The 57,671-nt window shown below is 72.3% G+C and carries 52 protein-coding genes and 1 pseudogene (1 of these 53 running past the window's edge); 31 read left to right on the forward strand and 22 right to left on the reverse strand.

Translation table 11 applies throughout. The features are described 5' to 3' along the window. Positions 1-277: 277 nt before the first annotated feature. The 4 genes from JL475_RS14385 to JL475_RS14400 all read right to left on the reverse strand — a co-directional run bounded on the left by JL475_RS14385 (position 278) and on the right by JL475_RS14400 (position 6,691). A complete protein-coding gene (locus tag JL475_RS14385; RefSeq protein WP_202278102.1) occupies positions 278-1,429 on the reverse strand; it encodes a homoserine O-acetyltransferase in 1,152 nt (383 codons plus the stop codon). Next, complete coding sequence (locus tag JL475_RS14390; protein WP_202277995.1) at positions 1,426-2,787, reverse strand: bifunctional o-acetylhomoserine/o-acetylserine sulfhydrylase; 1,362 nt, start codon at positions 2,785-2,787, stop codon at positions 1,426-1,428. Before JL475_RS14390 ends, JL475_RS14385 begins: the two co-directional genes overlap by 4 nt. Positions 2,788-3,195: 408 nt before the next feature. Then, positions 3,196-5,415 carry an NADP-dependent isocitrate dehydrogenase gene (locus JL475_RS14395; protein ID WP_202277996.1) on the reverse strand — a complete coding sequence of 740 codons (2,220 nt, stop codon included), beginning with the start codon at positions 5,413-5,415 and terminating at the stop codon, positions 3,196-3,198. Between the two features lie 178 nt (positions 5,416-5,593). Beyond that, positions 5,594-6,691 (reverse strand): mechanosensitive ion channel family protein, encoded by a 1,098-nt coding sequence (locus JL475_RS14400; RefSeq protein ID WP_202277997.1) that lies wholly within the window; start codon positions 6,689-6,691, stop codon positions 5,594-5,596. A 283-nt stretch (positions 6,692-6,974) separates the two neighbouring features. Between JL475_RS14400 and JL475_RS14405 the strand changes: the two genes are divergently transcribed. Further along, positions 6,975-8,885 (forward strand): ABC transporter ATP-binding protein, encoded by a 1,911-nt coding sequence (locus JL475_RS14405; RefSeq protein ID WP_202278104.1) that lies wholly within the window; start codon positions 6,975-6,977, stop codon positions 8,883-8,885. A 105-nt stretch (positions 8,886-8,990) separates the two neighbouring features. Here JL475_RS14405 and secD read toward each other — a convergent pair whose 3' ends face one another. From secD to JL475_RS14425, 4 genes are all read right to left on the reverse strand, one after another. Next, positions 8,991-11,330, reverse strand: coding sequence for a protein translocase subunit SecD (gene secD / locus JL475_RS14410; protein WP_202277998.1), 2,340 nt, complete (start codon positions 11,328-11,330; stop codon positions 8,991-8,993). A 64-nt stretch (positions 11,331-11,394) separates the two neighbouring features. Beyond that, the gene (locus JL475_RS39955; RefSeq protein WP_237407130.1) at positions 11,395-11,880 is read right to left on the reverse strand and encodes a hypothetical protein; all 486 of its coding nucleotides are present in this window, start codon (positions 11,878-11,880) and stop codon (positions 11,395-11,397) included. Next, positions 11,877-12,545, reverse strand: a complete 669-nt coding sequence (locus tag JL475_RS14420) for a response regulator transcription factor (RefSeq protein WP_109378110.1) — start codon at positions 12,543-12,545, stop codon at positions 11,877-11,879. Before JL475_RS14420 ends, JL475_RS39955 begins: the two co-directional genes overlap by 4 nt. Further along, on the reverse strand, positions 12,542-13,504 hold the full coding sequence (locus tag JL475_RS14425) for a sensor histidine kinase (RefSeq protein WP_307825050.1): 963 nt from the start codon (positions 13,502-13,504) through the stop codon (positions 12,542-12,544). Before JL475_RS14425 ends, JL475_RS14420 begins: the two co-directional genes overlap by 4 nt. Positions 13,505-13,808: 304 nt before the next feature. Here JL475_RS14425 and JL475_RS14430 point away from each other — a divergent pair, with 304 nt between their 5' ends. From JL475_RS14430 to JL475_RS14455, 6 genes are all read left to right on the forward strand, one after another. Then, positions 13,809-14,135, forward strand: coding sequence for a TraR/DksA C4-type zinc finger protein (locus tag JL475_RS14430; RefSeq protein ID WP_202277999.1), 327 nt, complete (start codon positions 13,809-13,811; stop codon positions 14,133-14,135). Positions 14,136-14,199: 64 nt separating this feature from the next. After that, a complete protein-coding gene (locus JL475_RS14435) occupies positions 14,200-14,571 on the forward strand; it encodes a TraR/DksA C4-type zinc finger protein (protein ID WP_202278000.1) in 372 nt (123 codons plus the stop codon). Positions 14,572-14,593: 22 nt separating this feature from the next. Further along, the gene (locus tag JL475_RS14440; RefSeq protein WP_202278001.1) at positions 14,594-15,403 is read left to right on the forward strand and encodes a rod shape-determining protein; all 810 of its coding nucleotides are present in this window, start codon (positions 14,594-14,596) and stop codon (positions 15,401-15,403) included. 55 nt (positions 15,404-15,458) lie between these two features. Next, a complete protein-coding gene (locus JL475_RS14445; protein WP_202278002.1) occupies positions 15,459-16,094 on the forward strand; it encodes a hypothetical protein in 636 nt (211 codons plus the stop codon). A gap of 256 nt (positions 16,095-16,350) precedes the next feature. Then, the gene (locus JL475_RS14450) at positions 16,351-16,860 is read left to right on the forward strand and encodes a hypothetical protein (RefSeq protein ID WP_202278003.1); all 510 of its coding nucleotides are present in this window, start codon (positions 16,351-16,353) and stop codon (positions 16,858-16,860) included. Positions 16,861-17,006: 146 nt separating this feature from the next. Beyond that, entirely contained in the window at positions 17,007-18,449 is a 1,443-nt protein-coding gene (locus JL475_RS14455; protein WP_202278004.1) for a flotillin family protein, read from the forward strand. A gap of 97 nt (positions 18,450-18,546) precedes the next feature. Here JL475_RS14455 and JL475_RS14460 read toward each other — a convergent pair whose 3' ends face one another. Beyond that, the gene (locus JL475_RS14460) at positions 18,547-20,067 is read right to left on the reverse strand and encodes a serine hydrolase (RefSeq protein WP_202278005.1); all 1,521 of its coding nucleotides are present in this window, start codon (positions 20,065-20,067) and stop codon (positions 18,547-18,549) included. Positions 20,068-20,152: 85 nt separating this feature from the next. On the opposite strand from JL475_RS14460, the gene JL475_RS41455 reads away from it, so the two are divergent. Continuing rightward, positions 20,153-20,812 (forward strand): TetR/AcrR family transcriptional regulator, encoded by a 660-nt coding sequence (locus tag JL475_RS41455; protein ID WP_202278006.1) that lies wholly within the window; start codon positions 20,153-20,155, stop codon positions 20,810-20,812. A 23-nt stretch (positions 20,813-20,835) separates the two neighbouring features. Here JL475_RS41455 and JL475_RS14470 read toward each other — a convergent pair whose 3' ends face one another. Continuing rightward, entirely contained in the window at positions 20,836-21,738 is a 903-nt protein-coding gene (locus JL475_RS14470) for an RNA polymerase sigma-70 factor (protein ID WP_202278007.1), read from the reverse strand. A gap of 207 nt (positions 21,739-21,945) precedes the next feature. Between JL475_RS14470 and JL475_RS14475 the strand changes: the two genes are divergently transcribed. Both JL475_RS14475 and JL475_RS14480 read left to right on the forward strand, forming a co-directional pair. After that, a complete protein-coding gene (locus tag JL475_RS14475; protein WP_202278108.1) occupies positions 21,946-22,692 on the forward strand; it encodes a TetR family transcriptional regulator in 747 nt (248 codons plus the stop codon). A gap of 104 nt (positions 22,693-22,796) precedes the next feature. After that, positions 22,797-24,401 (forward strand): MDR family MFS transporter, encoded by a 1,605-nt coding sequence (locus JL475_RS14480; RefSeq protein ID WP_307825051.1) that lies wholly within the window; start codon positions 22,797-22,799, stop codon positions 24,399-24,401. 69 nt (positions 24,402-24,470) lie between these two features. Here the strand turns inward: JL475_RS14480 and JL475_RS39970 are convergent, their stop codons facing one another. Continuing rightward, positions 24,471-24,761 (reverse strand): hypothetical protein, encoded by a 291-nt coding sequence (locus JL475_RS39970; protein WP_237407132.1) that lies wholly within the window; start codon positions 24,759-24,761, stop codon positions 24,471-24,473. Here JL475_RS39970 and JL475_RS14490 point away from each other — a divergent pair. After that, a complete protein-coding gene (locus JL475_RS14490) occupies positions 24,747-25,634 on the forward strand; it encodes an oxygenase MpaB family protein (RefSeq protein WP_202278008.1) in 888 nt (295 codons plus the stop codon). The two genes, JL475_RS39970 and JL475_RS14490, sit on opposite strands and share 15 nt — an antisense overlap. A gap of 95 nt (positions 25,635-25,729) precedes the next feature. On the opposite strand, the gene JL475_RS14495 is transcribed toward JL475_RS14490, so the two are convergent. After that, positions 25,730-26,116, reverse strand: coding sequence for a hypothetical protein (locus tag JL475_RS14495; protein WP_202278009.1), 387 nt, complete (start codon positions 26,114-26,116; stop codon positions 25,730-25,732). Positions 26,117-26,340: 224 nt separating this feature from the next. Here JL475_RS14495 and JL475_RS14500 point away from each other — a divergent pair, with 224 nt between their 5' ends. From JL475_RS14500 to hypE, 14 genes are all read left to right on the forward strand, one after another. After that, positions 26,341-28,065: a hydrogenase maturation protein gene (locus tag JL475_RS14500; protein ID WP_202278010.1), complete on the forward strand. Its 1,725-nt coding sequence runs from the start codon at positions 26,341-26,343 to the stop codon at positions 28,063-28,065. A 54-nt stretch (positions 28,066-28,119) separates the two neighbouring features. After that, complete coding sequence (locus JL475_RS14505) at positions 28,120-29,208, forward strand: hydrogenase expression protein HypE (protein ID WP_202278011.1); 1,089 nt, start codon at positions 28,120-28,122, stop codon at positions 29,206-29,208. Positions 29,209-29,284: 76 nt separating this feature from the next. Further along, positions 29,285-31,066, forward strand: coding sequence for a nickel-dependent hydrogenase large subunit (locus tag JL475_RS14510; RefSeq protein ID WP_202278012.1), 1,782 nt, complete (start codon positions 29,285-29,287; stop codon positions 31,064-31,066). Further along, positions 31,063-31,632: a hypothetical protein gene (locus JL475_RS14515; protein ID WP_202278013.1), complete on the forward strand. Its 570-nt coding sequence runs from the start codon at positions 31,063-31,065 to the stop codon at positions 31,630-31,632. The genes JL475_RS14510 and JL475_RS14515 overlap by 4 nt, the downstream gene beginning before the upstream one ends. Beyond that, entirely contained in the window at positions 31,629-32,279 is a 651-nt protein-coding gene (locus JL475_RS14520) for a DUF5947 family protein (protein WP_202278014.1), read from the forward strand. Before JL475_RS14515 ends, JL475_RS14520 begins: the two co-directional genes overlap by 4 nt. Next, complete coding sequence (locus JL475_RS14525; protein WP_202278015.1) at positions 32,276-32,959, forward strand: DUF6084 family protein; 684 nt, start codon at positions 32,276-32,278, stop codon at positions 32,957-32,959. The genes JL475_RS14520 and JL475_RS14525 overlap by 4 nt, the downstream gene beginning before the upstream one ends. Beyond that, positions 32,956-34,362: a hypothetical protein gene (locus tag JL475_RS14530; RefSeq protein WP_202278016.1), complete on the forward strand. Its 1,407-nt coding sequence runs from the start codon at positions 32,956-32,958 to the stop codon at positions 34,360-34,362. The genes JL475_RS14525 and JL475_RS14530 overlap by 4 nt, the downstream gene beginning before the upstream one ends. Continuing rightward, positions 34,359-34,871 (forward strand): hydrogenase maturation protease, encoded by a 513-nt coding sequence (locus JL475_RS14535; protein ID WP_202278017.1) that lies wholly within the window; start codon positions 34,359-34,361, stop codon positions 34,869-34,871. The genes JL475_RS14530 and JL475_RS14535 overlap by 4 nt, the downstream gene beginning before the upstream one ends. A 271-nt stretch (positions 34,872-35,142) precedes the next feature. Next, positions 35,143-35,556 carry a hydrogenase maturation nickel metallochaperone HypA gene (locus JL475_RS14540; protein WP_202278018.1) on the forward strand — a complete coding sequence of 138 codons (414 nt, stop codon included), beginning with the start codon at positions 35,143-35,145 and terminating at the stop codon, positions 35,554-35,556. A 41-nt stretch (positions 35,557-35,597) separates the two neighbouring features. Beyond that, positions 35,598-36,293 carry a hydrogenase nickel incorporation protein HypB gene (gene hypB, locus JL475_RS14545; protein WP_202278019.1) on the forward strand — a complete coding sequence of 232 codons (696 nt, stop codon included), beginning with the start codon at positions 35,598-35,600 and terminating at the stop codon, positions 36,291-36,293. Next, entirely contained in the window at positions 36,290-38,671 is a 2,382-nt protein-coding gene (hypF, locus tag JL475_RS14550) for a carbamoyltransferase HypF (RefSeq protein WP_307825052.1), read from the forward strand. Before hypB ends, hypF begins: the two co-directional genes overlap by 4 nt. A gap of 40 nt (positions 38,672-38,711) precedes the next feature. After that, complete coding sequence (locus JL475_RS14555) at positions 38,712-39,032, forward strand: HypC/HybG/HupF family hydrogenase formation chaperone (RefSeq protein WP_202278020.1); 321 nt, start codon at positions 38,712-38,714, stop codon at positions 39,030-39,032. Continuing rightward, on the forward strand, positions 39,029-40,168 hold the full coding sequence (gene hypD / locus JL475_RS14560; RefSeq protein WP_202278021.1) for a hydrogenase formation protein HypD: 1,140 nt from the start codon (positions 39,029-39,031) through the stop codon (positions 40,166-40,168). The genes JL475_RS14555 and hypD overlap by 4 nt, the downstream gene beginning before the upstream one ends. Positions 40,169-40,223: 55 nt before the next feature. Next, positions 40,224-41,264: a hydrogenase expression/formation protein HypE gene (hypE, locus tag JL475_RS14565; protein ID WP_202278114.1), complete on the forward strand. Its 1,041-nt coding sequence runs from the start codon at positions 40,224-40,226 to the stop codon at positions 41,262-41,264. A 105-nt stretch (positions 41,265-41,369) separates the two neighbouring features. Here hypE and JL475_RS14570 read toward each other — a convergent pair whose 3' ends face one another. From JL475_RS14570 to JL475_RS14590, 5 genes are all read right to left on the reverse strand, one after another. Continuing rightward, complete coding sequence (locus JL475_RS14570) at positions 41,370-42,743, reverse strand: deoxyribodipyrimidine photo-lyase (protein WP_202278022.1); 1,374 nt, start codon at positions 42,741-42,743, stop codon at positions 41,370-41,372. Between the two features lie 4 nt (positions 42,744-42,747). Then, positions 42,748-44,364: an SDR family oxidoreductase gene (locus JL475_RS14575; protein WP_202278023.1), complete on the reverse strand. Its 1,617-nt coding sequence runs from the start codon at positions 44,362-44,364 to the stop codon at positions 42,748-42,750. A gap of 150 nt (positions 44,365-44,514) precedes the next feature. Next, entirely contained in the window at positions 44,515-45,276 is a 762-nt protein-coding gene (locus JL475_RS14580) for a polysaccharide deacetylase family protein (RefSeq protein ID WP_202278024.1), read from the reverse strand. A gap of 42 nt (positions 45,277-45,318) precedes the next feature. Then, positions 45,319-46,221, reverse strand: coding sequence for a DMT family transporter (locus tag JL475_RS14585; protein WP_202278025.1), 903 nt, complete (start codon positions 46,219-46,221; stop codon positions 45,319-45,321). A 13-nt stretch (positions 46,222-46,234) separates the two neighbouring features. Further along, positions 46,235-47,080: an SDR family oxidoreductase gene (locus JL475_RS14590; RefSeq protein ID WP_202278026.1), complete on the reverse strand. Its 846-nt coding sequence runs from the start codon at positions 47,078-47,080 to the stop codon at positions 46,235-46,237. Between the two features lie 234 nt (positions 47,081-47,314). Here JL475_RS14590 and JL475_RS14595 point away from each other — a divergent pair, with 234 nt between their 5' ends. Further along, positions 47,315-48,379: a galactosyldiacylglycerol synthase gene (locus JL475_RS14595; protein WP_202278116.1), complete on the forward strand. Its 1,065-nt coding sequence runs from the start codon at positions 47,315-47,317 to the stop codon at positions 48,377-48,379. A gap of 79 nt (positions 48,380-48,458) precedes the next feature. On the opposite strand, the gene JL475_RS14600 is transcribed toward JL475_RS14595, so the two are convergent. From JL475_RS14600 to JL475_RS14610, 3 genes are all read right to left on the reverse strand, one after another. Then, complete coding sequence (locus tag JL475_RS14600; RefSeq protein ID WP_237407158.1) at positions 48,459-49,229, reverse strand: ribonuclease BN; 771 nt, start codon at positions 49,227-49,229, stop codon at positions 48,459-48,461. A 98-nt stretch (positions 49,230-49,327) separates the two neighbouring features. Next, positions 49,328-49,492, reverse strand: a complete 165-nt coding sequence (locus JL475_RS14605; protein ID WP_202278028.1) for a hypothetical protein — start codon at positions 49,490-49,492, stop codon at positions 49,328-49,330. 274 nt (positions 49,493-49,766) lie between these two features. Then, positions 49,767-50,504: a nitroreductase family protein gene (locus tag JL475_RS14610; RefSeq protein WP_202278029.1), complete on the reverse strand. Its 738-nt coding sequence runs from the start codon at positions 50,502-50,504 to the stop codon at positions 49,767-49,769. Positions 50,505-50,809: 305 nt separating this feature from the next. Between JL475_RS14610 and JL475_RS14615 the strand changes: the two genes are divergently transcribed. Next, positions 50,810-51,733: a Rieske (2Fe-2S) protein gene (locus JL475_RS14615; protein ID WP_202278118.1), complete on the forward strand. Its 924-nt coding sequence runs from the start codon at positions 50,810-50,812 to the stop codon at positions 51,731-51,733. 31 nt (positions 51,734-51,764) lie between these two features. Here JL475_RS14615 and JL475_RS14620 read toward each other — a convergent pair whose 3' ends face one another. Together JL475_RS14620 and JL475_RS14625 are read right to left on the reverse strand one after the other, a co-directional pair. Next, complete coding sequence (locus JL475_RS14620) at positions 51,765-52,403, reverse strand: hypothetical protein (protein WP_202278030.1); 639 nt, start codon at positions 52,401-52,403, stop codon at positions 51,765-51,767. A gap of 50 nt (positions 52,404-52,453) precedes the next feature. Continuing rightward, positions 52,454-52,639 (reverse strand): annotated as a pseudogene (locus JL475_RS14625) (hypothetical protein); the annotation flags it as partial. A 155-nt stretch (positions 52,640-52,794) separates the two neighbouring features. On the opposite strand from JL475_RS14625, the gene JL475_RS14630 reads away from it, so the two are divergent. The 4 genes from JL475_RS14630 to JL475_RS14645 all read left to right on the forward strand — a co-directional run. Continuing rightward, positions 52,795-53,400 (forward strand): bifunctional 2-polyprenyl-6-hydroxyphenol methylase/3-demethylubiquinol 3-O-methyltransferase UbiG, encoded by a 606-nt coding sequence (locus JL475_RS14630; protein ID WP_202278031.1) that lies wholly within the window; start codon positions 52,795-52,797, stop codon positions 53,398-53,400. A gap of 574 nt (positions 53,401-53,974) precedes the next feature. Further along, the gene (locus JL475_RS14635; RefSeq protein ID WP_202278032.1) at positions 53,975-54,472 is read left to right on the forward strand and encodes a hypothetical protein; all 498 of its coding nucleotides are present in this window, start codon (positions 53,975-53,977) and stop codon (positions 54,470-54,472) included. Positions 54,473-55,028: 556 nt separating this feature from the next. Further along, on the forward strand, positions 55,029-55,781 hold the full coding sequence (locus tag JL475_RS14640) for a thioesterase II family protein (protein WP_202278033.1): 753 nt from the start codon (positions 55,029-55,031) through the stop codon (positions 55,779-55,781). An 887-nt stretch (positions 55,782-56,668) separates the two neighbouring features. Then, on the forward strand, positions 56,669-57,671 hold the 5' portion of the coding sequence (locus JL475_RS14645) for a cytochrome P450 (protein ID WP_307825054.1). Its footprint extends 206 nt past the window's final position; 1,003 of the gene's 1,209 nt are visible here — the first part of the coding sequence; the start codon lies at positions 56,669-56,671; the stop codon falls past the right edge of the window.

Genomic DNA, 57,671 nt, shown 5'->3' on the forward strand with positions numbered 1-57,671 from the left:
CCGCCACACCTACAAGGCCACCATCAGCATCGACATCTTGACGTCGGCTCCCGGACCGTAAACTTCACGGCCTTGGGCAAAAGCCCGTGGGGGCCTTTCTCCTTGCAGGACAGGATGATCCGGCAGGGGTCGCGGTCGAGCCGCTCGAGGTCGTGCACGGACAACCGCGGGACTGCGGGGGCCGGTCATCGGGCTGCTCCAGGAGGGTCGTCGGTGGTGCACGGCACGGGCAGGGCGCCACACACCACCGACGACGCGTCGCGACGGGGAGCGGAGGTCAGCCCAGCAACTCGCGGATCAGCGCGCCGACCTGTTCCGTCTCGAGGAGGAAACCGTCGTGTCCGTAGGGCGACTCCACCACTCTGAGCCGGTCGGCACCGGGAAGGTGCGCGGCCAGCTCGGCCTGCTGGGACAGCGGGTAGAGACGGTCCGAGTCGACCCCGGCCACCAGCGCGGGCGCGGTCACCCGGCGCAGGGCCGCACGGACGCCACCCCTGCCGCGTCCCACGTCGTGGCCGTTCATCGCCTCCGTCAGCACCACGTAGCTCCCCGCGTCGAACCTCCGGACGAGCTTGACCGCGTGGTGGTCGAGGTACGACTCGACCTGGTACCGGCCGCCGCGCCACGGGTCCTCCGCCCCCTGGGGCTCCCGGCCGAACCGGGCCGACAGCTCCGGCTCGCTGCGGTAGGTGACGTGGGCGATGCGCCGGGCGATCCCCAGCCCGGCGTGCGGCCCCCGGTCGGTGTCGTGGTAGTCGCCGCCGTGCCAGTGCGGATCACTGCGAACGGCGTGGAGTTGGAGGGTGGACCAGGCGATCTGCTCGCCGCTCGCGGCCGCCGTGGTGGCGAGCAGCAGCAACGCCCCCGTGCGCTCGGGATGCGTCACCGCCCATTCCACGGCACGCATCCCGCCCATCGAACCACCGACCACCAGCGCCCAGGTCCGCACGCCGAGCGCGTCCGCCAGCCGGGCCTCGGCGGCGACCTGGTCCCGCTGGGTCAGGTACGGGAAGGCGCCGCCCCACCGGTGCCGCCCGCCGGGGCGCGGCGAGGCCGGTCCCGTGCTGCCCTGGCAGCCGCCCAGCACGTTCGGGGCGACGACGAACCAGCGGTCGGTGTCGAGGGCCAGCCCGGGCCCGATCAGCCCGTCCCACCAGCCGGCCGTGGGATGACCGGGGCCGGCCGGTCCGGCCGCGTGGCTGTCGCCGGTGAGCGCGTGCAGCACCAGCACGGCGTTGGAACCGTCCGGCGCGAGCCGCCCCCAGGTCTCGAATGCCAGTTCCACGCCGGGGAGTTCGCCACCCGCTTCCAGCGGCAGCGGCGTGCCGAGGGCATGCCATTGACGCCGCCCGGGCGGGTCCCCCTCCTGCCAGGCCCCGGTGGCCGGCGGGAGGGGGACCGATGTTCCGGAGGCCGTGAAGGCGTTCAGGAGGCGCCCTTGGCCGCGCGGAAACCGGACTCCAGGTCGGCCCTGAGGTCGGCGAGGTTCTCGATGCCGACCGACAGCCGCACCAGACCCGGCGCGGTTCCGGTCGCCGCGAGCTGCTCCTCGTTCAGCTGGCTGTGGGTGGTGGACGCGGGGTGGATGATCAGGCTGCGCACATCACCGATGTTGGCGAGGTGGCTGAACAGTTCCACACCGTCCACGAACCGCTTGCCCGCCTCGACGCCGCCCTTCAGCTCGAAGGCGAACACCGCGCCGGCACCGCGGGGCAGGTACTTCTGCGCCGCCTCGTACCAGCGGTTGGACGGCAGGCTCGGGTAGTGGACCACCGCGACCTCGTCGCGCTGCTCCAGCCACTCCGCCAGCGCCAGCGCGTTGGCCGTCTGCCGCTCCATGCGCAGGCTCAGCGTCTCCACGCCCTGCAGCAGCAGGAACGCGGAGTGCGGGGCGATCGCCGGTCCGAGGTCGCGCAGCAACTGGACACGCAGCTTGATCGCGAACGCGCCGGGGCCGAGCGCCGGCCAGTACCGCAGTCCGTGGTAGCTGGGGTCGGGCTCGGTGAAGTCCGGGAACCGCTCGGCGTGTGCGCCGAAGTCGAAGGTTCCGCCGTCCACGACCACGCCGCCGATCGTGGTGCCGTGCCCGCCGAGGAACTTCGTCGCCGAGTGCACCACGATGTCCGCGCCGTGCTCGAGCGGACGCAGCAGGTAGGGCGTGGCGATCGTGTTGTCCACGACCAGCGGCACGCCCGCGTCGTGGGCCACGTCCGCGACCGCCCGCACGTCGAGCACGTTGTTCCGCGGGTTGCCCAGGGTTTCGGCGTAGAGGGCCTTGGTGTCGGGCCGGATGGCCGCGCGCCAGGCCTCGGCGTCGTCGGGATCGTCGACGAAGGACACCTCGATGCCGAACTTCGGCAGGGTGTGCCGGAACAGGTTGTACGTTCCGCCGTACAGCGAGGTGGACGAGACGATGTGGTCGCCGGCCCCGGCCAGCGTCAGGAGGGCCAGCGTCTGTGCGGCCTGCCCCGAGGACAGGGCCACCGCCGCCACTCCGCCCTCCAGGGCGGCGACGCGCTGCTCGAGGACGTCCTGGGTGGGATTGTGGATGCGGGTGTAGATGTTCCCAGGCTCCGCCAGCGAGAAGACGTCGGCGGCGTGCTGGGTGTCCCGGAACACGAACGAGGTCGTCTGGTAGATCGGCGTGGCCCGGGCCCCGGTCGTGGGATCGGGTTCGGCACCGGCATGGACCTGCTTGGTCTCGAACGACCAGGCCGACGTGTCGGGACCGGTGGACGTCCCCTCGGGCGTGTCGGCGGCGGTGTCGGGTTCGGTGGGCTGGCTCATGATGTGCTCCTCGTGCGCAGTGCGGGCGCGGACCACGGGTGGCGTGCGGATCCGCGGACCTGCCTGTGGGGTGCGGGGGCGTGCCGGACGGCCCTGGGGATCAGGGCGTCGGAGAGGACCACGTGCCGACGTGGGTGTCGGTTCGTCGCGCGACACGCCGTGGTGGTGACACGTGTGTGGTCGGTTGCGGCGTGTCACCGACGCCAGCCTACGACCAGATGAGCGCGAAATGAGACGGCGTCTCAGTAGGTGGTCGATCTCTTCACACGGTATTCATGAAGGTGCTGTGCCCGGGCCGCGGCCCCGCCGACCGGGCCGGCCGGCGACGAACACGGCTCCGCCCCGGCCGGGCGTCGTGCCGGCCGGGGCGGAGCCAGTGGGGTCTTCGTCCGGGTTGCCCGGGTCGCGTCAGCCGAGGGAGGCCAGGGCCTCGTTCCAGATGGCGGACGGACGCATGACGGCGGCGGCCTTGGCCGGGTCGGGCTGGTAGTAGCCGCCGATCTCGGCCGGCTCGCCCTGGACGGCGATCAGCTCGTCGACGATCTTCTGCTCGTTCGCGGCGAGCGTCTCGGCGAGCGGGGCGAAGGCCTTCGCCAGGTCCGCGTCGTCGGTCTGCCCGGCCAGCTCCTGCGCCCAGTACAGGGACAGGTAGAAGTGGCTGCCGCGGTTGTCGATGCCGCCGAGACGACGGCTCGGGGACTTGTCCTCGTTGAGGAAGGTCGCCGTGGCCCGGTCGAGGGTGTCGGCCAGGACCTTGGCCCTGGTGTTGCCCGTGGTCGTCGCGAACTGCTCCAGGGACGGAACCAGGGCGAAGAACTCACCGAGGGAGTCCCAGCGCAGGTAGTTCTCCTTGACCAGCTGCTGCACGTGCTTGGGCGCGGAACCGCCCGCACCCGTCTCGAACAGGCCGCCGCCCGCCATCAGCGGGACGACCGACAGCATCTTGGCGCTGGTGCCCAGCTCCAGGATCGGGAACAGGTCGGTCAGGTAGTCGCGCAGCACGTTGCCGGTGACCGAGATGGTGTCCTCGCCGCGGCGGATGCGCTCCACCGACAGCTTGGTGGCCTCCACCGGGTTCAGGACGCGGATGTCCAGACCCTCGGTGTCGTGCTCCGTGAGGTACTGCTCGACCTTGGCGATCAGGTTGGCGTCGTGGGCGCGGGTCTCGTCCAGCCAGAAGACGGCCGGGGCGCCGGTGGCGCGGGCGCGGGTGACGGCGAGCTTCACCCAGTCGCGGATCGGCGCGTCCTTGGTCTGGCAGGCACGGAAGATGTCACCGGCGGAGACGGTCTGCTCCAGGACGACCTCGCCGGCCTGGTCGACCAGGCGGACGGTGCCGGTGACCGGGATCTCGAAGGTCTTGTCGTGGCTGCCGTACTCCTCGGCCTTCTGCGCCATCAGACCCACGTTCGGGACCGAGCCCATCGTGGACGGGTCGAAGGCGCCGTTGGCGCGGCAGTCCTCGATCACGGCCTGGTAGACGCCGGAGTAGCTGGAGTCCGGCAGGACGGCCAGGGTGTCGGCCTCCTGGCCGTCGGGACCCCACATGTGGCCGGAGGTGCGGATCATGGCCGGCATGGAGGCGTCCACGATGACGTCCGAGGGGACGTGCAGGTTGGTGATGCCCTTGTCGGAGTCGACCATCGCCAGCTCCGGGCCCTCGGCGAGCTCGGCGTCGAAGGACGCCTTGATCTCGGCGCCCTCGGGCAGGCCCTCGAGGCCCTTGTAGATACCGCCCAGGCCGTCGTTCGGGGTGAGGCCGGCCGCGGCGAGCTGCTCACCGTACTGCGCGAACGTCTTCGGGAAGAAGGCGCGCACCACGTGGCCGAAGACGATCGGGTCGGAGACCTTCATCATCGTGGCCTTCAGGTGCACGGAGAACAGCACGCCCTCCTGCTTGGCGCGGGCGACCTGCGCGGTCAGGAACTCGCGCAGCGCGGCGACCCGCATCACGGAGGCGTCGACGACCTCGTCCTTCAGGACGGGCACGGACTCGCGCAGCACCGTGGTGGTGCCGTCGTCGCCGACCAGCTCGATGCGCAGCGCACCGTCCGCGGCGATCACCGCGGACTTCTCGGTGGAGCGGAAGTCGTTCTCGCCCATGGTCGCCACGTTCGTCTTGGACTCGGCGGTCCAGGCGCCCATGCGGTGCGGGTGGGTCTTGGCGTAGTTCTTGACCGAGGCGGGGGCGCGCCGGTCGGAGTTGCCCTCGCGCAGGACCGGGTTCACGGCGGAACCCTTGATCTTGTCGTAACGGGCGCGGACCTCGCGCTCCTCGTCGGACTGCGGGTCGTCCGGGTAGTCCGGCAGCGCGTAGCCCTGGCCCTGCAGCTCGGCGATCGCGGCCTTGAGCTGCGGGATCGACGCCGAGATGTTCGGCAGCTTGATGATGTTGGCCGCGGGCGTCTTGGCCAGCTCACCGAGCTCGGCGAGGGCGTCCGGGATGCGCTGGTCCTCGGTGAGGTACTCCGGGAACACCGCGATGATGCGTCCGGCCAGCGAGATGTCACGCGTCTCCACGGCCACACCGGCCTGCGAGGCGTACGCCCGGACCACCGGCAGGAAGGAATACGTCGCCAGGGCCGGGGCCTCGTCAGTGTGCGTATAGATGATGGTCGAGTCAGTCACCGGGTGCTCCGCTCCACGTCTGCAACATTGCTCGACATCAAGATATCCCGTTCGCGGCCCGGGCTCGACAGGGGTCCGGACCCATATGGGCCGGCCCGTCCTCCCCATCCCCGGCCGCAGGTCGTCGGCCGGGGTCCGTCGGGGTCCCTGGAGGGCCGTCGGGGTCTGCCGCAGCCGGTCAGATCGGCCGGGTCACCGTCATGTCGCTCGGCTCGGGCTCCGCGTCGCGCTGCTGCGGGAACACCACCGTGCCCTGCTGCAGCGCCACCGTCCGCGCGGGTGACGGGATGCGGATGCCCTCCTCGCGGTAGCGCCGGTGCAGACGCTTGATGAACTCGTGCTTGATCCGGTACTGGTCGCTGAACTCGCCGACGCCCAGGATCACGGTGAACCCGATCCGGGAGTCGCCGAAGGTGTGGAACCGCACTGCCGGCTCGTGCTCCGGGATCGCGCCGGTGATCTCCGTCATCACCGCGGCGACGACCTCCTTGGTCACCTGTTCCACCTGCTCCAGGTCGCTGTCGTAGGACACCCCGGCCTGCACCAGGATGGTCAGCTTCTGCTCGGGACGCATGAAGTTGGTCATGTTCGTCTTCGCGAGCTGCCCGTTGGGGATGACCACCAGGTTGTTGGAGAGTTCGCGGACCGTAGTCTGGCGCCAGTTGATGTCCTCGACATAGCCCTCCTCGCCGCTGCTCAGCCGGATGTAGTCACCGGGCTGGACGGTCTTGGAGGCGAGGATGTGGATGCCCGCGAACAGGTTGGCGAGCGTGTCCTGGAGGGCCAGCGCGACCGCCAGGCCGCCGACGCCGAGGGCGGTGATCATCGGGGCGATGGGGATGCCGAGCGTCTGGAGCACCACCATGAACCCGATCGCCAGGACCAGGATCCTGGTGATGTTCGTGAAGATGGTGGCCGACCCGGCGACACCGGAACGGGACTGGGTCACCGAGCGCACCAGACCGGCCACCACCCGGGCCGCCGACACGGTCGCCGCGACGATGACCAGGACCGTCAGCGTCTGGTTGACGTTGTGCTGCACGGTCCGGGTCAGCGGCAGCGCCGCCGCCGCCGAGGCCGCGCCGCCCGCGACCGCCGCCCACGGCGCGATCATGCGCAGGGCGTCCACGAGGACGTCGTCCCCGCGCCAGCTGGTGCGTTCGGCGTGCCGGCCGAGCCAGCGCAGCAGCATCCGCAGCAGGAACGCCGCCAGCAGACCCGCGACGATCGCGATACCGGCGTACAGCAGATCGTCCAGCGTGAGCGCGCGCGTCACCGCTCACCCCCGGCGAACGTCCTCGCCGTCGACCGTATGTGATGTCGTGTCACGTCTCGTCACCTGCTCGAATTCGGGGATGCCCGGGAGGGCGCGGGCCGGGAGGTGTGCCGGGCCGGATCGGCCTGGCCCGCGGTCGGCACAGTCGCTCATCTTGCCGTATCGACAGGGGGAGTTCGCACCGCGCAGAGCAGCGCGTCCGGCAACCGTCGGCCGGGGAGCCGTGCGGACGGTGCGCCTTGACCTCGATGAAGGTCGAGGTTCTATGTTCTCCCGCATGAGCATGGAGACCACAGCCTGGACCCAGTTGCGCAGCGTCATGACCGCAGAGGAGGAGCGCCGTCCCTTCGCGCGGGACACGCTGCGCCGGATCGGAGGGTTCGCCCGCCCGCACCGCCGCCGCCTGACCCTCTTCGTCCTGCTCGGATCGGCGACCGCGCTGCTCGCCGTCGCCACCCCCGTGCTGGCCGGGCGCGTCGTCGACACCATCGTGACCGGCGGCGACTCGGCCACGGTCGTCCGGCTGGCCCTGCTCATCGCGCTGATCGCGGTGACGGAGGCGGCGCTCGGCATTCTCGGCCGCAGACTGTCGGCCTCCCTCGGGGAGGAACTCATCCTCGATCTGCGGACCGCCGTGTTCGACCACGTGCAGCGGATGCCGGTCGCGTTCTTCACCCGCACCCGTACGGGCGCGCTCGTCTCCCGTCTCAACAACGACGTGATCGGCGCCCAGCGGGCCTTCAGCAACACCCTGTCCACCGTGGTCGGCAACGTGGTGACGCTGGTGCTCGCCCTGGCCGTGATGCTCGCCCTGTCCTGGCGGATCACCCTGCTCGCGCTGGTCCTGCTGCCGGTGTTCGTGATCCCCGCCCGGCGCATGGGCCGCCGCATGGCCCGCATGCAGCGCGAGGCCGCCGCCCTGAACGCGGCCATGGGCACCCGGATGACCGAGCGCTTCTCCGCGCCCGGAGCCACCCTGGTCAAGCTCTTCGGCCGCCCCGAGGAGGAGTCGGAGGAGTTCGCCGAGCGCGCCCGCCGGGTGCGGGACATCGGCGTACGGACGGCCACCGCCCAGACCGTGTTCATCACCGCGCTGACCCTCGTCTCCGCCCTCGCCCTGGCCCTCGTCTACGGAGTGGGCGGCCACCTCGCGCTGCGCGGCGCCCTGGAGCCCGGCGCGGTCGTTTCGCTGGCGCTGCTGCTCACCCGCCTGTACGCGCCGCTGACCTCGCTCGCGGGGGCGCGGGTGGAGGTGATGAGCGCCCTGGTCAGCTTCGAACGGGTCTTCGAGGTGCTGGATCTGCGGCCGCTCATCGAGGAGAAGCCGGACGCCCGCGACGTCCCCGCCGGGCCGGTGTCCGTCGAGTTCGACGACGTCCGCTTCGGCTACCCGTCCGCAGACAAGGTCTCACTCGCCTCCCTGGAGGAGGTCGCCACCCTGGACCCGAACGGGGGCACCGAGGTCCTGCACGGCATCTCCTTCCGCGTCGAACCCGGGCAGACCGTGGCCCTCGTCGGCTCCTCCGGCGCCGGCAAGTCGACCGTCGCGCAACTGCTTCCGCGCCTCTACGACGTCGACTCGGGCGCGGTGCGCGTGGGTGGCGTCGACGTCCGGGACCTCACCGCGCGGTCGCTGCGCGACACCCTCGGCATGGTCACCCAGGACGGCCACCTCTTCCACGACACGGTCCGCGCCAACCTGCTCCTGGCCGGGCCCGGGGCGAGCGAGCCCGAACTCTGGGACGCGCTGCGCCGCGCCCGCCTGGACGACCTCGTACGGTCCCTGCCCGACGGTCTGGACACGGTGGTCGGAGAACGCGGCTACCGGTTCTCCGGCGGGGAACGCCAGCGCATGACGATCGCCCGGCTGCTGCTGGCCCGGCAGCGGGTCGTCCTCCTCGACGAGGCCACCGCCCACCTGGACAACACCTCCGAGGCGGCCGTCCAGGAGGCGCTCGCCGAGGCGCTGGAGGGCAGGACGGCCATCGTCATCGCCCACCGGCTGTCCACCGTCCGGGCCGCGGACCAGATCCTGGTCGTCGAAGCCGGCCGGATCGTGGAACGGGGCACGCACGAGGAACTGCTGGAGGCCGACGGCCGCTACGCGGCACTGCACCACACCCGGTTCGCCCCCCGGCCGGCGGACCCCGGCCACGACCGGGACCACGACCGCGGCGCACCGGCGACGGTGTAGGCCCCGCCCGGCCCGCCGCACAGCGCCGCCGCCGACCCCGGGATCGAGGTCGGCGGCGGCGCTCGCGTGTGCGCGGCGGCTCCCCCGCAAGGGAGCCGCCCGGCGTCAGGTTCCCTGGCTGGTGGCCTTCGCCAGGCTCGAGCTCTCCCGGGCGCCGGACTTCCCGTGCCCGGAACCGCTCTGGCCACGGCCACGGCCACGGCCGCGACCACGCCCGCGACCACGGCCGCCGCCGTCGCTCGCGTACGCGTCGAGCTCGATGGCGAGCGGCGACGCGGTCAGGACCGACGAGTACGTGCCCACCAGCATGCCGATCAGCAGGGCGAGCGCGAAGTCGGTGAGCGAGTCACCGCCCAGCAGAGCCAGCGAGGCCAGGATGAAGATCACACCGATACCGGTGTTCACCGTACGGGGCACCGTCTGCAGGACCGCCAGGTTGGTGGTCTGGGCCAGGGGCGTCTTGGGGTTCTTCTGCCACAGTTCCCGGACGCGGTCGAAGACCACGACGGAGTCGTTCACCGAGTAACCGACCACGGTGAGCAGTGCGGCCAGGAAGATCCCGTCGATCGGCTTGCCCAGCCACGCGAAGATGCCGGTGAGGATCACCACGTCGTGGGCCAGGGTGCTGACCGCCGCCGTGCCGAACATCCAGCGGAACCGGAAGGCGAGGTACAGGAGCTGGGCGCCGAGGGCCAGGCCGAGCGCGATCAGCGCGTTGCGGCGCAGTTCGTCGCCGAGGCTCGGGCCGATCAGCTCGTCGCGGACCTTCTCCGCCCCGCCGCCGATCTCGTCGATGACCTCGGCGACCTTGACCGCCTCGGCGTTGCTCAGCTCATCGGTACGCACCGTCAGCCCGTCGTCCCCGGAGGACTGCACGACGGCCTGCGGGAAGCCGGCGTCGGCCAGGGCCGTGCGGGCCTGGTCCGGATCGACGGTCTTGGTGGTCGAGTACTCGATCAGCCGACCGCCGGTGAACTCGACACCGAAGTTCAGCCCGCGCACCACGATGCCGGCGCCGGTGACGAGCAGCACGATGAGGGAGACCGCCAGCCAGCGGCGCGGGCGGCGCATCAGCTGCGGGTCGCGACGGGTGAGGTACTCGCGGACCCGCCCGATGGAGGCCAGACCGGTGAGCTTGGGACGACGGTGCACCCAGCCGCGGCCCACCGCGAACTCGGCCAGCACCCGCGTGATCACCAGGGCGCTGATCATGGAGGCGAGGACACCGATGGCCAGGGTGACGCCGAAGCCCTTCACCGGACCGGAGGCGAGCAGGAACAGCAGACCCGCCGCGATGAGCGTGGTGATGTTGGAGTCTGCGATCGCACTGAAGGCGCCCTTGAAGCCGGCGGTCAGGGCCGAGCGGCTGCTGGGCCGGTTGCGTTTGCCGTACTCCTCGCGCGCTCGTTCGAAGACCAGCACGTTGGCGTCGACGGCCATACCGATCGCCAGGACGAAACCGGCCAGACCCGGCAGGGTCAGGGTCGCGCCGAGGCCTGCGAGGGCGGCGTAGGAGATCACGCCGTAGCAGGCCAGGGCCACGATGGCCAGGAAACCCATCAGCCGGTAGACGACGAGGATGAACAGCGCGGTGAGGGCGGTGCCGACGACGGCTGCCCAGGCGCTCGACTCGATGGCCTCGGCGCCCAGCGTCGGGCCCACGGTCCGCTGCTCGACCGTCTCGACCGGCACCGGGAGGGCACCGCCGCTGATGAGCAGGGCGAGCTCCTTGGACTCGTCGCTGGTGAAGGAACCGGTGATCTGGGTGGACCCGCCGGTGATGCCGGCCCCACAGGCCACGGACGGGTCGACCTGCGGCGACGAGATGATCTTGTTGTCCAGCACGATCGCGACCCGGCGCTTGGGGTCACCGGCGGGGTTGCAGGCCGCCTGGCCGGTCAGCTTGGCCCAGCCCTTGTCGTCCTCGAAGTCCACGGTGACGAGCCAGCCGGCAGCGTTCTGCTGGTCGAAGGTGGCCTCGGCGTCCTTCACGTCCTGACCGGAGAGCGCGGCGGGGGCCAGGTGGAGCCGCTCACCGGCCTCGTCGGCCAGGACGCGTTCGCCCTTCGGCAGGGACTTGTCGGACTCGGCGCCGGGGCCGAGCACCGAGTGGACGGAGAGCTGCGCGGTACGGCCCAGCACGTCGGCGGCCTTCCGGGGGTCCTGCACACCAGGCAGCTCGACGATGATCCGGTTGTCACCGGAGCGGACGATGGTGGGTTCGGCGACACCGAGCGCGTCGATACGGCCGCGCAGGACCTCGAGGGTCCGCTCGGTCGCCTCGCCGTCGGCCTTGATGGTCTCGGTGGAGCGGGTCTCCAGCACGATCTGGGTGCCGCCGCGCAGGTCGAGACCCAGACGGACGGGGACCGTGGCGGCGATGTACACGGACAGCGCGATCACGATGAGCGCGAACAACGCCCGGAAGCGGGCGGAACTTTTCACGGATGACTCCAGCAGGCACGCCGTGGCCGACTACGGCACGGCGGAGAGGTGGGTGACAGGACTCTCAAGCGCTGGACGATACGGGAGGAGCCCGGCCGAGGTCCGCAGGCACGTGCGCGGCGGCGGGCGGCGCGTGTCCGGCCGCCGGGGCGGGCCGGGCCGGCCGGGGCGGCACACGAGGGGTGTGCTCGGGGGTGAACAGCAGGTGACCGGCCGGCACCGTACGCTCCCCGGCGTCGCGCTGCGGACGGAAGGGCACGGTGCGGGCGGTGCAGTCGTCGGTGTGCGGACCCACGTCGGACGAGTGGGTCCCGGGATCCGCGGCGGGATCCGGCGCGGACCGGTCCGGCCCGCCGGGCGCCGCCGGACCCGGGACGGAGGGACCGAAAGCCGCGGGGGCGCCGACGGAGGGCGACTGCGCCGCGAGAGCGGGCCGCGGGCCGTCCGGGATGCCGAACCCGAAGGTCAGCAGCACGGAGGCCAGCGCGGTGAGAAGCGCGGCGACACGGAGTGGAAGGCGGGCGGCAGGTCCCGGCAGGACATGGCTCAAGGCTCGACGAGCCCTGCACGGATCGCGTACCGGGTCAGATCCAGACGGTCCCGCAGACCCAGCTTGCTCAGCAGGTTCTCGCGGTGCCGCTGCACCGTCTTGACGCTGATGAAGAGCAGCTCGGCGATCTCCTTCGAGGAGTGCCCCTCGGCCACGAGCTTCAGCACTTCCTCCTCGCGCGGCGTCAGCACCTGCTCGGAGGCCTCCTCACCGTGCTGGACCCGATCGAGGTAGTTGCGGATCAGCGCGGTGACCGCCCCGGGGTAGAGGAACGGCTCGTCCCGCATCGCGGCCCGGCAGGCGGCGACCAGGTCGCGGTCGGCGACCGATTTCAGGACGTATCCGCTGGCCCCGGCCTTGAGGGCCTGGAACAGATACTGCTCGTTGTCATGCATCGTCAGCATGAGGATACGCAATCCCGGCTTGAGCGCGGACAACTCGCGGGCGGCCTGCAGACCGGTCATCCTGGGCATGGCGATGTCCAGGACGGCCAGGTCGACCTCCTGGGCGCGGGCCATCGAGATCGCCTCCGCGCCGTCACCGGCCTCGGCGACGACCTCCAGGTCCGGCTCCCGGTCGAGGATCAGCCGGACGCCGCGGCGCACCAGGGCATGGTCGTCGGCGAGCAGGATCCGGATCGTGGTCGGTGGGGCCTGGTGGGTCATGACTGCTTCCTGACGGCGGGCACGGCCAGCCGGATCCGGGTACCGGTCCGGGTGACGGGAGTGATGTCCAGTGTGGCCCCGATGAGCAGGGCCCGTTCACGCATACCGCGAATTCCGGCGCCCTCGAGGGCGGCGCCGACCCCACGGCCGTCGTCGCTCACCTCGAGGACCACGTGGTCGTCCTCCCGGTACAGGCTCACTTTGACGTTCCGTGCCTCGGCATGCCGGGCGGCGTTGGTCAGACTCTCCTGCGCCACACGGTAGATCACGAGCTCGGTGCCGTTGTCGAGGGTGGGCAGATCGGGGTCGAAGCTGCGCTTCACCCGCAGCCCGGTGTGGGTGGCGAACTCGGTGGCGAGCGAGGTGACCGCGCTGACCAGACCGAGATCGTCCAGCACCCCCGGACGCAGCCGGCGCACCAGTCGGCGGACCTCGTCCAGGCTCTCCCGGGTGATCTCCTGCACCTGACGCAGCTCGCCGCGCAGCGGCTCGGGCGCCTCGTCGGCGGCCTGCTTCAGGGCCAGCAGGATCGCGGTCATGCTCTGTCCGACCTCGTCGTGCAGCTCGACGGCGATGCGGCGCCGCTCGGCCTCCTGGGCGAGCAGGGCACGGGCGCTGCTCGCGGCGCGCTCCTTCTCCAGCCGCTCCAGCATGTCGTTGAAGGCGCTGACCAGCTCGGAGACCTCGTCACCGCCGCGCACCGGAAGCCGCTGGCCGGGCCGCAGCAGGTCGACGGTGGTCATCAGCCGGGTCACCCGGTCCAGCGGGGCGAGCCCGATCCGCAGCAGGGCCGCGTTCGCGACGAGCATCACAGCCAGGCCGCCCACCAGGATCACGGCCTCGGTCAGCAGCACCGGAACGGACACGGTCACCGGAGCCCACAGCAACAGCGCGGTCGCCGCGCCCAGCACCACCGCGTTGAGCCCGAAGATCCGCCAGTACAGGGACACGGGGGTCACGCCTTCCTCTTTCTCGTCTGCCTCTACTGTCGGGCACCACAGCGACCGATGCGGCAGCGGCCCCCCGAAGGCATGCCCCTTGTCCCACGTTGTCCCACGGCGAACGGCGAAACAGCGCACAGAGTGCACGAGCAGACCCCCTCCCGTCGATGGGCCCCGCACCCCATTTCCGTCCGTCCGCCGACCCACGCCGAGCGGGGTGGGTCCTCGGACGGACGGAAATGGGTCCCGCACCCAATGGGCGCCGGGCGCGGAAAGGGAGATGGTGGGAGATCACCCGTCTGCCAGTAGAAGGAGACTCTCCGTGTCGATCGACCTGCCGCGCACCGAACCGCGTTCCGCCCACACCGCCGCCGACGAGATCCGTCAGCGCCTCGAACACGCGCGCACCACGCGGTTGGCCCAGCTCAAGGCCCTGGACGAAACAGGAGGGAGTCCCGACGACCACCTGATGTCCAACCAGAAGGACGGCATCAAGCGCGCCCTCGCGGAGATCGAGGCGGCGTTCGCCCGCGTCGAGGACGGAAGCTACGGCACCTGCCTGGGCTGCTCCAAGCCCGTCCCGGCGGAGCGTCTCGAGATCCTCCCGCACACCCCGTACTGCGTCACCTGCCAGAGCCGCGCCGCCTGACCCGCGCCCCGTCCGTACTTTTCATCCCGCTCTGCTCTCCTGCCCTGCCCAAGGGGGTGAAGTGGTGGCCCACCAGACCATCGACGAGCACGACGAGGTCCTCACGTCCGAGGACCTCGCGGCGTTGCGAGCAAGCCTGCGCGAGCAGCTGCTGTTCCGCCAGGAGCAGCTGCGGCAGTTCGCCGCCGACGCCGGGTCGGGTCCCGACGAGCCGCTCCGGGAGGAGGGCGCCGGCCGGCTCGAGGTGCACGTCAGGCTCGCCGCGTCCGCCCGGATGGTGCTCGCCGACGTCGAGGCGGCGCTCGCCCGGATGGACACCGGAGGCTACGGCCGCTGCCACCTGTGCCGCGGCCCGGTCGAACGGGACCGGCTGCTGATAGTCCCCCAGGCCCGCTACTGCGCCCGCTGCCAGCAGGTGAGGGAGGCCGCGCGATGAGCACGGGCCGAAGGACCGGACGATGACCGTGATCCGGCGTCCACGCAGCACGGCGGCCGTGCGGCACAGCCCCTGGCCGCGGTGCCGCCGGTGCTCCGGCATCGCGCTCGACCTGGGCAGCTCCCGCACGCGCGCGTGGATCGCCGGACGGGGCATGGTCCTCGACGTGCCCACGGTGACCTTCCCGGGCAGCGGCGCCATCCACCCCATCCAGCGCGGCGCCATCGTCGACGCCTCCGGCACGGCCCGGATGCTCGACCGGCTGCTCGGCCACCGGCTGCCCCGCTTCGGCCGCCCCCTGGTCGTCGTCACGACGCCGGTCCTGGACGGGCCCGCCTTCCGGGAGGCGGCCCGCACGGCCGTCGAGATCCTCCGCCCGCGCGCTGTACACACTGTCCCGGGCGCGCGGGCGGTCGCCCTCGCCGCGGGCGCCGACCACTCCAGCCCGCTCCTGGTGGTGGACCTCGGTGCGCACCTCACCGAGGTGGTGCTGCTCGCCGAGGGAGCCGTCACCGACGCCCGGCGCACCGCGCTGGGCGTCGGTGACCTGGGCGACTACGGCACCCCGCCCGGAGACCTCACCGACGCGGTGGTCGACATGGTGACGGCGATGCTGCGGCAGGACCGCGGCGCCACCACCCGCACCGCCCTGCGCCGGGGCATCCTCCTGTCCGGCGGGGGCGCCCTGCGCCCGGAGATCACCCACGGTCTGCCCGGCCGGCTCGGCTGCCCGGTCCAGCCCGTGTCGTCGCCGCACACCGCCGCGGTCCGGGGAGCCGCCGGCCTGCTCGCCGCGGCGCACCACCACCCCCTGGCCACCGGACCCGGCTGACCCGCCGACCGCTCTCCCCCTTCGTCCGCGCCCCGACACCCGAAGGAGTCACGACGTGGCGGGCACCGTTCCTCCCGCGCAACCGTCCCCGGGCCCCCCTCTCGGGCCGCCCGACCGTCCTTCGCCGGGGCACCGCCGGCGCAACCCCCTGCGCCGCCGCACCGACGTGCTCCGGGTCCGGATCGGTCTCGGCACCCTGCTCGCCGTCCTGACGGTGGCGCCCGTGGTCACCGTCGTCGTCTCACAACTCGCCCACCGCCACTACGAGGACGTGGCCCGCCACCAGAACCTGACCCGGTACGAGACGACCGCGACCCTCACCGCGGACGCCCCGCGCCATCCGGAGCCGGGATCGGACGAGGCGGAGCTGGCCCGCTACCCGGTCGAGGTCCGCTTCACCACCCACGAGGGACGGACCGGCACCACCCGGGCTGAGGTGCGGCCGAGCCTGCCCGCGGGCAGCCCGGTCCGCATCTGGGTGACCACCGACGGCGAGGCCACCGAGCCACCGCTGACGCGTGCGGAGATCCGCAGCCGCAGCATGGGCTGGGCCCTCCTCTCCGGCACCGGCGTCGCCCTCACCGGCGCCGCCGCCCACGGCGTGACCCGTCTCGTCGTACGTCGCCGGAACCTCGCCGACTGGGACAGGGCCTGGGCCGAGACGTCCCCCCGCTGGACGGCACCCGGATGAACTGCCGGAGGCGGGCAAGGGTTTTGGTCCTCGCGGTTCCGCGGGGAGGTTCCCGGAAGGGCACCGGTGGCGGCGGGGGCGGGTCCGCCGTGTGCCACGTGACCCGTACCGCGGCCCGAGCAGGAGCGGAACGGCGGGATCCGGTGGAAGACGGCATGGAGGAAGCGTAAAGATTGCCGAGTTCTGGCAATGTTTTCGAGTTCGGGTGTGTGAGAGCATCCGCATGCGGGGGCCGGTCGGTGAAAGTGAGGCCCGAATGGAGTGGTTTGTGGGTCTCGGCATCGCGGGACTGCTTCTGCTGCTGTTCTCACTGATCTTCGACGGACTCCTGGAAGGCCTCTTCGGCGGTGTGCTGGACGGCATGTTCGACGGGCTGCTGTCACTGCCGGTGATCGCCGGGTTCGTCTCCATGCTCGGTTTCGGCGGCGCGATCGTCCTCGGCACGACGGACCTCGGGGTCACCGGTGCGACGGTGGTCGGCGTGCTGGCGGGAGTCGCCGCGGGCTGGCTGACCTGGAAGTTCAGCCGGGCCCTGATGCGGGATCAGACCGCTGCCACCCCGCGGGGCGGCGACCTCGTCGGCACCTCCGGCTCGGTGGTGACCGCCATCCCGGCCGAGGGCTACGGCGAGGTGCTGGTGTATCTCGCCGGGCAGCCGCTGAAGCTGTCCGCGAAGAGCGCCGTGCCCGTCGCGCGGGGCGCCGAGGTCTGGGTGGAGTCGGCACTGTCCGCGACCTCGGTGGCGGTCCGCCCGGTCGAGCGCTGACCGGTGCCGACCGGCACGTCCCCGCGGAACGACACGTCACCCGTCGAGGCCCGCCGTGACGCCGGCGCCTCCCGCAGTACCCGCGTTCCCGTCCCATCCGAACCACATCGCCGTCCCCCGGGGAAGGCTGAGGGGATTCCACACCTATGAGTCCTGTACTGATCGCCGTGGTGGGAGTCGTCGTACTCCTGGTCCTGCTGGGCCTGGTGGTGGTCACCCGCTACAAGGTCGCCGGCCCCAGCGAGGCGTTCATCGTCACCGGTCGGCGCGGCAAGAAGTCCACCGACCCCGAGACCGGCCGGATCTTCACCGACAACAGCGGCCAGAAGGTCGTGGTCGGCGGCGGTGTCTTCGTCGTCCCGTTCGTCCAGCAGAAGTTCACCCTCGAACTCTCCAGCCGGCACATCCCGGTCGCCGTCCGGGGCGCGGTCACCCTGCGCGGGGTGAAGGCGAACCTGGAGGGTGTCGCCATCGTCAAGGTCGGCGGCACGGAGGACTCGATCCGCGCCGCGGCCCAGCGCTTCCTCGACCAGCAGGACGGCATCGTCGGTTTCACCCAGGAAGTGCTGTCCGGCGCGCTGCGCTCCATCGTCGGGCGCATGTCCGTCGAGGACATCATCCGCGACCGCGCCGCCTTCGCCGGACAGGTCGCGGAGGAGGCCGAGGCCAGCCTCTCCGGGCAGGGCCTCGTGCTGGACGCCTTCCAGATCCAGGACATCACCACCGAGGGCTCCTACCTCGAGGACCTGGGCCGGCCCGAGGCGGCCCGCGCCAAGCAGGAGGCCGACATCGCCGAGGCCGTCGCCCGGCGCGCCTCCGAGCAGGCCCGCCTCAAGGCGGAGGAGGAGATCGCGATCGCCCAGCGCACCTTCGCGCTGAAGCAGGCCGAGATCAAGGCCGAGACGGACGAGGCCGCCGCCCGCGCCAACGCCGCCGGTCCGCTCGCCGAGGCCGCCCGGCAGCAGGAGGTCCTGCAGGAGCAGGAGAAGGTCGCCACCCGGCAGGCCGCGCTGACCGACCGTGAACTCGACACCAGGGTGCGCAAGCCCGCCGACGCCGCCCGCTACCAGGCCGAGCAGGAGGCCGAGGCCCGCCGTATCGCCGCGGTCAAGGAGGCCGAGGCGGCCGCCGAGCGGGCCAGGCTCACCGGTGAGGGTGAGAAGGCCCACCGCGCGGCGCTCGCCGACGCCGTACGCATCGAGGGTGACGCCGAAGCCGCCGCGATCTCCGCGAAGGGTGCGGCGGAGGCCGAGGCCATGCACAAGAAGGCCGACGCCTTCGAACGCTACGGCGACGCGGCCGTGCTCCAGATGCTGGTCGAGGTGCTGCCGCAGGTCGTCGGCAAGGCCGCCGAGCCGCTGGCCGCCGTGGACAAGCTGACGGTCATCTCCACGGACGGCGCGGGACAGCTCCCGCGCACCGTCGCCGACAACGTCGCGCAGGGCATGGAGCTCCTCAGTTCCACCACCGGCGTCGACCTCGGTGAACTCCTCCAGGGGATCGCCCGGCGCGGCACGCCGAAGGTACCGGCTCCCGCGGAGCACACCCCCGTGGACCCCGCGGGCGGCAAGGTCGACATCACCGACTGACGCCCCCGGCCCCGACGGCGGAGCCCGGCCACCCCACCGGTGGCCGGGCTCCGCCGTATCCCCTCCTCATTCCCTCGTACGACGATGCCCCGCCGTCTCACCGCACGCGGGCGGCGCGGACCGCGAGGAGGACGCGGAGCACGACCGTCGCGACGCCGGCGCCCGCCGTCGCGTACGCGGCCACGGCGGCGTCCGGCACCCAGGTCATCAAGGTGTCCAGGCCCGAGCCGCCCATGAACACGGCCAGGGCGACCAGGGGCAGCGCGCCCGCCAGACACCAGAGGGCGGTCAGGGTGTTGCGGCGCAGCGGGGAGGCGGGCCCGGCCGGGCGGCGCAGGAGCAGGGCCGCGCGTCCGGCCACAAGGATCATGGCGACGGCCAGGGCGGTGGCGCCCCACACGATCCCGTGGTGGAGGGACGTGGACGGGCTGCTCGGGGGTGCCTGACCGCCCGCGAGGATCCGGGCGGCGCCGAAGCCGACCTCCATCACCGCTTCGTCCTGGAGCAGCCCGTACAGGTTCTGTTCGATGACGATGCCGATGTCCTGCTGCGGCAGCAGGAACATCATCGCCGAGTAGCCGGGAGTGCCGCCCGTGTGCCAGATGGCGTCATCGAGCGGCGCGTCGAGGCCGCCGACCCGCCAACCCAGCCCGTAGCCGGTGCCGTTGTCGGCGCCGCTGTCCTGGCCCTCGGGCGCGCGGAGCTCGCCCTCCTCACGCATCAGCCGGACGTTTTCCGGGGTGAGGACCGGTTCGCCGTCGGCGGTCTCTCCTCCACGGAGCTGGAACGAGGCGAAGGCGGCGAGGTCGTTCAGGTCTCCGCCCACATAGCCGTAGCCCGCGCCGTGGTCGTCCACACCGTCGGCGATCGCGGTCGGTACTCCCCAAAGGAGTTGGTGTCCCGCGGCCAGGTTCCGTTCCCGGGCCGAGGCCCGGTCGGCGATGGCGCCGTCCATGCCCGCCGGGGCGAACACGGTTTCCCGCAGGGTGTCGGCGAAGGGGCGTCCGGTGACGGATTCGACCAGAGCGGTGAGGGTGAGGTAATTCGCGCTGGTGTAGGCGTACTTGGTGCCGGGCGGGCCGAGCGGCCGCACATCGTCCAGCTTGCCGACGCGCTCCACCGGGCGGGGACAGTCGGCGTCGAAGCAGTCGGTGACCTTGTCCGTGGCCGACTCGGGCAGCCCCGAGGTCTGGTTGAGCAGGTGACGGACCGTGACGGACGACGCGTGCGCGGCGTCGCCGAAGCGGAAGTCCGGCAGGTGGTCGACGACCCGGTCGTCCAGGCTGAGCCGTCCGTCCTGAACGAGGGCCATCACGCCGGTGGCGGCGATCGGTTTGGCGATCGAACCCCATAGGAACGGGGTGTCGGCCGTGACGCGGTCGCCGCGGCCGTCGGTCCCCCAGGAGCGCTGGTGGATCGGCCCGTCGGGGCCGACCACGGCGTAGGAGATTCCGGGTGCGCGCGTGGCTTTCATCCGATCGTGCACGTAGGCGTCGAGCGCGGCGCGGCGACCGGCCTCGCCAGGGGCCGCGGCGGCCGGGGCGATGAGCGAACAGAGAAGCAGGAGGAGCAGCACGACCGCCGTGCCGGCGGAGGCGTGCCGTGAGAGGCGACGCATGAGGGTCCTTCACCCGTTTCTTCAGGGGCGGGACGGATAACCGTATGACCATACGGTTTTTACCGTACGGTGGTACGGTTATCAAGTGCCGAGGATCGCCGACCATGGAGAACGCCGACGTCAGATCGCCGCTGCCGTCTGTGAACTCATCTCAGAACACGGGCTCGATGCCGTGACCGTCGCCCGCACCGCCGCCGCGGCCGGGATGTCCGTCGGGCTGGTGCAGCACTACTTCCGCACCAAGGACGAGATGCTGCTGCACGCGTTCAGTGAGGTCAGCGCGGCCATCCGGGGCCGGGCGGACGAACGGATCCGGGCAGGCGTCGAGCACCGGCGGCCCATCGCCCGGGTCCTGGCCGAGGCGATGACCGAGTTCGTCCCGCTGGACGAGAAGCGCCGCACCGAGTTCCGGGTCACCAGGGCGTTCGGCGGCCGCGCCCTGGACGCTCCCGCCCTCGCCGAGGTGGACGTCGAGACGGCGCGGCGGCTGCGCCAGGACATCGCCCAGGCCGTCCACAACGGCAAGGAGTGCGGCGAGGTCGAGGCGGACCTCGATCCGTGGCCCGCGGCCGTCCGCCTCGCCGCAGTGACGGAAGGGCTGGCCCTGCAGGTCTACCGCGACCCGGCCGGCGTGAACGGCGTGACCGCCGCCGAGCTGTCGGCGGCGGTCATCGCCGCGGAGCTGGCCGCGGTCTTCACCGGAGAGTGCCGTCAGTACGCGGGAAGGCGCGAGCCCGGCGGGTGACCGCACCCGGCCGGCACCTGAGTTCAGCGCAGGGTGAGGGGGGTCTCGGCTTCGGCGCGGGAGAGTTTCTCCGGGTTGCGGACGTAGTAGACGCCGGTGATGCGGGCGTCCTCGACACGGACCGCCAGGACGCCGTCGAGCCCGCCGTCCAGATGCACGACGAGGGCCGGGCCGCCGTTGACCACGGTGGGACCGACGGTGATCGGGAGCCGGTTCCTGCCGAGGCCGCCGAGCATGAAGCGGGCCACCTTGTCCGCCCCGTTGACCGGCCGCACCGCGGCCTGCTTGATGCCGCCGCCGTCGCTCAGCAGGACGACCTCCGGGGCGAGCACGTCGAGGAGTCCCTGCAGGTCCCCGCTCTCGAGCGCACGCCGGAACGACTCCAGAGCCGCCCGGGTCTCGCTCGGGGAGACCATCCGGCGGGGGCGGCGGGCATCGACGTGCCGACGGGCGCGGTGGGCGATCTGGCGGACGGCCGCGGGGCTCTTGTCGACGGCGGCCGCGATCTCGTCGTAACCGACGTCGAAGACCTCGCGCAGCACGAAGACGGCGCGCTCGGTCGGTGAGAGCGTCTCGAGGACGAGCAGGAGCGCCATCGACACGCTCTCGGCGAGCTCGACGTCCTCGGCCACGTCCGGCGCGGTGAGCAGTGGCTCGGGCAGCCAGGGGCCGACGTACGCCTCCTTGCGGCGCTTCACGGTGCGCAGCCGGTTCAGCGACTGCCGGGTGGTGATCCGGACCAGGTAGGCGCGCCGGTCACGCACCTGCGCCAGGTCGACCTGGACCCACCGCAGCCAGGTCTCCTGGAGGACGTCCTCGGCGTCGGCGGCCGAGCCGAGCATCTCGTAGGCGACGGTGAAGAGCAGGTTGCGGTGGGCGACGAACGTCTCGGTCGCCGGGTCGGCGGCGTGGTCGCCGTCGCTCATCTCGTGGCCCCTTTTCCATCGTGATCCGTCGTGATCCGGCATGGCTCGCAGTGGTTCGCATCAGTTCGTCGCATCACGTCCTGTCTCGTCGTGGCCGGCCGTGGCATGGAGACACCGCGCGGCCGACGGCTGTGACAGCACATGGCTCACGTCATGACGTCGATCGAGGCATGAAGTGTTTTTGCAGGCTCTGCATATTTGCGTATCCTGCACGACGTGAGCGACAGAGACCCGGCGGACGGCGGACTTCGGGGACGCAAGAAGCGGGCGACCCGTGCCGCCCTGGTGGCGGCCGCGGTGCGGCTGGCGGCCGAGCACGGCGCGGAGAACGTCACCGTCGACGCGATCAGCGAGGTGGTCGGCGTCTCACCCCGCACGTTCTTCAACTACTTCGACTCCCGTGACGAGGCGTTCGTGATGGTGGGCGCGGAGTCGGGCGTGCGTGTCCGGCAGGCGGTGCTCGCCGCGCCCGCCGGCACGCCCCCGCTGGCGGCGCTGCGTGACGCGCTGGCCGCGGAGCTGGGGGAAGTGGAACAGCAGCACGAGCTGTGGCGCCTGCATTCCGAGGTGCTGCGCAGATCACCGCACCTGCTGGCGCGGAGTCTCGGTGCCCACGTCGAGGACGAGTTCCTCCTGGCCGAGACGCTCGCGGAGCGCATCGGCGCCGGATCTCCGCTGTTCACGGGGGACCGTCCCCCTCTCGGGTCGCCCGAGGGACAACTGCGCAGGCAGGCCCTGGGGCTGTATCCGAGGCTGCTGGCCGCCGTCGGCACCACGGCCGTCCGCGTGGCCGTGGAGCACTGGTGCGTGCGACAGGACGAGGTTCCCTTCGAGGAGGTCTTCCGGTCGGTGTTCGACCACGTGGCCACCGGACTCCCGGGACCGGTCGAACCCGCCGGGCCCGCGGAACCCGCGGAACCCGCGGAACCCGCTGAACCAGTCGAAGGGGCCTGACCCCCTCCGTCTCTCACGGAACGGCTGCGCGTCGTCCCCGGCACGCGTGCTCCGTTCCTCTCGCTCTTCCCTCTCACACTCTTGACTGCTGCGAAAGAACCGACGTGAACTCAACACCGGCGCCCGTGGAGGCGTCACCCACCGCCATGACCCACCGGCAGATACTCCAGGCCATGTCGGGGCTGATGGCGGGCATGTTCGTCGCCATCCTGGCCGGCACCGTGGTCGCCAACGCGCTCCCGCGCATCATCGCCGACCTGGAGGCCAGCCAGTCCTCCTACACCTGGGTCATCACCGCCGAACTGCTGGCGATGACGGCGACGGTGCCCCTGTGGGGCAAGCTCTCGGACCTGTTCAACCAGAAGCTGCTGCTCCAGCTGTCCCTGTCCCTGTTCATCGTGGGCTCGCTGCTCGCGGGCTTCTCGCAGGAAGTGGGACTGCTGATCTTCAGCCGCGTGGTGCAGGGCATCGGCGCGGGCGGTCTCACGGCTCTGGCGCAGGTCGTGATGGCGGCCATCATCCCGCCGCGCCGGCTCGGCAAGTACGCGGGCATCTTCGGTGCCGTCTTCGCGGTCGGCACCGTGGCCGGACCGCTCATCGGGGGTGTCCTGGTGGACACGTCCTGGCTCGGCTGGCGCTGGTGCTTCTTCATCGGGGTGCCGTTCGCGCTGCTCGCCATCGTGCTGCTGCAGCACACCCTGAAGCTGCCCACCGTCCGCCGTGAGGCGAGGATCGACTTCCTGGGCGCCTTCCTGATCGTCGCGGGTGTCTGCGCCCTGCTCATCTGGGTCACGCTCGCGGGGACCGAGTTCGACTGGATCTCGTGGCAGACCGCCGCGCTGGCCGGCGGGGGAGTGCTGCTGCTGATCGCCGCGGTCGTCGTCGAGGCGCGCGTGCCGGAACCGATCATCCCTCTGCGCATCTTCCGCAACCGCACCGTGACGCTCACCACCGTCGCCAGTCTCCTCGTCGGTGTGGCCATGTTCGGCGGCACCGTCTTCCTCTCGCAGTACTTCCAGATCTCCCTGGGCAAGTCCCCGACGATCGCGGGTCTGATGAGCCTGCCCATGATCCTGGGCCTGCTCGTCTCCTCGACCGTCGCCGGGCAGATCATCACCAAGACCGGCCGGTGGAAGGTGTACCTGGTCGCGGGCTCCGTCATCATGACGGCGGGCCTCGGGCTGCTGTCCACCATCGACGTCGACACCCACTTCGGCCTGCTCAGCGCCTACATGGCGATCATGGGCATCGGCGTCGGCATGCTGATGCAGAACCTGGTGCTGGCCGCCCAGAACGACGTTCCCGCGACCGAACTGGGCGCCGCCACCTCGGTGTTGTCCTTCTTCCGGAGCATGGGCGGCACCATCGGCACCAGTGTGCTCGGGGCGATCCTCGCCAACCGGGTCGCCACCGAGATGACCAGGAGCCTGACGGAAGCGGGCATCCCGGCCGGTGCGAACGAGTCCGGCGGGGGCGGAGTGCCCGACATGGCGACGCTGCCCGGGCCGATGCGGGAGATCGTGGAGCGCGCCTACGGGGTCGCCACCGCGGAACTCTTCCTCGTGGCCACGCCCGTCGCGGCCCTCGCCGTGGTCGCCGTGCTGTTCATCAGGGAGAAGCCGCTGAAGGACACCAGCGGCATGGAGCGGCTCACCGCGGAGTCCGCGGACTCCGCCGGTACGGCGGCATCGACGGTCGGCGTCGGCTGAGGCGCACGCCCCGTGGGGCGGTGGGGTGCGGAGGCCCTCCGGCGAAACGCCGGAGGGCCTCCGCAGTCGCTACGCGCCCTCGGCGGACTCGCCCGGCTCAGGAAAGATCTCCTCCGTGTCGTCCTTGACGGCGGTCGGCAGGGTCGGCTTGGCGTCGCGGCTGGAGCCGATGGAGGATGGGAAGGAGGACACGCCGTCCGCGGTGATCTCCTCGGCGTGCACCTTGAACGCGGTGCCGGACACCGCGAAGGAGGCGGCGGTCTCCCTTCGGGCGGAGGGCGGTGCCCACGGCCCCACGGCCAAGGAGCAGGGGACGAGCACGACGGCCCATCGGAGCGTGGTGACATGGTCGGCGAGCACGCGCGCACCGGCCCGGACACGGGCCCCGCACCCGGCCCGGACGCCCACTCCGAGCCCGTCCCGTTCGCGCCGGGCTCCCTCCTCTGGGACATCGCCGGTGACGTCCGGCTCCTGCTCTCCCTGCCGGCCGCCCTGGTGCTCCAGGTCGCCCACCCGGCGGTCGGCGCGGGCGTCGACGACCACTCCGTGTTCCGCACCGACCCCTGGGGCCGGGCCGAGCGCTCACTGAACTCCCTGCAACTGTGGGTCTACGGCGGCGAACAGGCCCTCGAGGAGGGCCGCAGGCTCCGCGAGCTGCACAGGACCATCAGCGGCACCGACACCCGGGGCCGCGCCTACCACGCACTCACCCCCGCCTACTACGCCTGGGTGCACGCCACCGCCTACCCCGTCTTCCTGAGGGCCGCCCGGTACCTGTCCGATCCGCTCGACGAGCCGGACGCACGCCGCCTCTACGACGAACTCCTCAACCTCGGGGCCATCCTCGGCATCAAGCAGCGCGACATGCCGCGCACCCCGGAGGAGTTCTGGCCGTACTTCGACGCGATGGTGCGCGAGGAACTGGAGAAGACGGCCGTCGTGACGGAACTGCTCGACCCACGGCGGCCGATCCCGCCGCCGGACGGCGCGGGCACGCTCCTGCGCCGGCTCTGGCCGGTGCTCCGCCCGCCCCTGGCGCGGCTGCACGTCTTCGTGACGACCGGTCTGCTGCCGCCCACCGTCCGTGACCACCTCGGCCTGGCATGGACGGCACGTGACGAACGACGACTGCGCCGCCTGGGCGCCGTCGTCCGCACGGTGGTCCCGCTCCTGCCCGAGCGCCTGCGCTACCTGCCCACGGCTCGGGCAGCCCGCCGTGCCGCCCGGAGGTGACCTCGGTCCCGGTGCGACGTGGCCCGGACGGCCGGTGACCGTTTCCCGGTCACCCCCGGTGATGTGGGCGCGGGGTGCACACCGCACGCCCGGCGTCAGCCGGGGCGGCGCCGGTCCTTGTCCTTGCCCGGGTCGACGCCGGTGAAGGCGGAGTCGTCCCTGGTGCCGCTCGGGCGCCCTGAACGGCCCCGGCGCCCGGTGTCGCGCATCCCCTTCTCCGCGTCGTCGCCGTACTCCTCGCCGCCCTTCGTGGCGCGCTCGGCCGTGTCCCCGGGGACGGATCCACGTTCCTGCTTGGACTTCCTGCGTCCCTTGCCTGCGGGCGGGGCGTGCTCGTCCGGGTGGAAGGAGCGCCGGGCGCTCGGGTTGTCCTGCTGGCGTGTCTCGTCGACGTCGGGGGCCCAGCCGTGCTGCTCGGTGCCCTTGTGCGGGCTCGGGCCCTCACCGCGTGAAGGCTGCGACGACTTCTCTTTCCTGGACATGTGCCGTCCTGCCTGTCGGTTGTCGTGTCGGCCACCCTGCCGAGTGCCCGATATTCACCAATTGTCCCCTTTAGTAGCGAGTTCGCCTCCCGGCCAGGTGGAGCCGAAGTGTCACTCGTGCGAGCGATGCCCGGGGGTCATGCCACCACCGGAGGGCGCAAGGGTCCGACGATCCCCGAACGGCCCCGGTACGACGGCGGCCGCGCCTTCGAGGGAGAGCCGCCATGCGTATTTTGCTCGTCGCCAGCGCGTACAACAGCCTCACGCAGCGTGTCCACGCCGAGCTGGCCGAGCTGTCGAAACGTCGCCACACCGTCGTCGTGGAGGTCACACCGCACGGCGAGGACGTGCGCCGTGCCGTGCACCGGCACGATCCCGACCTGGTCGTGGCTCCCATGCTGAAAGCCGTCGTGCCGCCGGACGTCTGGGCGGCGCGGACCTGCCTGATCGTCCACCCCGGTCCCGTGGGGGACCGTGGGCCGTCCTCACTCGATTGGGCTGTCCAGGAGGGCGCCGGAGAGTGGGGCGTCACCGTGCTGGAGGCCGTGGCCGAGATGGACGCCGGCCCTGTGTGGGCGACGACGAACTTCACCGTGCCGGACGTGGCGAAGAGCGACCTGTACCGGGGCGAGGTGTCCGACGCGGCACTGGAAGCCGTCCTGCTCGCGGTCGACCGGTTCGCCTCCGGCACGTACGTACCCCGGCCGCAGGACGACTTCCCCCGCCTGCCGGGTGCCAGGACCCGGCCGCCGCTGCGGCAGCGGGACCGGGAAATCTCCTGGGACACGGACTCCACCGACACCGTCCTGCGCAAGCTGCGCGCCGCGGACTCCCAGCCGGGCGTGCGCGACGAACTTCTCGGCCGTGAATGGTTCCTGCACGGCGGCCACGCGGAGGACCGGCTCCGCGGCCGCCCGGGTGAGCTGCTGGCGACCCGCACCGGCGCGATCTGCCGGGCCACGGCGGACGGCGCGGTCTGGATCCCGGAGCTGCGGGCCCGCACCGGCCCGGGACGCCCCCGGGCCTGCAAACTGCCCGCCACCCTCGCCCTCGCCGACCGCCTGCCCGCCCTGCCCGAAGCCCCCGCGGCACCGCAGCCACCTTCCGGAGCCCGGACCTGGCAGGACATCCGCTACCGGGAGGAGGGGCCGGTCGGCTTCCTGTCCTTCTCCTTCCCGGGCGGTGCCATGGGCACCGACCACTGCCACCGGCTGCTGGACGTCTACCGGGCAGCCTGCTCCCGCCCCACCAGCGTCCTCGTACTGGGCGGTGGCCGGGACTTCTTCTCCAACGGCATCCACCTGAACGTCATCGAGGCGGCGGCCGACCCGGCCGCCGAGTCCTGGGCCAACATCAACGCCATGGACGACCTCGTCGAGGCCGTCCTCACCACGACCGACCGGTTCGTCGTCAGCGCGATCGGCGGCAACGCGGCCGCCGGCGGGGTCATGCTCGCCCTGGCCGCGGACGAGGTCTGGTGCCGCTCCGGTTCGGTCCTCAACCCGCACTACCGGCTCATGGGCCTGTACGGCTCCGAGTACTGGACGTACACCCTGCCCCGCCGGGTGGGCGCCGCCACGGCGGAACGGCTCACCGGCGAGGCCGCGCCGCTGACGGCCTCGGCGGCGCTCGGCATGGGGCTCGTCGACCGGGTCCTTCACTGCGGCCCGGACGACTTCACCGACAACGTCACCCGAACGGCCGCACATCTGGCGGCCCTTCCCTCCGTTCAGACGCGTCTCGCGGCCAAGAAGGCGGAAGCCGAGCGCCGGGAGGCCACCTCACCTCTCGCCCGCCACCGGGAGCAGGAACTCGCCCGCATGCGGAGCATCTTCGACGACCCGGCGGCCCCCCACCACGCCCTGCGCCGGGCCTTCGTGCGCAAGGAATCCGCGGCCACCGACGGAGGCGGTCCGGATGCGGGCCCCGCCGGACGGGCCGACTGTTAGCAGAGAACGAAGATCCGAGCACGAGTCTTGCCGCACCCTTCAGGAGGCGTTCCCATGAACGCAGCATCGCCGACCACGGTCGAGGAGCCCGGCGCGACGGGCACGTCCGACTCCGAAGAGAAGCCGATCCACATCCTCTGGATCAACGCCGGGCTGAGCTGCGACGGCGATTCCGTCTCCCTGACCGCAGCCATGCAGCCGAGCATCGAGGAGATCGCGCTCCAAGGGCTGCCGGGTCTGCCGAAGATCGCGGTGCACTGGCCGCTGATCGACTTCGAATGCGGTCCGGTCGGCGGAGCCGACACGTTCATCGAGTGGTTCTTCAAGGGCGAACGCGGAGAGATCGACCCCTTCGTCCTGGTCGTCGAGGGCTCGATCCCCAACGAGGCCATCAAGCAGGAGGGGTACTGGTGCGGCTTCGGTGACAATCCCGAGACCGGGCAGCCCATCACCACCAGCGAATGGATCGACCGGCTGGCGCCCAAGGCCCTGGCCGTCGTCGCCATCGGCACGTGCGCCACCTACGGCGGCATCCACGCCATGGCGGGCAATCCCACCGGCGCGATGGGCGTGCCCGACTACCTCGGATGGGACTGGAAGTCGAAGGCGGGCATCCCCATCGTGTGCGTGCCCGGCTGCCCGATCCAGCCCGACAACTTCGCCGAGACGCTGACCTACCTGCTCTACCAGGCCGCCGGCTCGGCGCCGATGATCCCGCTCGACGACAAGCTCCGGCCGACCTGGCTGTTCGGCGCCACCGTGCACGAGGGCTGCGACCGGGCCGGCTACTACGAGCAGGGGCAGTTCGCCACCAGCTACGACTCGCCCAAGTGCTCGGTGAAGCTCGGCTGCTGGGGACCCGTCGTCAAGTGCAACGTGACCAAGCGCGGCTGGATGAACGGCATCGGCGGCTGCCCGAACGTGGGCGGCATCTGCATCGCGTGCACCATGCCGGGCTTCCCCGACAAGTTCATGCCGTTCATGGACGAACCGCCCGGCGCCAAGGTCTCCAGCACCGGGAGCGGCGCGTACGGCGCCGTCGTCCGCAGGCTCCGCACGATCACGGCGCGGACCGTGGACAAGGAGCCGAGGTGGCGCCACACGGGAGACAAGATCACCACCGGCTACCGGCCGCCGTGGTGACAGCGCCGTTGGCGACAACCCCACACACCGAACCCACCACCCGCGCGAACAGCTGACGAAGGGCACCGCACGCACCATGGCATCGACGACGACGACCGGTGACGGAACCGGCCTGGTGGAGATGGCCTGGGATCCGATCACCCGGATCGTGGGCAGTCTCGGCATCCACACGAAGATCGACTTCAAGCAGAAGCGGGTCGCGGAGTGCTACAGCACCTCCTCGGTCTTCCGCGGCTACAGCGTCTTCATGCGCGGAAAGGACCCGCGCGACGCGCACTTCATCACCAGCAGGATCTGCGGCATCTGCGGTGACAACCACGCCACCTGCTCGGTGTACGCGCAGAACATGGCCTACGGCGTGAAGCCTCCGCACCTCGGAGAGTGGATCATCAACCTCGGCGAGTCCGCCGAGTACATGTTCGACCACAACATCTTCCAGGAGAACCTGGTAGGGGTCGACTACTGCGAGAAAATGGTCCGCGAGACCAACCCCGGCGTCCTCGAACTCGCCGAGCGCACCGAGGCCCCGCACGCGGCCGACCACGGGTACCGCACCATCGCCGACATCATGCGCTCCCTCAACCCCCTCGAAGGCGAGTTCTACCGTGAGGCGCTGCAGGTCAGCCGCTACACCCGGGAGATGTTCTGCCTGATGGAGGGCCGCCATGTGCACCCCTCCACCCTGTACCCCGGCGGCGTCGGCACCGTCGCCAGCGTGCAGTTGTTCACCGACTACCTGAGCCGCCTCATGCGGTACGTGGAGTTCATGAAACGTGTCGTCCCGCTCCACGACGACCTGTTCGACTTCTTCTACGAGGCACTGCCGGGATACGAGGAAGTGGGCCGCCGCCGGGTGCTGCTGGGCTGCTGGGGAGCGCTCAACGACCCTGAGCACTGCGACTTCACCTACGCCAACATGACCGACTGGGGCCGGCGGATGTTCGTCACCCCCGGCGTCATCGTCGACGGCAAGCTCGTCACCAACGACCTCACCGAGATCAATCTCGGCATCCGCATCCTGCTGGGCAGCTCGTACTACGAGGACTGGCAGGGCCAGGAGCAGTTCGTGACGAACGACCCGCTCGGCAACCCCATCGACCCGCGGCACCCGTGGAACCAGCACACCATCCCGGCTCCGCAGAAACGGGACTTCGACGACAAGTACAGCTGGGTCATGTCCCCGCGCTGGTTCGACGGCAAGGAGCACCTCCCCCTCGACACCGGAGGCGGCCCCCTCGCCCGGCTGTGGTCCACCGCGCTGTCCGGTCTCGTCGACATCGGGTACGTCAAGGCCACCGGCCACAGCGTCGTGATCAACCTGCCGCGCACGCTGACCAAGCCGGAGACCACCTTCGAGTGGAAGATCCCCCAGTGGAGCAACGCGCTGGAACGCAACCGCGCCCGCACGTACTTCCAGGCGTACGCGGCCGCGGTCGCCCTGCACTGCGCCGAGAAGGGCCTCGAAGAGGTCCGCGCCGGGCGCACCCAGACGTGGGAGAAGTTCGAGGTGCCGGACGAGTCGATCGGCGTCGGTTTCACCGAGGCGGTCCGCGGTCTCCTCTCGCACCACATGGTCATCAGGGACGGCAAGATCGCCAACTACCACCCGTATCCGCCGACCCCGTGGAACGCCTCGACCCGCGACACCTACGGCACCCCCGGCCCCTACGAGGACGCGGTGCAGAACACGCCGATCTTCGAGGAGAACCCGCCCGAGAACTTCAAGGGCATCGACATCATGCGCACCGTGCGCAGCTTCGACCCCTGCCTGCCCTGCGGCGTCCACATGTACGTCGGTGGCGGGAAGACCGTGAAGTCGATGCACGTGCCCACCGGGCTGAGCGGACTCGCCGGATGAGCACGACGACCGCCACCACCGCGGAGCAGGCCGGCCGGCGGGTCGAGGAGATCCTCGACCGGCTCGCCGGCGCCGGGGACCCCCAGGCGAGCCGGACCGCCGAGGAACTGGTGCGTGTCCTCATGGAATTCTACGGCGCCGGGCTCGCCCGCGCCGTGGAACTCCTGGGCGCAGGGAGGTCCGGCGACCCGCTGGACCCGCTGCTCGGCGACGAACTCGTCGCGAGCCTGCTCGTGCTGCACGGGCTGCACCCCGACGACGTGCACACCCGCATCGCCCGTGCCCTCGGCGGTCTCCCGCACGCCGTCGAGAACGCGGGCTTCGACCCGGCGGCCGGCGTGCTGCGCCTCAGGACCACCGCCGCCACGGGCTGCGGCTGCCCCAGCACCCAGGAGTCCGTCCGGCAGGCGGCCGCCGACTCGCTCGCCTGCTTCGCCCCTGAGGTGACCGCCGTCGAGCTGGAACCCGCCGACGCCTCCCGCGAACCGGTGCTGCTCCAGATCGGCACCGCGCCGCCGGACCCCGGCACGGGCGGTCGCCGCCGGCCGTCGGCCACCGCGCCGTGAGCGCGCACGGACCGCGGCGCACCGCCGACCGCCGCGGCCTGAGCCGCTTCACCACCCCCCGGCCGCCCCGCGAGGAACAGTGCGAACTGTGCGGGGCGCCCCTCGCCGGTGAACGTCACCCGCACCTGGTCGACACCGAGAAGCGCGCGCTGGCCTGCGCGTGCGGTCCCTGCGCGCAGTTGCTGGACCGCTCCGGCGGTTCGGGAGGCCGCTTCCGCACGGTACCCGGCCGCTGCCTGAGCGACCCCGACCACCGGCTCGACGACAACGCCTGGGACCGACTGCGCATCCCGGTCGGCGTCGCCTTCTTCTTCCACAACTCCGCCCTCGACCGGCTGGTCGCGCTCTATCCGAGCCCGGCCGGAGCGACCGAGAGCGAACTGGAGTCGACCTCCTGGCAGGCCGTCCTCGCCGGGACCCGCCTCGCCGCACTGCTCGAACCCGACGTGGAGGCCCTGCTGTTGCGCCGGCACCACGGTCGCACCGAGTGCTATCTGGTGCCGATCGACCTCTGCTACGAACTGGTGGGCCGGATGCGCCTGCGCTGGCAGGGCTTCGACGGAGGCGCGGAGGCCCGGGCCGACCTCGACGCCTTCTTCACCCACGTCCGCGACCGGGCCCGCGCCCTCCAGGGGAGCAAGCCGTGACCGAGTTCTCAGGGTCCGCAGAGTCCCCGGGGTCCGCAGAGTCCTCAGGGTTCTCCTTCAGCTGCACCGGAGTGCGCGCCGACGCCTACGCGGCAGGCCCCACCCTGGTGTTCCGGCTGCGGATCACCGCGTCCGGGGCGACCCGCGTCCACGCGCTCGCGCTGCGCTGCCAGATCCGCATCGAACCCGCCCGCCGCGGCTACGACGACACCGAGGCCGCGGCACTGACCGACCTCTTCGGCGAACGCTCCCGATGGGGCAGCAGCCTCAACCCCGTGCAGTTCGCGCAGGTCCCGGTGATGGTCCCCGGGTTCACCGGCGAGATCGAGACCGACCTGGTCGTGCCCTGCACGTACGACACGGACATCGCGGCGTCGCGGTACCTCCAGGCCCTGTCCGAGGGGGAGGTTCCGCTGCTGATGCTGTTCTCCGGCACCGCGTTCACCGGCGCCGGCGGCTTCCACGTGGAACCCGTCCCCTGGGACAGGGAGACCACCTTCCGCCTGCCGGTGAAGACCTGGCGGGAGATGATCGAGCAGCACTTCCCGGGCTGCGGCTGGATCCGGCTGCCGCAGGACGCCATGGACGCGCTGCTCGCCTACCGGTCGCGCCACGCGCTGCCGTCGTGGCAGGCGACCGTCGAGACGCTGCTCGACGCGGCGGGGGAGAGGACACCATGACCACCACCGCGTTCACCCCCGACACCGAGGCCCGTCTCGCCGTCGCCCGCCAGGTCGCGGACGCCGTCCTCTTCGAGGGCTACGTGCTCTACCCGTACCGGGCGTCGGCCGCCAAGAACAGGCTGCGCTGGCAGTTCGGCGTGCTCGTACCGCCCGCCTGGTGCGCGGCGGCCGAGGAACACGACTTCCAGCACACCGAATGCCTGATGGAACCGAGGAGCGGAGCCACCCTCGCCGTCGAGGTCCGCCTCCTGCACACCCGACGGCGCGTCGTCCAGCAGGCACACGCCGACGGGACGTACGAGACGGTGCGCGAACTGCACCTCGACGACCGGGTCCTGGTCCCCTGGGACGAAGGCCTGGAGGAGAAGGTCGACATCGCCCTGCCGGTGGCCGAGTTGACCGGCGACGGGGTGACCGTCCCGTTCACCCGGGCCGCCGCCGAGGAGACCGAGCCCGTCACGGACGCCGACGGGCGGCCCGTCGGGCGCCTGGTCTGCCGCCGTGAGGAGATCAGCGGCGTCGTCCGGCTCTCCACGACCGAACTGGACGGTCCGTACCGCACGCAGCGCCTGCGCGTGGTCGTCGAGAACACCAGCCCCTGGCTGCCCGACGACACCGACGACCGCGACGCGGCGCTGCCGTACTCGCTGGTCGCCAGCCACGTGCTCCTGCACCTGGACGCCGGGGCGTTCCTCTCCATGACCGACCCGCCCGAGTGGGCGAAGGGCGCCGTCGCGGCCTGCCGGAACCTGCACACCTGGCCCGTGCTCGCCGGCGAACCGGGCCGTGCCGACCTCGTACTGTCCTCGCCGATCATCCTCGAGGACCATCCCGCCATCGCCCCCGAGAGCCCCGGCGCGCTCTACGACGCCACCGAGATCGACGAGATCCTCGCGCTGCGCACCATCGCCCTCACCGACGAGGAGAAACGCGAGGCCAGAGGCACGGACGCACGTGCCGCGGCCGTGATCGAACTGGCGGACACCATGCCGCCGGAGGTCCTCGAACGGCTGCACGGAGCGGTGCGGAGCCTGCGGGAGGCCACCGGCCCGCCGGACGCGGGGGACGACCCGCAGGGCGTGTTCCGCCCCGAGAGCCCCTGGTGGGACCCGGGCGGCGACACCGCGGTCGATCCCGACCGTGACCACGTCACCGTCGACGGCCGGGAGGTACGCGCGGGCTGCCGCGTCGTCCTGCGCCCCCGGCTGCGGCACACCGACGCGCAGGACCTGTTCCTGAGCGGCCGCAGCGCACTGGTCGAGGCCGTACTGCACGACGTCGACGGAGGCGTGCACATCGCCGTGACCGTGGAGGACGACCCCGGCGCCGACATCCGCCGCGAACAGGGCCGGTTCCTCTACTTCCAGCCCGACGAGGTGGAAGCCCTGGAGGACGCGTGACCCCCACCGCACCACCCGGCGCCCGCACCCTCGTGGCCGGGGTCGGCAACATCTTCCTCGGGGACGACGGCTTCGGCGTCGAGACCGCGCGCCGGCTCGCCCGGGAGGAACTGCCGACCGGTGTCGAGGTGGCCGACATCGGCATCCGCGGTGTGCACCTCGCCTACCAGCTCCTCGACGGATACGACACGCTCGTCATCGTCGACGCGACCGCACGCGGCGGCGAGCCCGGAACGCTGTACCTGATCGACGCCGGGACGCCGGACGGCACCGGTCCGGCGGCGGACGTCCCGCTCGACGGGCACCGCATGTCACCCGACGCGGTCCTCGCCCTGCTCGCCACCCTGTGCGCCGGAACCGGCGCCACGCCCCCGCGCCGCACCCTCGTCGTCGGCTGCGAACCCGCCTGCCTCGACGAGAGCCTCGAGCTCAGCCCCCAGGTCGCCGCCGCCGTACCGGAGGCGGTGCGGATGGTGACCGACCTCGTCCGGCAGGAGGCCGCCGTATGACACGCCGTCGCAGAAGGAACCGCGGAAGGAACAAGGAGCATCCCGTGAAGAAGACCCTCATCGGCGTCACCGCCGCCGTCACCGCCGTCACCGCCGCCACCGCCCTCGTCAGGGGAGTCCTCCCCGACATCAGGCGCTACCTGCGGATGCGCAGGATGTGAACCGAACGGCGTACGCAGGCGTGTGATCCCGGCGCGCCGGTCGGCCGGCCCGGGGGAGCGCGTCTGTAATGGGCGCCGGACAGGCAGCCACGGGCCCAGGACGGAGACCGATGCACGAGATGTCCATCGCGCTGGCCGTCGTCGACCAGGTGGAGCAGGCGGCCCGGCCCGCCGGGGCCACGGGCGTCGCACGCGTGGCCCTCGAGGTGGGCGAACTGGCCGGTGTCGTACCGGGCGCGCTCGCCTTCTGCTTCGAACTGGCCTGCGCCGGCACCGTCCTGGAAGGCGCCGAACTGACCACCCGGACCGTCCCCGGTACGGCACGCTGCACCGGGTGCGGCGACGTGTGGGAGGTCGGCATGCCTCCCCGACTGCTGTGCCCCGTCTGCGGACAGGCCGCGGCCGAGCTGCTCTCCGGCCGCGAACTGCGCATCAGCGAGGTGCGGTGGGCCGCCCAGGAACGACAGGCCGCACCGGAACAACAGTCCGCGCCGGCCGTGCCGCGGTCGGCCGACGCCACGTGAACCCGTCTTCGAGGTAACCCGTCTTCGAGGTGAGCCGAACCATGTGCAAAGTCGTCGATCTCCAACAGGCAGTCCTCGCCAAGAACGCGACCGTCGCCCGGCTGCTGCGCTCCGAACTGGCCGCCCGCGGCACCACGGTCGTCAACCTGCTCTCCAGCCCCGGCAGCGGCAAGACCGCCCTGCTGGAACGCGAACTGCTGCTGGCCCGGGAACGCGGAGTCACCGCCGCCGCGCTCACCGCGGACCTGGCGACCGAGAACGACGCCGAACGGCTCGCCCGCTCCGGCGTCCCCGTCAAACAGGTCCTCACCGACGGGCTGTGCCACCTGGAGGCGGACATGCTCGCCGGGCACCTCGACGGCTGGCTCCCCGAGCACACCCGGCTGCTGTTCGTGGAGAACGTGGGCAACCTGGTCTGCCCGGCCTCGTACGACCTCGGTGAATCGCTGCGGGTCGTGCTCGCCTCCGTGACCGAGGGGGAGGACAAGCCGCTCAAGTACCCGACGGCCTTCGGCCTCGCCCAGCTCGTGATCGTCACCAAGACCGACCTGGCCGTCCCCGCCGAATTCGACGAGGCGGCCTTCCGCGCCAACGTCCAGCAGGTCAACCCCGGCGTGGAGGTGGTCCTCACCTCGGTGCGCACCGGAGCGGGCGGGGGCACGCTGCTCGACCGGGCGCTCGCGGCGGCGCAGGGCACCGCGCCCCACGCCCCGGTGATGGCCCGGGTACAGGCGTGACCGCTCCCCAGCCCGTGGCCGACCGCACGCCGGCCCCGCGGCGCAGCCGGGTCGTCGTGCGGGGCGTGGTGCAGGGCGTCGGCTTCCGGCCGTACCTGTACACCCTGGCCACCGAACTCAGGCTCTCCGGCCATGTGACCAACACCGCGGACGGCGTCGTCGTCGAGGTCGAGGGCGACCCCTCGTCCGTGGACCGGTTCTGCGCGCGCATCGCCCCCGACGCCCCGCCCTTGGCGCTCGTCGAGTCGGTCGACGCCACCGAGGTGCCCACCACCGGCGCCGACGGGTTCGCCATCGTCCCCTCACGCGCCGGCGGCCCCGCCCGCACGCTCGTCTCGCCGGACACCGCGACCTGCGACGACTGCCTCGCCGAACTCGCCGACCCGGCGGACCGGCGCCACCGCCACCCGTTCATCACCTGCACGCACTGCGGGCCGCGGTTCACCATCGTCACCGGCCTCCCCTACGACCGCGACCACACGACCATGGCCGGCTTCCCCATGTGCGCCGACTGCGCCCGGGAATACGCCGACCCGGCCGACCGCCGCTTCCACGCGCAGCCCGTGGCCTGCCCCGCCTGCGGGCCGCGGCTACGGCTGACCACGGCCCCCGGGAAGGGCGGCGGCCCCGAACCCGCCGACCCGATCCGCGCCGCGCGCGACCTGCTCGCCGACGGAGCGATCCTCGCGGTGAAGGGCCTGGGCGGCTACCACCTGGCCTGCGACGCGACCGACTCCCGGGCCGTGGCCGAACTGCGCCGCCGCAAGGCCCGCGGGGACAAGCCGTTCGCCCTGATGGCCGGGGACGTCGCCGACGTCGCCCACCTGGTCCACGCCGGACCGGCGGAGCGCGACCTGCTCACCGCCAAGGAGCGGCCCATCGTCCTGATGCGGCGTCGCCGCACCGGCGCCCCGGACCCCGGCCGTCCGTGGCCCGCCCGGGAGGTCGCCCCCGGCAGCCCCGACCTCGGCGTCATGCTCCCGTACACACCCGTGCACCACCTGCTGCTCGAAGCCGACGACCACGGTTCCACGCAAGCGCGACTGCTGGTGATGACCAGCGGCAACCTCGCCGGCGAACCCATCGTCACCGACGACGCGGAGGCGCTGGAACGGCTGTCCGGCCTGGCGGACGCCTGGCTGCTGCATGACCGGCCGATCCACGTACCGTGCGACGACTCGGTGATGCGGATCTGCGACGGCGAGCCGCTGACCCTGCGCCGCTCCCGCGGTCACGCCCCGCTGCCGCTCACCCTGCCCGTCCCCGTCGCTCCGGCGCTCGCCGTCGGCGGTGACCTCAAGAACGCCTTCTGTCTCGGTGAGGACCGCAGGGCCTGGCTGTCGGCGCACATCGGGGACATGGACGACCTCGCCACCCAACAGGCCTTCGCACGCGCCGAGCGGCAACTGGAGGCGATCACCGGGGTACGGCCCGCACGTCTCGTCGCCGACCGCCACCCCGCCTACCGCTCGGGCCGCTGGGCCGAACGGCACGCCGCCGGGCGGCCCGTCCTGCGCGTCCAGCACCACCACGCCCACGTCGCGTCCGTCATGGCCGAGCACGGCCTCGACGGCAGTCACCCCGTCCTCGGGGTCGCCTTCGACGGCACCGGCCACGGGGACGACCGGGCCGTGTGGGGCGGTGAGTTCCTGGCAGCGGACTACACCGGCTTCTCCCGCTTCGCGCATCTCGCCTACGTGCCGCTGCCCGGCGGGGACGCCGCCGTCCGGCGCCCGTACCGGATGGCCCTGGCCCATCTGCGCGCCGCGGGCATCCCGTGGGACGGGGACCTGCCGTGCGAGGCCGCCTGCCCGCCCGACGAACTCCGCCTTCTCGAGCAGCAGTTGACGCGCGGGCTGAACTGCCTGCCCACATCGAGCATGGGCCGCCTCTTCGACGCCGTGTCCTCCCTCGCCGGAGTGTGCCACCACGCGGGGTACGAGGCGCAGGCCGCCGTCGAACTCGAGGCCGCCGCGGTGACGGAAGACGCCCGCGCGGACGACGCCCGCTACACCTTCCGGCTCACCGGCGGGGACGGCACCCCCCTCGCCGCCGATCCCGCGCCCCTGCTCACCGCGGTCGTCGACGACGTGCGGGGCGGCGTCCGGCCCCGCCTCGTCGCGGCACGCTTCCACCACGCCGTGGCCGGGCTCGTGCACGAGGTGTGCAGCCGGGCACGCGGCGAACTCGGCCTGGAGACGGTGGCCCTGACCGGCGGGGTGTTCGCCAACGTGCTGCTCTCGTCGGCGTGCGCGACGCGGCTGCGCGGCGACGGCTTCACCGTGCTGCGCCACCGGCGCGTCCCACCCAACGACGGAGGGCTCGCCGTGGGCCAGCTCATGGTGGCCGCCCGTACCGGAGCCGCCGACACCGAGTGACGGAGCCGGGCCCGAACACGTAACAGTGAGGAGAAAACGCATGTGTCTTGCGGTACCCGGCAGAGTGCTGGACGTCGAGGACCGGGACGGAACCCGTATGGCCACGGTCGACTTCGGAGGAGTCGTCAAGGACGTGTGCCTGGAGTACCTGCCGGACCTGAAGGTCGGGGAGTACGCCATCGTCCACGTCGGGTTCGCGCTCCAGCGGCTCGACGAGGAATCGGCCCGCAGAACCCTGGAGCTGTTCGAGAACCTCGGCATGCTCCAGGAGGAGTTCGGCGACCCCTGGGAACAGGCAGCGGCCCAGGGCCCCGCGCAGCAGCCCCCGCACCACACCACCGCCCCGGAGGTACAGCAGTGAAGTACATCGAGGAGTTCCAGGACCCCGACCTCGCCGAACGGCTGCTGGACGACATCCGGGCCACCGTCACCCGCCCGTGGGCGCTGATGGAGGTCTGCGGCGGCCAGACCCACACCATCATCCGGCACGGCATCGACCAGCTCCTCCCCGAGGAGGTCGAGCTGATCCACGGCCCCGGCTGCCCCGTCTGCGTCACCCCGCTCGAGGTGATCGACAAGGCACTGGAGATCGCCTCCCGCCCCGACGTCGTCTTCTGCTCCTTCGGCGACATGCTCCGCGTGCCCGGCACCGGACGCGACCTGTTCCAGGTGCGCGGCACCGGCGGAGACGTCAGGGTCGTCTACTCCCCGCTCGACGCGCTGCGCATCGCCCAGCAGAACCCGGACCGGCAGGTCGTCTTCTTCGGCATCGGCTTCGAGACGACCGCTCCGCCCAACGCGATGACGGTGTACCAGGCGCGCAAGCTCGGCATCCGCAACTTCAGCCTGCTGGTCTCGCACGTACGGGTGCCGCCGGCGATCGAGGCGATCATGCAGTCGCCGGACTGCCGGGTGCAGGCGTTCCTCGCCGCCGGACACGTGTGCAGCGTCATGGGGATGGACGAGTACCCGGAACTCGCCGAGCGCTTCGGCGTGCCCATCGTCGTCACCGGGTTCGAACCGCTCGACATCCTGGAAGGCGTCCGCCGTACCGTCCGCCAGCTGGAACGCGGCGAGCACACCGTCGACAACGCCTACCCGCGCGCCGTGCGTCCGGAGGGCAACCCGGCGGCCCGGGCCATGCTCGACGACGTCTTCGAGGTCACCGACCGCGCCTGGCGGGGCATCGGCGTCATCCCGGACAGCGGCTGGCGGCTGTCCCCGCGCTACCGCGACTACGACGCCGAGCACCGCTTCGCCGTCGACGGCATCGCCACCCGCGAACCGGCAGCCTGCCGCAGCGGCGAGGTGCTGCAAGGGCTGATCAAGCCGCACGAGTGCGAGGCGTTCGGAACCACCTGCACCCCGCGCTCACCGCTCGGCGCCACCATGGTCTCCAGCGAGGGCGCCTGCGCCGCGTACTACCTCTACCGACGGCTCGAGCTGAACACCCCGGCGACGCCGGCCGCGTCCCTGGAGGGCAGCCCCGTTGTCTGACACCACCGGCACCGTCCCCGGCGCCGTCCGGCAGGCCGAGGACACCCGCCCGGACATGCTCAACTGGACCTGCCCCGCACCGCTGCGCGACCAACCGCGGATCGTCATGGGCCACGGCGGCGGCGGAGCCCTGTCCGCCGAGCTCGTCGAGCAGCTCTTCACACCCGCCTTCGGCGGTCCGGCACCGGCGGCGCTGACCGATTCCGCCGCCCTGGAACTCGGCGGGGCCAAGCTGGCCTTCTCCACCGACTCCTTCGTGGTGCGCCCGCTGTTCTTCCCCGGCGGCAGCATCGGGGACCTAGCGGTCAACGGGACCGTCAACGACCTCGCCATGAGCGGGGCCCGCCCCGCCTATCTGTCCTGCGGCTTCATCCTCGAGGAGGGCACCGGTACGGACGTCGTCGGACGGGTCGCCGCGGCGATGGGCGCCGCCGCCCGGGCCGCGGGGGTGGAGGTCGTCACCGGCGACACCAAGGTCGTCGAGGCCGGCCACGGCGACGGCGTCTACATCAACACCTCCGGCATCGGCCTGATCCCCTCAGGCGTGGACCTGCGGCCGGGGCGGGTGGTCCCGGGCGACGTCGTCCTCGTCAGCGGGGCGATCGGCGTCCACGGGGTGGCGATCATGAGTGTGCGGGAGGGTCTGGAGTTCGGGGTGGAGATCCTGAGCGACTGCGCACCGCTCGGAGGCCTCGTCGAGGCGATGCTCGCCGTCACACCCGACCTGCACGCCCTGCGGGATCCCACCCGCGGCGGACTGGCCGCCTCGCTCAACGAGATCGCCGCCGCCTCCGGCACCGGGATCGTGGTGCGAGAACGCGCCGTGCCCGTCCCCGACGCGGTGACCAACGCGTGCGCGGTCCTGGGGCTGGACCCGATGTACGTGGCCAACGAGGGGAAGCTCGTGGCGTTCGTGCCGCCCGCCCACGCGGACGCGGTCCTGGCCGCCATGCGCGCCCATCCCCTGGGCGCCGAGGCCGCGATGATCGGCGAGGTGACCGACGCGCACCCCGGTATGGTCGTCGCCCGCACCGCACTGGGCGGCACCAGGGTGGTGGACATGCCCCTCGGCGAGCAGTTGCCGCGGATCTGCTGAGGACCGCCGGCCACGGTCCCGGGACTACGGGTCCGCAGGGCGGTCGGGGCTGCCGTGCCCGGCTCGCATCCCGTGCCGTGCGAGCCGGGCACGACGTTTCCCTCCTCAGTCCCGGCCGCGTGCGTGCTTGAACCGTGCCAGGCCGTCCGCGAGGTCGATCAGCGGCCCGGGGTAGTCCAGGCGTGCGCGCTCACGCTCGGGCAGCAGCCACGGTTCATGGATGTGCTTGCCCGCCACGTCCCGTAGTTCCGGCACCCATCGGCGTACGTACGCTCCCCGCGGGTCGAAGCGTCTGCCCTGCGCGACCGGGTTGAGCACGCGGTGGGGGCGGGTGTCGGTACCGGTTCCGGCGACCCACTGCCAGTTGAGCTGGTTGTTGACGATGTCGCCGTCCACGAGCAGGTCGAGGAAGTGCCGGGCGCCGATCCGCCAGTCCACGTAGAGGGTCTTGGCCAGGAAACTGGCTGCCAGCAGGCGTGCCCGGTTGTGCATCCAGCCCTCGTGGCGCAGTTGGCGCATCGCCGCGTCGACGACCGGGTATCCGGTACGGCCCTCCCGCCACGCGGCGATGTCCTCGGCCGCCTCCTCCTCGGTGCGCCACCGGTCGTGCCGGGTGCGGTAGTCCCGGGCGGAGGCCGCCGGTCGTGCCGCCAGTACCTGGTGGTGGAAGTCGCGCCAGCACAACTGGCGCACGAACGCGTCCGCCCCGGGCCCGCCGTGCGCGCGGGCCCGCCGGACGAGTTCCACCGGCGAGAGGGCTCCGAAGTGCAGGTACGGCGACAACCGGGAGGTCGCGTCGCCCGCCAGGTCGTCGTGGCGGTCCTCGTACCCGGACAGGTCCTCGCGGGCCCAACGGGAGAACCGCTCACGCCCCCGCGTCTCCCCGCCGGACGGCAGGTCGGGGGAGACGCCGGACAGCCCGTCGCGGGACGGCAGCGGCTCGCCGCGCACCGCTTCCGGGACGCGCACGGTGCGCGGCGTCGGACAGGTGTCCCGCAGCCGCTCCTGTGACCAGCGGCGGAAGTAGGGCGTGAACACGGCGTAGTGGTCGGAGCCGGCCGGAGTCACCGTCCCCGCGCCCACAGCGGTGATCACGCCGTCGTGCACGCGCAGTGCCACGCCGTGGTCGCCGAGTTCCTTGCGCAGCCGCTCCTCCCGGCGCTGGGCGTATCCGGTGACCCCGGCGGCCATGTGCACCTCGAAGGCCCGGCACTCCGCGGCGAGCGCGCGGACCTCCCGCACGACCGGCCCGGTACGCACCACCAGCCGGCCGCCGCGGCGGCGCAGCGAGGCGTCGAGGTCGGCCAGGCAGTCGGCGAGGAAGGCGCTGCGGTTGGGTGCGTCGAAGCCGGTCGCGTGGACGCCCGGGTCGCGTACGAACAGCGGCACCACCTCGTCCGCCGCCGCGAGGGCGGCGCGCAGCGGGGGATGGTCGTGCAGACGCAGGTCCGAGGTGAACAGGACGACCGCGACGGTCATGGCGTCACTCCTGGTGTCGTGAGGCGGTGCTGTGCGTGCTGTTTCCGGATGCTTCGCCCCGCGGGGGAGTGCCGGACGCGGTCGGCGAGGATCCGACCCTGCGCGCGCTCATGCCCTTGGCCGCGGCCTGGGTGATGTTGCGGGCCATGCCGCCGAAGACGACGGCGTGGAAGGGGGCGACGGACCACCAGTAGGCGTGGCCCGGCAGACCGCGTGGGTGGAACAGCGCGCGCTGCCGGTAGCGGGTGCGGCCCCCGGCGTCCGTCTCGGCGTACATCTCCAGCCATGCCAGGCCCGGCAGTCGCATCTCCGCCCGCAGCCGCAGCAGCCGGCCGGGCTCGATCTCCTCCACCCGCCAGAAGTCCAGCGAGTCCCCGACCCGCAGGCGCTCGGCGTCACGCCGTCCGCGCCGCAGCCCGACCCCGCCGACGAACCGGTCCAGCCAGCCCCTGACCGCCCAGGCAAGCGGGAAGGAGTACCAGCCGTTGTCGCCGCCGATGCCCTCGATCACCTTCCACAGCGCCTCGCGTGACGCGTCGACCGGCAGCTGCCGTTCGTCCTGGTAGAGGCTGCCGCCGGCCCAGTCCGGGTCGGTGGGCAGCGGATCGCTCGGGGCCCCCGGTACGGACGCCGACGACCAACGGGTGGCCACCTGCGCCTCCCGCACCCGCCGCAGGGCCAGCGCCAGCGCCTCGCCGAACGGCAGCGGCCGGCCCGGGGCGTCGGGCACGTACCGGGCGATGTCGTGCTCCTGGCAGACCACCTCGTGCCGCAGCGACTCCGTCAGCGGCCGGGCGATGGCGGCGGGCACCGGGGTGACCAGGCCGATCCACAGACTGGACAGCCTCGGGGTGAGGACCGGCACCGGCACGATGAGCCGCCGCCGCAGCCCGCCGACGGTGGCGTACCGGCGCATCATGTCCTGGTACGTGAGGACGTCCGGTCCGCCGATGTCGAACGCCCGGTCGACGTCGTCCGGCATGGTGGCCGAGCCGACGAGGTAGCGCAGTACGTCCCGTACCCCGATGGGCTGGGTCCGGGTGTTCACCCAACGGGGGGTCACCATGACCGGCAGCCGCTCGGTCAGATAGCGCAGCATCTCGAAGGAGGCCGACCCGGAGCCGATGACGACCGCCGCCCGCAGCACGGTGGCGGGCACCGGGGCGTCGAGGAAGATGCGCCCGACCTCGGCCCGGGACCGCAGGTGCGGGGAGAGCGACCCCTCGGGCACGTCCGGCGGGGTGAGCCCGCCCAGGTAGACGATCCGCCGCACGCCGGCGGCGTGCGCCTGCCCGGCGAAGACACGGGCCGCACGGCGGTCGGTCTCCTCGAAGCCGGAACCGCCCGCGAGGGCGTGCACCAGGTAGTACGCGACGTCGATCCCGTGCATGGCCGCGGCGACCGAGTCCGCGTCCGTGACGTCGCCCCGCACCGTCTCGACGTCCCCCGCCCAGGGATGGTCACGGAGTTTGTCCGGGGAACGGGCCAGGCAACGGACGCGATGGCCGGCCTTCAGCAGTTCGGGTACCAGACGCCCGCCGATGTACCCGGACGCCCCGGTGACCAGACAGTGCAGCCGTTCTGTTTCCTGCCGTCCTCGCCGTCCGTCCATGTCCACCATGGTTCCTCCCTGTGCTCGTCCCGATGGTCCCCCTATCGCCGATCATGGCCGCAACAGCGCGACCGCGCCCGTCGCGGCGAAGTCGGCCGACGGCCGGGACGCAGGAGGCGACCGGCCGCCCGCACGGTCCGCCCGGGCGCAGGCCTCCGCTCACCGGAGCCGGTGCGCGGCGGGGGACATCCCGTGTTCGGCGAGCGGACCGACCGACAGGCCCGCATCGCGGCAGCCGTCCACGATGCCGGGCAGGGCACCGAGCGCGGCCCGCCAGCAGGCCGGGGCCGACATCCTGTCCGTGTCGTGCAGGAGGACGGTGCCGCCGCCGCGCAGACCGGCCGCGACGGCCGAGCGCACCGACGCCGGGGTGGCCCCGGCCGTCCAGTCCCTGCCCCAGGCGGTCCACAGCACCGGCCGCAGGCCCGCCGTACGGGCGGCCGCCCAGCGCCCGGAGGTGAGGATGCCGTAGGGCGGGCGGTACCAACGGGGGCACCGGCCGGTCAGGTCCCGGACCGCGCCGACCGCCCGCAGCAGGGCACGCACGTCGTCCGCCGGGGCCGGCCGCCAGGGATGCTCGTGGCTCCAGCCGTGCACGGCCAGTTCGTGCCCGCGGCGGGCGGTCTCACGCACCACGGAGGGATGCCGTACGACGCTGTCGCCCAGGACGAAGAAGGTCGCCCGGACCCCGATCGCCTCCAGCGCGTCGAGGAAGCACGGGGTGGACTCGGGATCGGGTCCGTCGTCGAAGGTCAGCGCGACGTGGGCGGGACGTCCGACACCGGCGAGACGTGGGAAACAGCGGCGCACCACGGGCAGCCAGGTGGCCGCCGGGGCGATGTGCGCCGCGGCGACGGCGGCGAGCGGAGTCAGCACGGCCGCCGCGCGCCGGGCGGGGGAGCGGCCGGGGGACGTGGGCATCGGCTGTGCCTCCTCGCCGTGTGTTCGGGGTGTTCGGGATTCCTACGGCACCGGCCGGACCGAGTCGGTACCCGGATGCCGCGCCGCGGTGTCCCAGCTGCCGGAGACCGACGGGGCGCGGGCCAGCCCGGCGGCGCCCACTCCCATGAGCACCACGCCGACCACCGCGGGCACCACCCGCACGCCGAGCGTGATCTGCTCCCCGAACAGCGCCCACCCCAGCACCACGCTCGTCAGCGCGTCGCCGAGGGTCAGGGCGGGCTGGGACGCCGCCAGCGTCCCGGCCCGGAAGGCGCTCTGGAGCAGCAGAAAGGCGACGGCTCCGGCGGCGGCGGTGGCGTACGGGGGCCACGACGCCAGCAGGGCGCCCAGCCCGTCCGGGAACCTGCCGGTCACTTCCTTGAGCAGTGCCGCGGTCAGGGCGAACAAGATCGCGGACGCCAGCCCCAGCAGCGCCGCGCGCGGTGCGCCCCGCACCGCGCGGGCCGCCGCCACCAGCGCCGCCACGAGCCCCAGCACCACGGCCGCGACCACCGTCCACAGCCCCGCGGAGGCCGTGGACCGGCCGGCGGCCGGAGCGACCGAGGTCAGGAACATCGCCAGCCCGGCGGCCAGGGCGGCGAACGCCAGCCAGATACCGCGGTCCGGACGACGGTGGAAGACCACGCTGCCGACGACCAGGGTGAACAGCAACTCGGCGACCATGAGCGGCTGGACCAGCGCGAGACTGCCCATCCCCAGAGCCGCCGCCTGCAGAACGGTGGACAGCGCGAGCAGCCCGGCACCCGCCACCCAATGGGGCCGCAGCAGCACGCGCCCGAGCCAGCGGGCGGCCTGGCGCAGCCCCGCACCGCCCTCCGGTTCCTCCGCCGCGGCCCGCCGCTGCAGCACCGAGGACGAGGCGTTGGACAGCGCCGCCAGCAGGGCCAGGACGACGACCAGCACGCCGTACCACCGCTCAGTCGAACGCGGTGGCGAGCCGCCGGTACAGGGCTGGTGCCGCGCCGCGCACCCGGACGGGCAGACGCAGCCAGCCGGGGACGTAGACCTCGTCCCGCCCCCGGGAGACCGCGCTCCACACGGCGTCGGCGACCCGCGCGGGTGGCACCGGCCTGGGCCACGACCTCCGGTAAGGGACGCCGCGCCGTTCGAAGAACGGCGTGTCCACCACTCCCGGCACCACCAGGCTGACCGCGACGCCGCTGCCGCGCAGCTCGTACCGCAGGGCGTCGGCGAAGACGGCCAGCGCCGCCTTGGCCGCCGAGTACACGGCTTCGCCCCGCACGCCCACCATCCCCGCGACGGACCCGATGAGCACCACACGCCCGGAGCCCGCCTCCACCATGTGCGGCACCAGCTCACGGACCAGGCGCAACGTGGTCAGGAGGTCGACCTCGACGACCTCCTCGAGGGCGGACGGGGGCATGGCGCCGAAGTCCCCGGCCCAGCCGACACCGGCGCCGGCCACCAGAAGATCCACTCGACCGGTGTGCTCGAGGGCGAACCGGGTCAGCTGCCGCTCGGCACCGGGCCGGGTCAGATCCGCCGGGAAGACCGAGGCCGGGGCCCGTTCCGCGACTCGGTGGAGGCCTGCCGCGTCCCGCCCGTTGAGGACGAGACGCCACCCTTTCGCGGAGAGCGTTCGGGCCACGGCGGCACCGATGCCCGAGGAGGCGCCGGTCACCAGCGCCGCGCCCGGACGCCCGGCTCCGCCGGCCGGGGACCCCGGCACCGCGTCGGCCGGGGCGACGGACGTCCGGGAGAACAACACGTCGGCTGTGCCGTCACGAGAAGCGTGGGACATGGGCTGCACCTTGGCTGCGAGGGAGAACACCCGAGAGGCCGCCCCCGCGGCCGCTCCCGGCGTTCGGCGGGGTACCCCGAGAAGTATCCCGGGCCCGGCCGCCGAAACGCGGGGGAGCAGGTTTCACCGACACAGCGGAAGGGGACCCGCCACCCCGTGCACCCACCGTCGTCGGTGCCCCGCCGGTACGTGTCGGCGGACGGCGGGCAGCGACTGCTGATCGTCAGCGCGAGCATGGGAGCCGGCCACGACACGGTGGCCGGCGAACTCGCCCGCCGTGCCCGGGAACAAGGCCACGACGCGCAGGTCGTGGACCTCCTGCGGTTGCTTCCGCACGGCCTGGGCACCGCGGTGCGCCTCTTCTACCAGTCGTCGGTACGGCACTTCCCCTGGGCGTACGCGGGCCTCTACCACGCGCTGTTCCGCCCCGGTCCGCGCCGCCGCCCCAGTGGCGTCCCCCTCGCCCGGCTGGCGGGCGGCCGTCTGACGGACCTCGTGGAGCGGACGGGCGCCGACGTGGTGGTCCCGGTCTTCCACCTGGCCGCCCAGCTGACCGGTCACCTGAGGGCCCGTGGGCGCCTGCGGCCCCCGAGCGCCGTCTTCGTGACCGATTTCGCCGTCCACCGGCAGTGGCTTCACCCCGGCAACGACCTGTACCTCTGCCTCACCGACGAGGCCGCGCGGGACGTGGGCCGGAGCACCACGGTGCCCGTCGAGACGGCCGGACCGGTCGTGGCACCCGGCTTCTTCGCGCCGGCCGCCGGGGTCGCGGCATGGCGGCTGCGCTTCGAGCGGTACGCCCCCGGACGCCCGCCCGTCGTGCTGTCCGCCGGAGCCTGGGGCGCGGCTTCGGCGCTGGACGGGACGGCTCGGCTGCTCACCGCCGCCGGTTTCCTCCCGGTCGTGCTGTGTGGCCGGAACGAAGGTCTGCGGGCCCGCCTGGCCGGGGTTCCGGGCGTGCTCGTACCGGACTGGGTCACCGACATGCCCGGCCTGCTGCGTGCGGCTCGCGTCCTGGTCGACAACGCCGCCGGTCAGACCGCCGTACAGGCTCTCGCCTCCGGGCTGCCCGTGGTGGGCCACCGCCCGCTGCCCGGGCACGGGAGGGAGGGGGTGCGGCGGATGGCGGCGCTCGGTGTCTCGGAGATCGCTCCGGACGACGGCGCCTTGCTGCGCGCCCTGCGGCGGTTGTCGGCGGACGGTGCGTACCGGGACCGCCGGATCGCCCGCGGACGGGAGCTCTTCCGGGGGGACGCGCTGGCACGGGTGACCGCACTCGCCGACATGTCCTCCGTGTGATCGGCCGGAACAGCCGGGAAGGGAAGCCGACGCCTCGCCCCCCGACGCCTTGTGCGCCTTGTCCGACGCGTCGTACGCGTCAGTCGTCGCCGGCCGGTTCCGTCCCGGCCCTCGCAGGCAGGTCGTCGGTGAACCGGTGCCCGTGGTGGTCGAGGAGCCAGCGGCCGAACAGGGCGCCGCCGAAGATGACGAATCCCACGCCGATGAGCCACGACTCGACGATGAGGACGACCCCGACCGTTCCGTAGCTGATCGCGTTCTCGACGATCAGCGGTGCGAAGACGAAGTAGGAGAAGCCCCGCAGACCGATCAGGCCCGCCATGGTGGCGATCGCGCCCGGCAGCAGGTGCCACCAGCGGACCTGCCCGCCCAGCAGGAAGCGCTGCCCCCACCAGAAGAACAGGACGCCGGTCACCAGCGAGAGGGTGATCCGCTCAGGCCCGTGCAGGGAATGGCGGGTCAGCACTTCCTGGTAGAGGAACGCGGTCAGGACGCACAGCCAGGTCGCCTGACGCCAGATCCGGTGCCACGGCCCGGGAGGCAGGTTCCATATCCGCTCGTAGCCGTTCTGGATGCTCCCGCCCAGCGGGACACCGAACACGGCGAGTGCCAGCCCGCCCCACACGCTGGTGGTGCCGACCACCTCGCGCGGCGGGCTGATGATCTCCGCGAGCAGGTGCGCGGACCGGCCGGACAGACCCATGCCGTCCGCGAGCCAGGCCGCGAAGCCGCCCCGCCCGAGCGGATCGGCGGCGGCGACCACGATGAGCAGGGGCGCCAGTGTGACCAGCGACAGCGTGGCGAACCCCAGGGCCCGGTGCATCAGTTCCAGATCACGGCCGCGCCGCATCAGGACGGGGGCACCCAGCCACTCCCATCCGTGCCGGAGCGTGCCCAGGTGACGCCTCACGGTGCGCTCCTTCGTCGGCTCGCGTACACGCGCTCGTGTCACCTGGCGGCAGGCGGGGCAAACCCGGATGCAGCCGTCGGGGTGGGGCCGTAGCCGTCGACGGCCTTGATCAGTCCCAGGGACGCGACCTGGAGGGGGCGGGCCTGCTGGGAGACGATCTTCGGGCATGGACAGCCGCCCCACCAGGGAGCCGTGGTGTCCACGTCAGTCTCGGATTCACCCTTCGGCCGGTCTTCGAAACGCGGCCTGCGCCGCGTGCGGGACACCTGTCCGTCCCGCGAGTGACGTCAGGTGCCGACCGGTTGCGCTCCCGGGCCGGTATGTGCCGCCCGACCGGGCCTGACACCCGCCGCCCTGTGTGTCGAGGTCACCGACGCGGGAGGCGGCCGCCTGCCCGCACCGTCCGCCCCGGGTGCCGGAGCGGGCGGTGCGCGGGCGTCTTGTGTCACCGGCCCGATGGCGCCCGGTGCCCGTGGCCTACCAGCGGTTGCGGTGCACGACCTCTTCCACCGGGCGGCGGCTCACCGGACCGAACCTGCCGCGCGGCCACCCCACCGGGACGGCCGCGAAGGTGTTCATGTCGTCGGGAATGCCCAGGGCCGCCTTCCACTCGTCCTCCAGCATCAGGTGCCAGATGGTGATGTTGGCGGCCAGGCCCAGGCCCCGCGCGGCGAGCAGCAGGTTCTGCACGCCCGGGTAGACGCAGGAACCCTCCGCGAGGGCGGCGAAACGCTCCTGGATCCGCCCCATGCGGGCCGTCCCCTCGGCGCCGAGCTCCTCGGCGTAGCGCCGCATGCCCTCCTCCTCGATCCTCGGCTCCGGGAACCGGTAGCAGGGGATGATCAGCGCCGGGGTCTCGGCGAAGTGGTCGCGCTGGTACTCGATGGCGGCGACCATGCGTCCGTACGCGGCCTCGTCCATGCCGGCGGGGGCGTACTTGCCGGTCGTGGCCAGGTAGGCGTCCACGCACCGCTTCCACAGCGGGGCGAGGCCGGCCATGACCGCGGGGTCGGTGACGACGACGTACTCGTAGCGCTGCATGTTGCCCCCGCTGGGGCCCCAGACGGCCGCCTGTATCAGCTGGTCCAGGAGCTCGTCGGGCACCGGGTCGGGCCGCAGGCGCCGCATGGCCCGCAGGGTGGACATGGTCGCGAAGAGGGCCGGTTCGGCGGTGTCGCCGGCCGGTGCCCCGGCGAGGGTGGTTTCAGAGGTCATGATCGTGAGTGTAGGGACGGCGCGCCCCGCCCGGACCACCCGGTCACGTTTGCTTCGCCGTACCGGGAAGAGTCATCTGCCCCGAACCCGCTTGCTCTTGACGCACCGTCACCGAACCGGCCGAAAAGCGGACGGAGGTGATTCCGGCCGACAGGACGACAGCGCCCCTGAGGCACGGACGGCCCACCGGGGGACCCGCTCCGGCGGGCCCTCGTTCACGCCTCGGACGCCGGGACCCACCCACGTTTGTCATGTGCGCAGGTGGGGACCCGGGGCCCATGACTGCAACGCCACGCCACCGCCGGATGCAGCAGAACCGAATGCTGTGGCTCCTGGAGCGTCTGGAACGGGCGCCCTGGGCGGACCCGGCGATCGACGCTCTCCGGTCAGCAGTCCGCTCCCTGCCGCTGGGGCGCGGACGGGACGTGCTGCACGGCAGGTGGCTGGGGCATCCGCTCCATCCGCTGATGGTGCAGGTGCCGGTCGGGAGCTGGCTGTCCGCGGCCGTGCTGGACACCCGGCCCGGCCGCTCCCGCGAGGCGGGGCTGCTCGTCGGTGTCGGCCTGGCCGGGGCCGCGCCCGCCGCGCTGGCGGGCGCCGTCGACTGGGCGGAGCTGCGCCGTGAGCAGGCACGTGTGGGGCTGGTGCACGCCATGGCGAACTGGGCGGCCGTGGGCCTGTACGCGACCTCGCTCGCCTGCCGCCTCAAGGGGCGTACGGGCGCCGGCCGGACGTACGGCTTCCTGGGGCTGACGGCGGTGGGGATCGGCGGCATGCTGGGCGGCCACCTGGCCTACCGCCAGGCGTCCGGAGCCAACCACGCGGAAGAGGTTCCGCACGTCGTCCGGGAGGGCTGGCACCGGATCGGTGCCGTGGCCGATTTTCCGGCCGGGCAGCCCGTGCGGCGCGTCGTGGACGACGTGCCGGTCCTGGTGGTCCGTGAATCCGGCGGGGTGATCCACACACTGGCCGAGCGGTGCAGCCATCTCGCCGGTCCGCTGTCCGAGGGCACGATCACCGACGGATGTGTCCGGTGCCCGTGGCACGGCAGCGTCTTCCGGCTCTCGGACGGCTGGAACGTCCGCGGTCCGGCCACCGCACCGCAGCCCGCCTTCGACACCCGGATCGTCGACGGGCACGTCGAGGTGCGCCTGCGTCGAGCCGACCGGGAAGCGGACGGCGAGTGGAGCGGGAGCGGAGCGGGCAGGGTCGGCGGGTACGCCGGCTGACAGCCGCTCCGACCGTCCGCGCCGGGTACCGTCACCCCGAAGCGAGGGCCACCGTCGTCGTGACCCGGGTGAGGGCGGGGGCCGACGGCGTCGAACCGAACCCGAAGCGCACGGGTGGTTCGACCGGTGCCATCGCGCCGAGGTCGGTGCTCCCGAAGGCAGCCGACACCGCACGGATCGGCAGCAGGTCCCGGGCGCCGTACCACTCGCGGCGCCCTCCACCGGCGCTGCCACGGGTGCGCACACCGGGGAGCAACAGGCGGGCGGGCCGGTCCGTCAGCGCGCTCCACGCCGGACGGCGGGCGAGCGCACCGGGAACGGCCCGCAGGACGAGGCCCCGAAGCCGTCGCCGGCCGGTGACGAAGCGCAGGTCGAGCGGCCCCGCGGCAACGGTCCAGGTGCCGTCCGTGACCCGCACGTCGACCGGAACGACCCGCACCGTGTCGAAGACGTAGGTACCGCTGATGAAGTCGGCCGTCTCCTGCGTGGGGGCCAGCAGCAACCTCTCCCCGTCGGCCCGTTCCAGCATCACGTCGCTGAACGCTCCGAACGGTGAACGCTGCCAGTGTCCGAGCACGATCCGGGTGCCCGAGGAGGTGCCCATGCCGGCGATCCAGCCGTCGAAGCGCAGCCGCGGGCGCCGCGCGGCCCCGCCGGGCATCCGGATCATCCGCTCGTCCTCATCTGCTCGTCCTCATGCGCTCGTCCTCCTCGGGTGGGCTACGCGGCGTCGGCTCCGGAACGGCGAGCGGCGCGGCGCCGGAGGCGCAACGGCAGCACGTACCAGCAGAGACCGAACCACAGCATGACCCCGCCGGCGAGCACCTCGGCGAGGACGCCGGGAACCACGACACGGAGGATCAGCAGGAGTGCGCAGCCGATGGTCAGCGCGAGGAGGACCATGCCGCTGCGGGCTGCGGGCTGCGGGCTGCGGGCTGCGGGCTGCGGGCCGAGGCTGTCGTGGCGCGCGCAGCAGGCCGTGCCCTCCTCTGCGACGGCCTTCTGCGCCGCGAGCCCGGTCACTTCTTCGAGGGGCGCACGGGCGACCTATAGTGGCCCTCATGAGCCGTTGGAGGGAGTTGACCGGGGAGACGTCCGGAGAGGACTACGCCGCACGGTTCGCGGCCCTGGCCCGTAGCGGGAAGGACGTGCACGGTGAGGCGCGGTTCTGCGCGGCGCTCGTGCCTGCCGGAGCGCGGGTGCTGGACGCCGGGTGCGGTACCGGACGGGTCATGATCCGGCTCGCGGAGCTCGGGTACGACTGCGTCGGGGTGGACGTCGACGCGTCGATGCTGGCAGTGGCGCGGACGCAGGCGCCGGGACTGCCCTGGTTGCAGGTCGATCTGGCCGGGTTCGAGCCGGAACTGCTCGGCATCGCGGCGGACTTCGACCTCGTGGTCGCCGCAGGCAATGTTCTCCCGTTGCTCGCCGCCGGCACCGAGGCCACGGTGGTCCAGCGCCTGGCCGCGGCCCTGCGTCCGGGCGGTCTGCTGGTCGCCGGCTTCGGCCTGGACGAAGCCCACCTGCCCGTGCCGCCCGGCATCACGCTGCCCGAGTACGACGACTGCTGCGCCGCGGCCGGCCTGACCCTCGTCGACCGCTTCGCCACCTGGGACGCCGCCCCTTACGACGGCGGCGGCTATGCCGTCAGCGTCCACCGCCGGTGAGGACGTGAGAGTTCGGCCCGCGGCCCGCGCGCCCCGACATCGTTGCGTACCGCCCCGCTGATCGGTTCTTGCGTATCCGTCAACGCCGTCTTGCTGCGTACCGCGCGGTGCCTTCGGCGTGGGGATACGTACTCGGTTGTGTCCCGGTGCGGCAAAGGAGGGAATGTCCAGGACCGGCCGACGCATGCGGGCGCGAGTGTGTGCCGGAGCCGCCTGGTGGATAACGGCTGCCCGGACCGGGGCAGTTCGGATGCGTCGTCACCTCGGCGAGTGCAACCCGGCCGCCCTTCAGTTCGGGCGCGTACTCGCAGGTCGTGTTCCTGCTGACGCCCAGGCCCTCGTCGGTGCCCGGGCGCCCGGCACCGTAGTCGCGGTGAGGTTCAGACGGGCCGCCATGTCAAGGTTCACCTCCCCGTACGGGCGTACGGGGGACCAGAACAGCGGGGTCAGGCCGCGCCGATACGCCGTGGGGCGACTGGCTCCACCGGAGGGGGAGTCTCAAGTGACGACGAGTGAGGTCCGGGAAGACGTGTCGAAAGGCGGGCGCGCCCCCACGAAGCCACGGGTACCGTTCGTGCCCCTCATCGTGTCCGTCGGGGCGGTCCTGTGCGCTGGGGAGCTCGGGGCGGCTTGCTTCCTCGGGGGCGGTCTGTTCCTGGACGGAACGGGAACCGGCTGCGAGGAGAGCGGCAAGCGCACGGCGCAGGTCTCCTCGGCGTCCGTCGTCCCGCCGCCGCCCGTCGGTGCCACCCTTCTCGAGGGGCATGAGGAGGCCGGCAGCGAGTGCATGGAGGACAGCGGTGCGCCGTGGCTCGCCGTCGACCGCCACTACCGGTTCACCGGTGACCGGGAAGCCGTCGTCATCCATTACCGGCGGGTGGCGGAGAAGGGTGGCTGGACTTCGAGCGGTCCGGAATCCGCTGACGCGAGTGCGTCGGAGGCACCTTCCGATGTCTGCTTCGAGAAGGATCTGGCGGGCGCGCCGGCTCTCCTTCGGCTGCACTTCGAGTCGACGCGGACCTTCCTGCTGAGCGTCGAGTCCTCCTTGGACGGAGAGCCGATGGAATGCTGACGCGTCGTTGGCCGCAGTCCGGTCCTGTGACACGTACGCGGGACCGGGGCCGGACCGTTGCCCGCACCGTGCGGAGAGGGCGTACCTCCTGCAATCGCGTGCTGCTCTGCCCGACAGGGTGAGCTCTTTCGCCCCCAGAACCTGTGTGACGGCGTGATCGACCGGTTGTTCGCAGGAGGCCATCGGGCCAGATCGTCGAGGCGCGGAGTTCGAAGCCGGTCGGCCGACCGGCGGACACGAACCTTCTTCAGCACGGGGATGAACCGGGGGTCGTCCGCGGCCTGCCCGGTGGTCAAGGCGAACGTCAGGGGCCGGCAACGGGCGTCGGTCGCCAGGTGGATCTCGGCGGTCGGCCTGCCGTGGGCCGGCCGGTCTCCGCCGCCGCCGGCACCGGACACCTGACGGTCGCGCCCCGCGAGGTGCCCCTCGACGGTCGGCGCGCGGGCACCGTACGGTCGGCGACGGTCACACCGGGCCGGCCGGGCACGCAACTCCGGCCGCAGCGAAGAGAAGCAGCGAAGAAAAGCAGCGAAGAGAAGAAGGGCGGGAAGTTCCGATGGAGGACAAGGACCCCTGGATCAGACCACTGCGTGGTGCCGTGCCACCTCGCGCGCGCGTGCTCTTCTTTCCGCACGCCGGTGGCGCCGCCTCGTTCTACGCGCCGTTCGCGCGGCGGTTCCCCGAGGGGTACGACGTCGCGGCCGTTCAGTACCCGGGGCGGCAGGAGCGCTTCGGTGAACCGTTCGTGGCGACCCTCGAAGGACTCGCCGACCGGCTGATGCCGTCCCTGCGGCGATGGGCGGTGGAGCCCGTGCCGCTGGTGCTCGTCGGCCACAGCATGGGGGCGTCCGTCGCCTTCGAGTCGGTACTCCGGCTCGGGCGCGACCGGTTGACGGCACACTGCCGTCTCGTCGTTTCCGGCCGGACCGCCCCGTCGGTACCGCGCGAGATCCCGGCTTTCGACTCCGACCAGGAGATCCTCGACCACCTTGCCGGTCTCGGCGGCACCGACCCGGCGATCGTCCGCAGCCCGGATCTCATGGACCTGTTCCTGCCCGTCGTGCGCAATGACTACCGGGCGGTGACCCGGTACCGGCCGGTCCCCGACGCCGTGGTGGACACGCCCGTCCTCTGCCTGACCGGGGATCGGGACCCACAGGTCGCGCCGGAGGAGGCCGCAGCCTGGAAGAGTCACACCACAGCCGGTTTCCGGCTGAAAACGCTCCCCGGGGAGCACTTCTTCCTGACGGTCCATCCGGACACCGTCGTGCGGCTCGTCGCCGAGTGCGCCGAAGCCGACGGGGGATGACGGGCGGCCCGTTCGCGGCTCGTGGGGGCTTGCGGCACTGCAGTGAGCAGGTTGGTGTACGCCCGCGCACGCACGGTGGTCGTGAGCGCCGGTGGCTTCCTTCACACGCCGGGTCGTTCCCCGTGTGCCGGGCGCCCGCCAAGGGGCCCGGCACGGGCGGCGTTCGGACATGCCGTTGCCGAATCTGGCCGAAACCCACGGGGTGGGTGACCAGGCGTCCGAGGCGGATGGTGCAGGTGGCGGCGGTCATGGCCCGGTTGTCGCGAGAGAAGTGAATTCTCCTTTGGTACAAGGGGTTTGAGTGTGGAGCGACGGGTACACGCTCCTCGCGATGGGCCGCTGACTGGGCATCTCCCCTCCGGTTTCGGGGGGTTGCCATTGTGTGACCCAACGTGAAAACTGTGAGCGCATTCGGCCCGGAGGTATCGGGTCGAAGCGCGTTCTCGGCACGAAAAAAGCACTGAATCGTGGGACAGGAGAGTTCTGCGCGGAGCCGCTGCGCAGGAAAATCGGGGGGATGCGGTGATGACTGTCGGGTGCCCGTCGCACGTGTCACCAGGCTGCGGGCGTGCGGATCTGCCGGCCGCACGACGGACGTCCAGACCGCTCAAAGCCGCCGCCCCGTCGTACGGAACCTGTCCCCAGGCTTGCTGACGCCCCGGGAAGCCACCGGCGTTCCGTGCGGGGCGGACGGGCGGGCGCCCCCGAGCGGCGGCCGGCCCAGCCTGACCACGAGTCGGCCACCTGGCGCGGAGCGAGGACCGCCGACCGGTGCCATACCCGTTGACCACGCCATGACGGCCACGGCTTCCCGCCTTGCCCGGCGGACCCACAGCACCGGCGGTGACCCACCGCCGGGCCCACGTGCCCTCACCCGAGGAGGAACGGTGACCAGCACACAACTGCCCGGGACCGAATCGCCCCTGGACGCGTTGGCCGACCGGTGGCGGTCCTTGCGCGAGGCGGGCCCCGTGACCTACGACGAAGGGCAGAAGCAGTGGCGTGTCGTGGACCACCAGGGGGTCTCCGCCGTCCTCGCCGACCCGGCGACGTACTCGTCCGACCTCACACCGATCACCCCCACCCAGCAGGACTTCGAGACCTTCCGGCAGGGCAACTTCGTCGGCATGGACCCGCCGGAACACCGCAAACTCCGCACCTTGGTGAGCCAGGCCTTCACCCCCAGAGTGGTCCACGGCCTCGCACCACGTATCGAGGCCGTGTGCGCGAGCCTGCTCGACGGTGTCGCCGACCGGGACCGGTTCGACCTGGTCGACACCCTCGCCCACCCCCTGCCGATCATCGTGATCGCCGAACTCCTCGGCATCCCCGCCGACGACCACGGACTGTTCCAGGAGTGGGCCGGCACCCTCTTCGGCGGCGACCAGCTCGGCGACAGCCTCGACATGGCCGACCTGGAACGGGCGCTGGAGGCCATCGCCCCGACCGTGCGCGAGATGAACGGCTACGTGCTGGACCACATCCGGCACCGCCGCGCACACCCCGGGGACGACCTCACCAGCAGACTCCTCACCGCCGAGGTGGACGGAACGCGCCTGGCGGACGAGGAGATCGTCGGATTCGTCGCCCTGCTGCTGGTCGCCGGGCACGTCACCACCACCGCGCTGCTCGGCAACGCCGTGGTCACCTTCGACCGGCATCCCGGAACCCTCGCCGCGCTGCGCGAGAACCCCGGCCGGCTGCCGGACGCCGTGGAGGAGGTACTGCGCTGGCTGCCGCCCTTCCCCGAGCTGGGACGGCGCACCACCCGGCCGGTGGTGCTCGGCGGCCACGAGATCCCGGCCGACACCCTGCTGATGGCGCACCTGGGTGCCGCCAACCGTGACCCCTCCCGCTTCACCGCTCCGGACGTCTTCGACGTGGCCCGCA

Origin of the sequence: Streptomyces sp. M2CJ-2, assembly GCF_016757295.1 — a bacterium.
Taxonomy (GTDB): Bacteria; Actinomycetota; Actinomycetes; order Streptomycetales; family Streptomycetaceae; genus Streptomyces.

Coding starts and splice junctions, on each gene's coding strand:
- JL475_RS14390 (WP_202277995.1), bottom strand. CDS start 2,787: ATGAGCCAGCCCACCGAACCCGACACCGCCGCCGACACGCCCGAGGGG.
- JL475_RS14405 (WP_202278104.1), top strand. CDS start 6,975: ATGGAGACCACAGCCTGGACCCAGTTGCGCAGCGTCATGACCGCAGAG.
- JL475_RS14420 (WP_109378110.1), bottom strand. CDS start 12,545: ATGACCCACCAGGCCCCACCGACCACGATCCGGATCCTGCTCGCCGAC.
- JL475_RS14440 (WP_202278001.1), top strand. CDS start 14,594: ATGACCGTGATCCGGCGTCCACGCAGCACGGCGGCCGTGCGGCACAGC.
- JL475_RS14450 (WP_202278003.1), top strand. CDS start 16,351: ATGGAGTGGTTTGTGGGTCTCGGCATCGCGGGACTGCTTCTGCTGCTG.
- JL475_RS14455 (WP_202278004.1), top strand. CDS start 17,007: ATGAGTCCTGTACTGATCGCCGTGGTGGGAGTCGTCGTACTCCTGGTC.
- JL475_RS14460 (WP_202278005.1), bottom strand. CDS start 20,067: ATGCGTCGCCTCTCACGGCACGCCTCCGCCGGCACGGCGGTCGTGCTG.
- JL475_RS14470 (WP_202278007.1), bottom strand. CDS start 21,738: ATGAGCGACGGCGACCACGCCGCCGACCCGGCGACCGAGACGTTCGTC.
- JL475_RS14490 (WP_202278008.1), top strand. CDS start 24,747: ATGGTCGGCGAGCACGCGCGCACCGGCCCGGACACGGGCCCCGCACCC.
- JL475_RS14495 (WP_202278009.1), bottom strand. CDS start 26,116: ATGTCCAGGAAAGAGAAGTCGTCGCAGCCTTCACGCGGTGAGGGCCCG.
- JL475_RS14500 (WP_202278010.1), top strand. CDS start 26,341: ATGCGTATTTTGCTCGTCGCCAGCGCGTACAACAGCCTCACGCAGCGT.
- JL475_RS14505 (WP_202278011.1), top strand. CDS start 28,120: ATGAACGCAGCATCGCCGACCACGGTCGAGGAGCCCGGCGCGACGGGC.
- JL475_RS14510 (WP_202278012.1), top strand. CDS start 29,285: ATGGCATCGACGACGACGACCGGTGACGGAACCGGCCTGGTGGAGATG.
- JL475_RS14515 (WP_202278013.1), top strand. CDS start 31,063: ATGAGCACGACGACCGCCACCACCGCGGAGCAGGCCGGCCGGCGGGTC.
- JL475_RS14530 (WP_202278016.1), top strand. CDS start 32,956: ATGACCACCACCGCGTTCACCCCCGACACCGAGGCCCGTCTCGCCGTC.
- JL475_RS14540 (WP_202278018.1), top strand. CDS start 35,143: ATGCACGAGATGTCCATCGCGCTGGCCGTCGTCGACCAGGTGGAGCAG.
- hypB (WP_202278019.1), top strand. CDS start 35,598: ATGTGCAAAGTCGTCGATCTCCAACAGGCAGTCCTCGCCAAGAACGCG.
- JL475_RS14555 (WP_202278020.1), top strand. CDS start 38,712: ATGTGTCTTGCGGTACCCGGCAGAGTGCTGGACGTCGAGGACCGGGAC.
- hypE (WP_202278114.1), top strand. CDS start 40,224: ATGCTCAACTGGACCTGCCCCGCACCGCTGCGCGACCAACCGCGGATC.
- JL475_RS14570 (WP_202278022.1), bottom strand. CDS start 42,743: ATGACCGTCGCGGTCGTCCTGTTCACCTCGGACCTGCGTCTGCACGAC.
- JL475_RS14575 (WP_202278023.1), bottom strand. CDS start 44,364: ATGGTGGACATGGACGGACGGCGAGGACGGCAGGAAACAGAACGGCTG.
- JL475_RS14580 (WP_202278024.1), bottom strand. CDS start 45,276: ATGCCCACGTCCCCCGGCCGCTCCCCCGCCCGGCGCGCGGCGGCCGTG.
- JL475_RS14590 (WP_202278026.1), bottom strand. CDS start 47,080: ATGTCCCACGCTTCTCGTGACGGCACAGCCGACGTGTTGTTCTCCCGG.
- JL475_RS14595 (WP_202278116.1), top strand. CDS start 47,315: ATGGGAGCCGGCCACGACACGGTGGCCGGCGAACTCGCCCGCCGTGCC.
- JL475_RS14600 (WP_237407158.1), bottom strand. CDS start 49,229: ATGCGGCGCGGCCGTGATCTGGAACTGATGCACCGGGCCCTGGGGTTC.
- JL475_RS14610 (WP_202278029.1), bottom strand. CDS start 50,504: ATGACCTCTGAAACCACCCTCGCCGGGGCACCGGCCGGCGACACCGCC.
- JL475_RS14615 (WP_202278118.1), top strand. CDS start 50,810: ATGCAGCAGAACCGAATGCTGTGGCTCCTGGAGCGTCTGGAACGGGCG.
- JL475_RS14620 (WP_202278030.1), bottom strand. CDS start 52,403: ATGATCCGGATGCCCGGCGGGGCCGCGCGGCGCCCGCGGCTGCGCTTC.
- JL475_RS14630 (WP_202278031.1), top strand. CDS start 52,795: ATGAGCCGTTGGAGGGAGTTGACCGGGGAGACGTCCGGAGAGGACTAC.
- JL475_RS14640 (WP_202278033.1), top strand. CDS start 55,029: ATGGAGGACAAGGACCCCTGGATCAGACCACTGCGTGGTGCCGTGCCA.